52 protein-coding genes (1 of these 52 only partly in view) are annotated in these 57671 nt (G+C 69.0%); 27 read left to right on the top strand and 25 right to left on the bottom strand.

Features of this window, described 5'->3' with window-relative positions; translation table 11 throughout:
- Positions 1–1046 precede the first annotated feature (1046 nt).
- Together ACFQ9K_RS07675 and ACFQ9K_RS07670 are read right to left on the bottom strand one after the other, a co-directional pair.
- Positions 1047–3140 carry a TRAM domain-containing protein gene (locus ACFQ9K_RS07675; protein WP_378982916.1) on the bottom strand — a complete coding sequence of 698 codons (2094 nt, stop codon included), beginning with the start codon at positions 3138–3140 and terminating at the stop codon, positions 1047–1049.
- 699 nt (positions 3141–3839) lie between these two features.
- On the bottom strand, positions 3840–5828 hold the full coding sequence (locus ACFQ9K_RS07670) for an APC family permease (RefSeq protein ID WP_378714989.1): 1989 nt from the start codon (positions 5826–5828) through the stop codon (positions 3840–3842).
- 160 nt (positions 5829–5988) lie between these two features.
- On the opposite strand from ACFQ9K_RS07670, the gene ACFQ9K_RS07665 reads away from it, so the two are divergent.
- Positions 5989–6654 carry a TrkA family potassium uptake protein gene (locus ACFQ9K_RS07665; protein ID WP_357379009.1) on the top strand — a complete coding sequence of 222 codons (666 nt, stop codon included), beginning with the start codon at positions 5989–5991 and terminating at the stop codon, positions 6652–6654.
- 2 nt (positions 6655–6656) lie between these two features.
- Positions 6657–7328, top strand: a complete 672-nt coding sequence (locus ACFQ9K_RS07660) for a TrkA family potassium uptake protein (RefSeq protein ID WP_150405938.1) — start codon at positions 6657–6659, stop codon at positions 7326–7328.
- A 33-nt stretch (positions 7329–7361) separates the two neighbouring features.
- Here the strand turns inward: ACFQ9K_RS07660 and ACFQ9K_RS07655 are convergent, their stop codons facing one another.
- The 3 genes from ACFQ9K_RS07655 to ACFQ9K_RS07645 all read right to left on the bottom strand — a co-directional run bounded on the left by ACFQ9K_RS07655 (position 7362) and on the right by ACFQ9K_RS07645 (position 9242).
- Positions 7362–7985 (bottom strand): sigma-70 family RNA polymerase sigma factor, encoded by a 624-nt coding sequence (locus tag ACFQ9K_RS07655; protein WP_378714991.1) that lies wholly within the window; start codon positions 7983–7985, stop codon positions 7362–7364.
- 165 nt (positions 7986–8150) lie between these two features.
- Complete coding sequence (locus ACFQ9K_RS07650) at positions 8151–8861, bottom strand: DUF3159 domain-containing protein (protein WP_378714992.1); 711 nt, start codon at positions 8859–8861, stop codon at positions 8151–8153.
- Positions 8862–8864: 3 nt separating this feature from the next.
- The gene (locus ACFQ9K_RS07645) at positions 8865–9242 is read right to left on the bottom strand and encodes an OB-fold nucleic acid binding domain-containing protein (RefSeq protein WP_040736821.1); all 378 of its coding nucleotides are present in this window, start codon (positions 9240–9242) and stop codon (positions 8865–8867) included.
- Positions 9243–9370: 128 nt separating this feature from the next.
- Between ACFQ9K_RS07645 and ACFQ9K_RS07640 the strand changes: the two genes are divergently transcribed.
- On the top strand, positions 9371–10078 hold the full coding sequence (locus ACFQ9K_RS07640) for an alpha/beta fold hydrolase (protein ID WP_378982912.1): 708 nt from the start codon (positions 9371–9373) through the stop codon (positions 10076–10078).
- On the opposite strand, the gene ACFQ9K_RS07635 is transcribed toward ACFQ9K_RS07640, so the two are convergent.
- Both ACFQ9K_RS07635 and dut read right to left on the bottom strand, forming a co-directional pair.
- A complete protein-coding gene (locus ACFQ9K_RS07635) occupies positions 10079–10900 on the bottom strand; it encodes a DUF3710 domain-containing protein (protein WP_378715083.1) in 822 nt (273 codons plus the stop codon).
- Between the two features lie 5 nt (positions 10901–10905).
- Positions 10906–11343 carry a dUTP diphosphatase gene (gene dut / locus ACFQ9K_RS07630; protein WP_378715085.1) on the bottom strand — a complete coding sequence of 146 codons (438 nt, stop codon included), beginning with the start codon at positions 11341–11343 and terminating at the stop codon, positions 10906–10908.
- A gap of 207 nt (positions 11344–11550) precedes the next feature.
- On the opposite strand from dut, the gene ACFQ9K_RS07625 reads away from it, so the two are divergent.
- Complete coding sequence (locus ACFQ9K_RS07625) at positions 11551–12036, top strand: DUF3093 domain-containing protein (protein ID WP_378715086.1); 486 nt, start codon at positions 11551–11553, stop codon at positions 12034–12036.
- A gap of 15 nt (positions 12037–12051) precedes the next feature.
- Here ACFQ9K_RS07625 and ACFQ9K_RS07620 read toward each other — a convergent pair whose 3' ends face one another.
- A complete protein-coding gene (locus ACFQ9K_RS07620) occupies positions 12052–12354 on the bottom strand; it encodes a DUF4193 domain-containing protein (protein WP_107658115.1) in 303 nt (100 codons plus the stop codon).
- Between the two features lie 408 nt (positions 12355–12762).
- On the opposite strand from ACFQ9K_RS07620, the gene cei reads away from it, so the two are divergent.
- Entirely contained in the window at positions 12763–13440 is a 678-nt protein-coding gene (cei, locus tag ACFQ9K_RS07615; RefSeq protein ID WP_378714995.1) for an envelope integrity protein Cei, read from the top strand.
- 76 nt (positions 13441–13516) lie between these two features.
- On the opposite strand, the gene ACFQ9K_RS07610 is transcribed toward cei, so the two are convergent.
- Positions 13517–14440 (bottom strand): inositol monophosphatase family protein, encoded by a 924-nt coding sequence (locus ACFQ9K_RS07610; protein WP_378714997.1) that lies wholly within the window; start codon positions 14438–14440, stop codon positions 13517–13519.
- 170 nt (positions 14441–14610) lie between these two features.
- Between ACFQ9K_RS07610 and ppgK the strand changes: the two genes are divergently transcribed.
- From ppgK to ACFQ9K_RS07585, 5 genes are all read left to right on the top strand, one after another.
- Positions 14611–15369, top strand: a complete 759-nt coding sequence (gene ppgK, locus ACFQ9K_RS07605; protein ID WP_378714999.1) for a polyphosphate--glucose phosphotransferase — start codon at positions 14611–14613, stop codon at positions 15367–15369.
- A 285-nt stretch (positions 15370–15654) separates the two neighbouring features.
- Positions 15655–17019, top strand: a complete 1365-nt coding sequence (locus ACFQ9K_RS07600) for an RNA polymerase sigma factor (RefSeq protein ID WP_378715001.1) — start codon at positions 15655–15657, stop codon at positions 17017–17019.
- 208 nt (positions 17020–17227) lie between these two features.
- Positions 17228–17455, top strand: coding sequence for a hypothetical protein (locus tag ACFQ9K_RS07595; RefSeq protein WP_378715002.1), 228 nt, complete (start codon positions 17228–17230; stop codon positions 17453–17455).
- 314 nt (positions 17456–17769) lie between these two features.
- Positions 17770–18600, top strand: coding sequence for a hypothetical protein (locus tag ACFQ9K_RS07590; RefSeq protein ID WP_378715004.1), 831 nt, complete (start codon positions 17770–17772; stop codon positions 18598–18600).
- 41 nt (positions 18601–18641) lie between these two features.
- Complete coding sequence (locus tag ACFQ9K_RS07585; protein ID WP_378715005.1) at positions 18642–19079, top strand: hypothetical protein; 438 nt, start codon at positions 18642–18644, stop codon at positions 19077–19079.
- Between the two features lie 5 nt (positions 19080–19084).
- On the opposite strand, the gene eutC is transcribed toward ACFQ9K_RS07585, so the two are convergent.
- From eutC to eat, 3 genes are read right to left on the bottom strand one after another with little or no spacing between them, the layout of a single operon-like run.
- Positions 19085–19963: an ethanolamine ammonia-lyase subunit EutC gene (gene eutC, locus ACFQ9K_RS07580; RefSeq protein ID WP_378715088.1), complete on the bottom strand. Its 879-nt coding sequence runs from the start codon at positions 19961–19963 to the stop codon at positions 19085–19087.
- Positions 19964–20001: 38 nt separating this feature from the next.
- Positions 20002–21411, bottom strand: a complete 1410-nt coding sequence (locus ACFQ9K_RS07575; protein WP_378715007.1) for an ethanolamine ammonia-lyase subunit EutB — start codon at positions 21409–21411, stop codon at positions 20002–20004.
- Entirely contained in the window at positions 21408–22829 is a 1422-nt protein-coding gene (eat, locus tag ACFQ9K_RS07570) for an ethanolamine permease (protein ID WP_378715009.1), read from the bottom strand. The genes ACFQ9K_RS07575 and eat overlap by 4 nt, the downstream gene beginning before the upstream one ends.
- A gap of 172 nt (positions 22830–23001) precedes the next feature.
- Between eat and ACFQ9K_RS07565 the strand changes: the two genes are divergently transcribed.
- Positions 23002–23769: a rhomboid-like protein gene (locus ACFQ9K_RS07565; protein ID WP_378715010.1), complete on the top strand. Its 768-nt coding sequence runs from the start codon at positions 23002–23004 to the stop codon at positions 23767–23769.
- Here ACFQ9K_RS07565 and ACFQ9K_RS07560 read toward each other — a convergent pair.
- A complete protein-coding gene (locus tag ACFQ9K_RS07560; protein ID WP_378715011.1) occupies positions 23759–24943 on the bottom strand; it encodes a cation:proton antiporter in 1185 nt (394 codons plus the stop codon). The genes ACFQ9K_RS07565 and ACFQ9K_RS07560 overlap by 11 nt on opposite strands.
- 5 nt (positions 24944–24948) lie before the next feature.
- Positions 24949–25431, bottom strand: coding sequence for a cation:proton antiporter regulatory subunit (locus tag ACFQ9K_RS07555; RefSeq protein ID WP_378715013.1), 483 nt, complete (start codon positions 25429–25431; stop codon positions 24949–24951).
- Between the two features lie 119 nt (positions 25432–25550).
- Between ACFQ9K_RS07555 and ACFQ9K_RS07550 the strand changes: the two genes are divergently transcribed.
- Positions 25551–26717, top strand: coding sequence for a sensor histidine kinase (locus tag ACFQ9K_RS07550; RefSeq protein WP_378715014.1), 1167 nt, complete (start codon positions 25551–25553; stop codon positions 26715–26717).
- Entirely contained in the window at positions 26714–27361 is a 648-nt protein-coding gene (locus tag ACFQ9K_RS07545; protein WP_378715016.1) for a response regulator, read from the top strand. The genes ACFQ9K_RS07550 and ACFQ9K_RS07545 overlap by 4 nt, the downstream gene beginning before the upstream one ends.
- A 1-nt stretch (position 27362) precedes the next feature.
- Here the strand turns inward: ACFQ9K_RS07545 and ACFQ9K_RS07540 are convergent, their stop codons facing one another.
- Positions 27363–27722 carry a DUF952 domain-containing protein gene (locus ACFQ9K_RS07540; protein ID WP_378715018.1) on the bottom strand — a complete coding sequence of 120 codons (360 nt, stop codon included), beginning with the start codon at positions 27720–27722 and terminating at the stop codon, positions 27363–27365.
- A gap of 272 nt (positions 27723–27994) precedes the next feature.
- On the opposite strand from ACFQ9K_RS07540, the gene ACFQ9K_RS07535 reads away from it, so the two are divergent.
- Positions 27995–28189: a hypothetical protein gene (locus tag ACFQ9K_RS07535; protein ID WP_150405918.1), complete on the top strand. Its 195-nt coding sequence runs from the start codon at positions 27995–27997 to the stop codon at positions 28187–28189.
- A gap of 48 nt (positions 28190–28237) precedes the next feature.
- On the opposite strand, the gene ACFQ9K_RS07530 is transcribed toward ACFQ9K_RS07535, so the two are convergent.
- On the bottom strand, positions 28238–29035 hold the full coding sequence (locus ACFQ9K_RS07530) for a TetR/AcrR family transcriptional regulator (protein WP_378982907.1): 798 nt from the start codon (positions 29033–29035) through the stop codon (positions 28238–28240).
- Positions 29036–29154: 119 nt separating this feature from the next.
- On the opposite strand from ACFQ9K_RS07530, the gene ACFQ9K_RS07525 reads away from it, so the two are divergent.
- Together ACFQ9K_RS07525 and ACFQ9K_RS07520 are read left to right on the top strand one after the other, a co-directional pair.
- Positions 29155–30897: a DEAD/DEAH box helicase gene (locus ACFQ9K_RS07525; protein WP_378715089.1), complete on the top strand. Its 1743-nt coding sequence runs from the start codon at positions 29155–29157 to the stop codon at positions 30895–30897.
- On the top strand, positions 30897–31454 hold the full coding sequence (locus ACFQ9K_RS07520) for a hypothetical protein (RefSeq protein WP_378715022.1): 558 nt from the start codon (positions 30897–30899) through the stop codon (positions 31452–31454). The genes ACFQ9K_RS07525 and ACFQ9K_RS07520 overlap by 1 nt, the downstream gene beginning before the upstream one ends.
- Positions 31455–31759: 305 nt before the next feature.
- Here the strand turns inward: ACFQ9K_RS07520 and ACFQ9K_RS07515 are convergent, their stop codons facing one another.
- On the bottom strand, positions 31760–32500 hold the full coding sequence (locus ACFQ9K_RS07515) for an SDR family NAD(P)-dependent oxidoreductase (RefSeq protein ID WP_378715024.1): 741 nt from the start codon (positions 32498–32500) through the stop codon (positions 31760–31762).
- A 106-nt stretch (positions 32501–32606) separates the two neighbouring features.
- On the opposite strand from ACFQ9K_RS07515, the gene ACFQ9K_RS07510 reads away from it, so the two are divergent.
- Positions 32607–33206 (top strand): TetR/AcrR family transcriptional regulator, encoded by a 600-nt coding sequence (locus ACFQ9K_RS07510; RefSeq protein WP_378715026.1) that lies wholly within the window; start codon positions 32607–32609, stop codon positions 33204–33206.
- A gap of 119 nt (positions 33207–33325) precedes the next feature.
- Here the strand turns inward: ACFQ9K_RS07510 and ACFQ9K_RS07505 are convergent, their stop codons facing one another.
- Positions 33326–35011, bottom strand: coding sequence for a DEAD/DEAH box helicase (locus tag ACFQ9K_RS07505; RefSeq protein ID WP_378715091.1), 1686 nt, complete (start codon positions 35009–35011; stop codon positions 33326–33328).
- 281 nt (positions 35012–35292) lie between these two features.
- Between ACFQ9K_RS07505 and ACFQ9K_RS07500 the strand changes: the two genes are divergently transcribed.
- On the top strand, positions 35293–36408 hold the full coding sequence (locus ACFQ9K_RS07500) for a YihY/virulence factor BrkB family protein (RefSeq protein ID WP_378715028.1): 1116 nt from the start codon (positions 35293–35295) through the stop codon (positions 36406–36408).
- A gap of 12 nt (positions 36409–36420) precedes the next feature.
- Here the strand turns inward: ACFQ9K_RS07500 and ACFQ9K_RS07495 are convergent, their stop codons facing one another.
- Positions 36421–36666 (bottom strand): DUF3039 domain-containing protein, encoded by a 246-nt coding sequence (locus tag ACFQ9K_RS07495; RefSeq protein ID WP_085998233.1) that lies wholly within the window; start codon positions 36664–36666, stop codon positions 36421–36423.
- Positions 36667–36762: 96 nt separating this feature from the next.
- On the opposite strand from ACFQ9K_RS07495, the gene ACFQ9K_RS07490 reads away from it, so the two are divergent.
- A complete protein-coding gene (locus ACFQ9K_RS07490; protein ID WP_378715030.1) occupies positions 36763–37182 on the top strand; it encodes a DUF3099 domain-containing protein in 420 nt (139 codons plus the stop codon).
- A 1459-nt stretch (positions 37183–38641) separates the two neighbouring features.
- Here ACFQ9K_RS07490 and ACFQ9K_RS07485 read toward each other — a convergent pair.
- Entirely contained in the window at positions 38642–39925 is a 1284-nt protein-coding gene (locus ACFQ9K_RS07485; protein ID WP_378715032.1) for an MFS transporter, read from the bottom strand.
- Positions 39926–40075: 150 nt separating this feature from the next.
- Between ACFQ9K_RS07485 and ACFQ9K_RS07480 the strand changes: the two genes are divergently transcribed.
- The 3 genes from ACFQ9K_RS07480 (at position 40076) to ACFQ9K_RS07470 (ending at position 43884) form a co-directional block, all read left to right on the top strand.
- The gene (locus ACFQ9K_RS07480; RefSeq protein WP_378715034.1) at positions 40076–40816 is read left to right on the top strand and encodes a VOC family protein; all 741 of its coding nucleotides are present in this window, start codon (positions 40076–40078) and stop codon (positions 40814–40816) included.
- Positions 40817–41200: 384 nt separating this feature from the next.
- Positions 41201–42721, top strand: a complete 1521-nt coding sequence (locus ACFQ9K_RS07475) for a methyltransferase (protein ID WP_378715036.1) — start codon at positions 41201–41203, stop codon at positions 42719–42721.
- A 194-nt stretch (positions 42722–42915) separates the two neighbouring features.
- A complete protein-coding gene (locus ACFQ9K_RS07470) occupies positions 42916–43884 on the top strand; it encodes a sigma-70 family RNA polymerase sigma factor (protein WP_378715038.1) in 969 nt (322 codons plus the stop codon).
- A 385-nt stretch (positions 43885–44269) separates the two neighbouring features.
- Here the strand turns inward: ACFQ9K_RS07470 and ACFQ9K_RS07465 are convergent, their stop codons facing one another.
- From ACFQ9K_RS07465 to ACFQ9K_RS07455, 3 genes are all read right to left on the bottom strand, one after another.
- On the bottom strand, positions 44270–44497 hold the full coding sequence (locus ACFQ9K_RS07465) for a hypothetical protein (RefSeq protein ID WP_378715040.1): 228 nt from the start codon (positions 44495–44497) through the stop codon (positions 44270–44272).
- A 278-nt stretch (positions 44498–44775) separates the two neighbouring features.
- Positions 44776–47448 carry a GNAT family N-acetyltransferase gene (locus ACFQ9K_RS07460; RefSeq protein WP_378715042.1) on the bottom strand — a complete coding sequence of 891 codons (2673 nt, stop codon included), beginning with the start codon at positions 47446–47448 and terminating at the stop codon, positions 44776–44778.
- Positions 47441–48709, bottom strand: a complete 1269-nt coding sequence (locus ACFQ9K_RS07455; RefSeq protein WP_378715044.1) for an acetoin utilization protein AcuC — start codon at positions 48707–48709, stop codon at positions 47441–47443. Before ACFQ9K_RS07455 ends, ACFQ9K_RS07460 begins: the two co-directional genes overlap by 8 nt.
- A 198-nt stretch (positions 48710–48907) precedes the next feature.
- On the opposite strand from ACFQ9K_RS07455, the gene ACFQ9K_RS07450 reads away from it, so the two are divergent.
- Both ACFQ9K_RS07450 and galE read left to right on the top strand, forming a co-directional pair.
- A complete protein-coding gene (locus ACFQ9K_RS07450) occupies positions 48908–49594 on the top strand; it encodes an iron dependent repressor, metal binding and dimerization domain protein (RefSeq protein ID WP_378715045.1) in 687 nt (228 codons plus the stop codon).
- A 3-nt stretch (positions 49595–49597) separates the two neighbouring features.
- Positions 49598–50578 (top strand): UDP-glucose 4-epimerase GalE, encoded by a 981-nt coding sequence (gene galE / locus ACFQ9K_RS07445; protein WP_378715047.1) that lies wholly within the window; start codon positions 49598–49600, stop codon positions 50576–50578.
- A gap of 460 nt (positions 50579–51038) precedes the next feature.
- Here the strand turns inward: galE and ACFQ9K_RS07440 are convergent, their stop codons facing one another.
- A complete protein-coding gene (locus ACFQ9K_RS07440; protein WP_378715049.1) occupies positions 51039–52469 on the bottom strand; it encodes a DUF4192 domain-containing protein in 1431 nt (476 codons plus the stop codon).
- A 105-nt stretch (positions 52470–52574) separates the two neighbouring features.
- On the opposite strand from ACFQ9K_RS07440, the gene ACFQ9K_RS07435 reads away from it, so the two are divergent.
- A complete protein-coding gene (locus ACFQ9K_RS07435) occupies positions 52575–53156 on the top strand; it encodes a hypothetical protein (protein WP_378715051.1) in 582 nt (193 codons plus the stop codon).
- A gap of 261 nt (positions 53157–53417) precedes the next feature.
- Here the strand turns inward: ACFQ9K_RS07435 and ACFQ9K_RS07430 are convergent, their stop codons facing one another.
- Complete coding sequence (locus ACFQ9K_RS07430) at positions 53418–54122, bottom strand: sensor domain-containing protein (protein WP_378715053.1); 705 nt, start codon at positions 54120–54122, stop codon at positions 53418–53420.
- A gap of 245 nt (positions 54123–54367) precedes the next feature.
- On the opposite strand from ACFQ9K_RS07430, the gene ACFQ9K_RS07425 reads away from it, so the two are divergent.
- Both ACFQ9K_RS07425 and ACFQ9K_RS07420 read left to right on the top strand, forming a co-directional pair.
- Positions 54368–55321 carry a proteasome assembly chaperone family protein gene (locus ACFQ9K_RS07425; protein ID WP_378715054.1) on the top strand — a complete coding sequence of 318 codons (954 nt, stop codon included), beginning with the start codon at positions 54368–54370 and terminating at the stop codon, positions 55319–55321.
- A gap of 35 nt (positions 55322–55356) precedes the next feature.
- Positions 55357–57671, top strand: partial view of a DEAD/DEAH box helicase gene (locus ACFQ9K_RS07420; RefSeq protein ID WP_378715056.1) — the 5' portion only. It continues 184 nt past the right edge of the window; only the first 2315 of its 2499 coding nucleotides appear in the window; the start codon lies at positions 55357–55359; the stop codon falls past the right edge of the window.

Here is a 57671-nt window from a genome sequence, read left to right as displayed (position 1 = left end):
ACGTCCCACTCGACGGACAACGAACCGCCGAACGGGACATCAGCGAGCCGCCGGGGTTCTCGGCACCGCTACATCCCGCTCAGCAGACGATCATGGGGGCGGGCGGGCCGCTGGATGGGATCGAAGCCGACACTCTGCCAACAGATTCACCCAACGACACACGTCAGCAGACATCGGCCGCCCCATCGTTGCCGAACGGGACATCACCAAGGCTCTACTCGCACTTCGGCACCAACACGTCCCACTCGACCGACAATGCTTTGCCGAACGGAACATCAGCGAGGGCTTGCTCAAATTTCGGCACCGCTACGTCCTGCTCGGCGGACGATCGGGTGGGTGCGCGGGTGTGCCGCTCGAATGGATCGAAGCAGACACTCTGCCAACAGATTCACCAGCCGACACACGTCAGCAGACATCGGCCGCCCCATCGTTGCCGAGCGGGACATCACCGAGGGCCTACTCGCACTTCGGCACCAACACGTCCCACGCGACCGACAATGCTTTGCCGAACGGGGCATCGGCGAGGGCTTGCTCGGGTTTTGGCTCCGCTACGTCCCGCTCGGCGGACGATCGCGGGGGTGGGAGGGCCGCTCGAATGGGGCGAAGCCGACGCTCTGCCAACAGATTGACCAGCCGACGCGCGCTCGGCTGACGTCGATCGCCCTTGTCGTTGCCGAATGGGACATCGCGGTGTGCCCACCTGCGGTTCGCCACCAACATGTCCCGCAACTAAGACGCGTCGCCGGACGGGCATCACGGCGACTGTACTCATGCTTTGCCGTGACCATGTCCCGGATGGCGAACAACACGTTGCCGTAAGGGACTCCGCCCTAGGCTAACTCGCACCGCGACTTCACCATGTCCCGCTCAGCGAGCAATGGTTCGCCGGGCGGGGCATCACCGAGGGCTCACTCGCGGTTCGGCACCGCCATGTCCCGCTCGCCGGCAAGGGGTTTGCCCAGCGGGGCATTGGCGCTGGATTGCTTGGGTTCGGGGCATTGGCGCGGGCTTGCCTGGGTTCGGGTTTGCCAGGGTCCGGGGTGGGGTTAGGGGGTGGGTTCCAGGAGGGCTATGCATTCGACGTGGTGTGTGCCGGGGAAGGCGTCGAAGGCGCGGAGGGCGGTCAGGTGGTAGCCGGCGGAGTGGTAGAGGCCTAGGTCTCGGGCGAAAGCGGCTGGGTCGCAGCCGATGTGGATTATGCGGAGGGGGCCGGTGGTGGTGATCGCGGCTATTACCTCTTTGCCTGCGCCGGCACGTGGGGGGTCGAGGACGATGGTGTCGGGGGCCGCGCCGCCTACGCGTTCGGCTACCCAGCGTTCTACTCGTTGGGCGTGCAGGTCGAGCCACGGGAGGTCGCGGAGGGCGGCGATGCCGTCGGCTACTGCGGGGCGGGCGGACTCCACGGCCAGTATCGCGCCGGTCTGGCCGACCTGGTCGGCGAGGCGGGCGGCGAAAACACCTGCACCGCTGTACAAGTCCCAGGCCAGAGCGCCGGGTTGTAGACAGGACCATTCGGCGATCAGGTCCGAATAACACTGTGCGGCACCGTGATGGGCCTGCCAGAAGCCGGTTGCGGAGACCTCCCAGCGGCGGCCCGCGACATACTCGACCGCGCGGCCGGTTCCAGCGATCACCCATTCGTCGCGTGCGGCGTGGGTCGCTGCCCGCCGAGCCGAGGCATTGCGCCGCTCGCCCGCTTGCGGTGCTTCTAGCCGACCGTTGGCGTCGTACCGCGGCTCCGCGCGCTCGCCCCCTGCACGCGACTCGTCGCCACTACGCGGTCGGTCACGATCATCACCGGCGGGTCTTCCGGCGTGCTCGTCACTGCGCCACTTGTCACGCCCGCGCACTCCGTCACGATCGTCGGCGCTACGCCGACCAGCGTCGCCACCACGACCACCCGGAGCAGTCCCGCGGCGATCATCGCCGGACTGACCGAGGTGCATGCCGTACGAGCGCTCAGTTTCGCTGCCGCGCGGCCCATTCTGTTCCGTACCGCCACGGCCGCTGCCAGCACGCGAGACCCCGCCGATCTCCCCGGGGCGGCGGCGAGCGCGGTCGGTGACGCCGGGTGCGTCGTCGGTGCCGCGTTCGCCGCTCGGGCGGCGGTGGTTGTCGCGCTCGGTGCCACTGCGCGGATCGTCAGCGCCGCCGGTGCCGGTGCGATCGTCTCCGCCACGGGTGCCCCGGCCTTCAGCACGAGTCCTGCGGCCGTTCTCGTCGTCCCGGGAGCCACCGTGACCGGTGCCGGGGCGACGGCGGTCGGCGCGGCCACCATCGTGATCGGTGCCAGGTTTGCCGCTCGGGCGGCGGCGGTTGTCGCGCTCGGTGCCGCCGCGCGGATCGCTGGCGCGGCCGGTGCCGGTGCGATCGTCTCCGGCACGGGTGCCCGGGCCTTCGGCGCGAGTCCTGCGGCCGTGGTCGTCGTCGCGGTCGGTGCGGCCGCGGCGGTCACGGGCGCGATGGTTGCGGCCGCGGCGGTCGGTGGGTTCGGCGCGTAGCCATTCGCGGTCGCCGCGGCGGTCGCGGTCGGGCGACGGGGCCAGTTCGATGATGTGGCGGACGCCGTCGCCGTCGACGGCGATCACCAGATCGGCTCCGGGGGTCCACAATCGGTCCGCGATGCCGTCGAGGGCGCCCGGAACCGGTTGGGGGCAGCGGAGATCGGTGATGACGTCGGTGCTGCGGTAGCCGTGGACGCCCGCGCGACCTTCCGCGTCGACGGCTAGGCGGATGCGGGTGCGCCAACCGGTGGTGGTGTCGCCGGCGCCGGTGATCGGTTCGACGACGACCTCGCGATCGATGCCGGCCAGGCGCCGGAGCTGTTCGGCGATCACCGAAGCCTTCAGCGCACGTTGGGCTTTCGGGGTGGCGTAGGAGAAGTCGCAGCAGCCCGCGCCGCCGGGACCGGAGACGGGACAGGTGGCGGGGACGCGGTCGGGCGACGGTTCGAGGATCTCGATCGCGTCGGCGCGACAGAACGACCCACCACGATCCTCGGTGACACGCACCCGAACCAACTCCCCCGGCAACCCGTGCCGGACGAAAACCACACGCCCCTCATGCCTGCCAACGCAGAACCCACCGTGCCCCGGCGGCCCCAGCCGCACCTCGAAACTCGTACCACGCCAATCGGTCATGCGCATACCTCGCCGACCCTCGACTCACGGAATGCGATCCGCGCCCCACCAGCACCCGACGAACGGAACACGGTCCGCACCGCACCAGCACCCCGCGAACAGAAGACGGCCCACACCTCGGACAACCCACCCTGCCGGGGCAAGCCCAAGCACACCTCGAAAGTCGTATCACGCCAATCGGTCATGCCCGCCCCTCGCTGCTATCGACGCGCAGAAGGCCGCCCGCGCCTCACACAATCCACTACGCCGGGGCAAACCCGGACTCACCGCGAACACCACACCACGCCGAACAGTCATCCCCACACCCCACCAGCACCCGCCGGACGGAAAGCAGTTCGCTCTCCGCCAGCACCCCGCGAACAGAAGACGGCCCACACCTCGGACAACCCACCCTGCCGGGGCAAGCCCAGCCGCGCCTCGAAACTCGTACCACGCCAATCGGTCATGGGCATACCTCGCCGACGCTCGGCTGGGACCCGCGCGAAATGGGTTGCGGTGTGGTTCGCCTCGTCGTCTTCAGTGCTTCGCGCGCGATGACCGCTGGGACATGATCAGGGTGCACACCCGGCGTGCCCGCTGCGGCAGGCCGGGCATACACGCCCAGCTTGTCCGGGGTCAACGGAAGGCGTTGCAGCCGAAGACGAATCGCCGGGAACGCACCGGGATCGTCCGGAACCTGCCGGAACATCGTCTGGGTCCTCATGAGCGGTCGTCGTAACCGCGGCGCACCGCACCGGGCGCATTGACCATGCCGGGGGTGCGGGCACGGGTGGACGAACTCAACTGCCACGGAACGCTGGTCACCATCACGCCGGGCTCGAAGAGCAGTCGTCCCTTGAGCCGCAGCGCGCTCTGGTTGTGCAGCACCTGTTCCCACCAGTGTCCGACCACGTATTCGGGAATGAACACGGTGACCACGTCGCGCGGTGAGTCCTTGCGCACTCGGTTCACGTAATCCAGGACGGGCTTGGTGATTTCGCGGTAGGGCGATTCGATCACCTTGAGCGGCACGGTGACATCGCTCTTCTCCCACTCGCGCACCAGCGCCCTGGTGTCGGCCTCGTCGACGTTGACGGTGATCGCCTCCAGGGTGTCCGGGCGGGTGGCGCGGGCGTAGGCGAGGGCGCGGCGGGTGGGCAGGTGCAGCTTGGAGACCAGCACGATGGAGTGCGAGCGGCTGGGCAGCACGCCGTCCCACTCCTGCTCCTCCAGCTCGCGCGAGACCGAATCGTAGTGCCGGCGAATCATTTTCATCACGACGAAGATCGCCACCATGGTGCAGATGGCGATGTAGGCGCCGGCGAAGAACTTGGTGATGAGCACGATGATCAGCACGGTGCCGGTGGCGCTGAGACCGACCGCGTTGATCACCCTGGACCGCTTCATCCGCGACCGCTGCGCCGGATCGGTCTCGGTGCGCAGCAACCGGGTCCAGTGCCGCAGCATGCCGGTCTGACTGAGCACGAAGGAGACGAACACGCCGACGATGTAGAGCTGGATCAGCTTGGTCACCTCGGCGCCGAACAGCACGACGAACGCGATCGCCGCACCGGACAGGAACAGGATGCCGTTGCTGAACGCCAGCCGGTCGCCGCGGGTGTGCAGCTGCCGGGGCAGGTACCGGTCCTGCGCCAGGATCGAACCGAGCACCGGGAACCCGTTGAACGCGGTGTTCGCGGCGAGCACGAGGATCAGCGCGGTCACCGTGGTGATGAAGAAGAACCCGATCGGGAAGCCGTGGAAGACCGTCTCGGCGAGCTGCGCGATCAGCGTCTTCTGGTGGTAGCCGGGCGGCGCGCCGATCAGGTCGTCGTCGTTGTGCGCGTACACGACGCCGATCTTCTGGGCCAGGATGATGATGCCCATCAGCAGCACAATGGCGATGGTGCCGAGCATCAGCAGCGTGGTGGCGGCGTTGCGCGACTTCGGCTTCCGGAACGCGGGCACGCCGTTGCTGATCGCCTCGACACCGGTGAGCGCGGCGCAACCGGAGGAGAACGAGCGCGCGATCAAGAAGGCGAAGGCGAGCCCGTACAGGTGCTCGTCCTCCGCCTTCAAACCGAAACCCGCCGACTCGGCCTGTAGATCGTCGCCGAGGATGAAGATGCGGAACAGCCCCCAGCCGAGCATGACGAACATGCCGACGATGAAGGCGTAGGTCGGGATGGCGAACGTGGTGCCCGACTCGCGGATGCCGCGCAGATTGATCGCGGTCAGAATCGCGATGGCCACGACGGCGAACAGCACCTTGTGCGTGGCCACGAACGGAATCGCCGAACCGATGTTGGACGCGGCCGAGGAGATCGAGACGGCCACCGTGAGCACGTAGTCGACGAGCAGCGCGCTGCCGACGGTCAACCCGGCGTTGGGCCCGAGGTTGGTCGTCGCGACCTCGTAGTCGCCGCCGCCGGACGGGTAGGCGTGCACGTTTTGCCGATAGCTTGCTACGACCACCGCCATGACCAGCGCGACGGCTAATCCGACCCAGGGGGCATAGACATAGGCGGAGATTCCGGCCGCGGACAACACCAGGAAGATTTCTTCCGGCGCGTACGCGACCGAGGACATCGCGTCGGAGGCGAACACCGGAAGGGCGATGCGCTTCGGCAGCAGGGTATGGCCAAGCGAATCACTACGGAAAGGCCTGCCCAGCAGCATTCGTTTCGCTGCCGTCGTCAACTTGGACACTGGAGCGAGCATAGGCGTACGCGAGGGTGGTCGCGCGCGTGGCTCGCAGGTTTGGCCACTGGGCGGAGGGGGAACGTGGCCGATGGAATGGTTCGGCAGGTACCGTTCGATCGGACAATTAGCAGACCGAACGCTTGGTTCCAGGAACGAGGGTGCACGGGTGTACGTAGTGATCATGGGTTGTGGGCGCGTCGGCTCGGCGCTGGCTCGTGCCCTGGTCCGGGTCGGCCACGAGGTCACCGTGATCGACCGGGATCCGGCCGCCTTCCTGCGCCTGGGCCAGGACTTCACCGGCGAGCGGGTGACCGGCGTCGGCTTCGACCGAGATGTGCTGGTACGCGCCGGAATCGAGCGGGCCGACGCGTTCGCCGCGGTGTCCTCCGGGGACAACTCCAACATCATCTCCGCGCGGGTGGCCAGGGAGATGTTCGGCGTCGAACGCGTGGTCGCGCGCATCTACGACGCCAAACGCGCCGCGGTCTACGAGCGGCTCGGCATCCCGACCATCGCCACGGTGCCCTGGACCACCGACCGGTTCCTGCGCGCGCTGATCGGGGACAACAGCACCACCACCTGGCGCGACCCCACCGGCACGGTTGCTGTGACGCAGCTGACGCTGCACGAGGACTGGTATGGCCGGACCGTGCGCGATCTGGAGCGCGAGGTGAGCGTGCGGGTCGCGTTCATCATCCGCTTCGGCCAGGGCCTGCTGCCGGACAGCAAGACCATCGTGCAAGCCGACGACGTCGTCTATGTCGCCGCCACCTCCGGTTCCGTGGGTGAGGCCATCGCGTTGGCAGGCAAGCCCCCCGTGAGCGAGGACTGAACATGAAAGTGGCCATCGCCGGGGCCGGCGCCGTCGGCCGATCCATCGCCAGGGAGTTGCTGCGCGGTGGACACAACGTCATGCTGCTGGAACGGCAGCTCGATCACATCGAGCCGGAGGCGATCCCGGACGCGGTCTGGGTGCACGCCGACGCCTGCGAGCTCGCGCTGCTCGAGGACGCCGGACTGGAAACCTACGAGGTGGTCATCGCGGCCACCGGCGACGACAAAGCCAATCTGGTGCACAGCCTGCTCGCCAAGACCGAGTTCGGCGTGCGGCGAGTCGTGGCGCGGGTGAACGATCCGCGTAACGAGTGGCTGTTCGACTCGTCCTGGGGTGTGGACGTCGCGGTGTCCACCCCGCGCCTGCTCGCCTCGCTCGTCGAGGAGGCGGTCACGGTCGGCGATCTGGTGCGTCTGATGACGCTGCGGCAGGGTCAGGCCAATCTGGTCGAGATCACCCTGCCCGGCGACACCGGGCTGGCCGGGAAGCCGGTACGCACCCTCACCCTGCCGCGCGACGCCGCCCTGGTGACGATTCTGCGCGGCGGCCGGGTGATCGTGCCGCAACCGGATGATCCGTTCGAGGGCGACGACGAGTTGCTGTTCGTGACCTCGGTGGAGGCCGAAGAGGACCTCCGGGTCGAACTGGCCAACCATGGCATCAAGCCTTGACTCCCCGACAGGGCTGATGCGCGACGGTCGGACCTAGGCGACCTTCAGTTCCGCGCGCAGCTTGTTCAGCGCGCGATGCTGCATCACCCGGACCACGCCGGGGCTGGTGCCGATCGCCTCGGCGGTCTGCGCCGCCGACCAGCCGAGCACGATGCGCATGACCAGCACCTCGCGATGGGCGGGGGCGAGGATCTTCATGAGTTCCTTGGTGGCCGCGCGGCGTTCGTGCGCCAGCGCCCACTCCTCCGGGCCTGCCTCGGTGGACGCGGTGTCCGGCATCTCGGCCATCGGGTAGGCGGGGTGCTGCTGGGAGCGGCGGAACGCGTCGGCCACCTTGTTCGCGGCGATGCCGTAGACGAAGGCGAGGAACGACTTGCCCTGGTCGCGGTAGCGCGGGATGGCGTTGACCGTGGCGATCAGGATCTCCTGCACCACGTCGTCCGCGGTGACCTGCAGGTGCGCCGTATTGCCAAGGCGCGCACCGCAATACCGGCGGACCAGTGGATGCACGATGCGGACGATCTCGGTGATGGCGTTGCGGTCGCCCGCGGCCGCGGGGCCGATCAACGTGTCCAGTTCGGCCGCCACCCGGCGGCTCTCCGACAGGGCCGGATTGTGGTGCTTCGACAGTGCTGCGGTGTTGTGCTCGGTAGCCACGTCCGAGTCCTTTCCTACGATCGTGCGCTGTTTTCCGTACGCAACGATCGTCTGATGAACTCGGGCTTCCCTCCAGGCACCCCAGGGTGGGTAACCCCCCACCTCCGCGGTGGGAGTTACCCCACCCCGAGGGTTTTCGCGGCCGGGACCCGCGGGGTTAACGCCCTACGCGGGCTCGGCCACCGCGGTCTTGGTGGGCAGGTGTCCCGCGCGCCGCACGGCCCACACGGTGACGGCCAGCGCGACCGCGGTGAGCGGCCAGCCCATGGCGATCCGGGTGAACGCGAGCCAGCCGGTGCGGTCGGTGTCGTAGAGCTGGGACTGCACCAGGTAGCGAGCGCCGAAGACGAGCACCCAGGTGGAGGTCGCGAGGTAGTACAGGCGCTGCACGCGCCGGTCACTGCGCCAGTCGGTGCCGTGCCCGTTCAGCACGCCCCAGATGACGCCGACCAGGGGCCAGCGCACCAGCATCGAGACCAGGAACACGCCCGCGTAGACCAGGCTGGTGTAGATGCCGAACAGGAAGAAGCCCTTGGCCTCGCCCATCCGGTAGGCGATGAACGCGCAGATGCCGACGCCGAGGAAACCGGAGATGGCCGGCTGGATGGGGCTGCGCCGGATGAGCCGCCAGACCAGGATGAGCGCGGCCACGCCGAGCGCGGCCCAGATCGCCGCGGTGAGCCCGGCGAAGCTGTTCACGGGGACGAAGACGACAACCGGAACGGTCGAATAGATCAGGCCGCTGAAACCGCCCAACTGCTCGAGCAACGTCTGCTCGGCCGCTACCTCTTCAGGGTCGAGAGCCTCGCTGGGCTCGAGCTGTTCGGTCGAGGGGGTCTGTTCGCCCGTGGGGGCGTTGTCGTTGCTCGATGGCATACGTCAGCTGTTCCCGCGCAGTTCGTAGTAGGGGTTGTAGATCACCTTGCGGCCGTCTCGATCTCCGACGCGGCCGCGAACCAAGATACGCCGTCCCGGTTCGATACCGGGGATGCGCCGACGGCCGATCCATACCAGGGTGATGGCATCGGTTCCGTCGAAGAATTCCGCTTGCACAGTAGCGCCAGCGGACTTCGAACACGCTTCGACACTGCGCAGCTTACCGAGCATCGTGGCCTCGTCGCCGCGGCGACACTCCGACGCACGGCACGCTCCGGAAGCCTCCGATTTCTCGGCAAGCTCCTCGGCGTCCAACTGGTCGAGATCCTCGGTCAGTCTGCGGCCCAGACGTCGAAAATACCCTGAGGCAGCGGATGACATTTCGCACGCTCTCCTGCATAGAGCAGACAGTGTGGATCGCACACCATCGTGGATTCTCAGCACGACCGGCGGTGGACGTACACCCGCCACTGTAGATGCACCAGCACACCCCCGCTACGCTCGGACCGGTGTTCGACTCCCCACACTCCGTGTCGGCCGCCCACGTCGTGGTGGCGCTGCCTGGAACCGGATCCGATGCGGATTTCGCTCGTCGCGCGTTCGAACCGGCGTGCCGAGCGCGCCGGCTCGACGTGCTGGCGGTACAGCCGGACCCGCAGGGGGTGGTCGCGAGTTATCGGGCCGCGCTCGACACGGCCGCCGCGGCGGGACCGATTGTTGTGGCGGGAATCTCGCTGGGCGCGGCGGTCGCGATCGAGTGGGCGGCCGAGCGCCCGGAATCGGCGCTCGGCGTGATCGCGGCGCTGCCCGCGTGGACCGGGCCGGACACCACCGCGTGCCCCGCCGCGTTGAGCGCGTCGGTGACCGCGGCGCAGTTGCGGGCCGACGGGTTGGACGCGGTGCTCGAGCGGATGCGGGCAGGCAGCCCGCGCTGGCTGGCCGACGCGCTCACCCGGTCGTGGCGGTCGCAGTGGCCGAATCTGCCTGCGGCACTGGAGGAAGCGGCGCACTACAAGTGGCCGGGGACCGAACTGCTCGGCACCCTGGACGTGCCGGTGGCCGTGGTGACGGCGGTCGACGATCCGGTGCACCCGTTCGCCATCGCCGAGGAATGGGCCGCGCTGATCCCGCGGTCCGCGATCCGCCGGATCACCCTCGCCGAACTCGGCGCGGATCCGGCCATCCTCGGACGCACGGGATTCGCCGCGCTCGGTTAGCTAGTTCAAGCCCAGCTGCTGCATGGCGGAACCGTCGGCGCCGCGCCGCGGCCCCTCCGGCATCCGCGGCGGCACGGCCTGCGGGGCCGCCGCCTGCGCGGCCGCCTGCTGTTGCTGTGCCTCGGCCTGCGCCTGGTGCGCCGCGGCCAGCTGTTCGGCCAGCTCCTGCGGTAACACCACGGGTAGTGGCTCCCGCACGGGCAACGGATCGTCGCCCCGCCGAATCACGGTCTCGCGCAGGATCGCCCGGGCCGCCGCGACCAGCGGGCTGCCGTCGTTCGACGCACCCGACGGGCCCGCCGCGACCAGCCGCACCATCCAGCGCGGTCCGTCGACCCCGATGAAGCGCAGATCCGCGCCCTCGGTGATGGCCAGCAGCTCGCGACCCCACGGACCGGTTTCCACCGCGACCCGCGCGCCGTCGTTGCGCAGCGAATCGGCGAGATCCGCGGCCACCGTGCGCCATTGACCGGCCGACTTCGGCGCCGCGTAGGCGGCGACGGTGAGCCTGCCATGCTCGGTGGCCAGGTGCACCGCCTGCGGCGTGCCGTCGGGGGTCATCTCGACCTGCAGCTGACCGCCCTGCGGCACCGGCAGAATCACCGAACCGAGATCGAGCCGCTGATCGGTGACCTGCTCGAGCAGCTCGGATACGTCGGCGAAGTCGTACGGACCCGACTTGCCCGCACCGGCGTCGCGGTAGTCGCCCGCGACGATCGGGTGCTCGTCGGTGTCGTAGTCGTCTTCGTCGTACTCGTCGACCTCGTCGTAGTCGTCGTCCGGATACCGGTCGTCCTCGACGGACCGCTTCCTACCGAAAATTCCCATCACGCCTCCTTGGCGGCAGCCCGGCCGGCCTCGGCCAGGCTCGCGTGACCGCCGCTCGACCCGTAACCGCCCGCACCGCGCGCGGTCTCGTCGAGGGTGTCGACCTCGACGAAGTCGACCAGTTCCACCCGTTGCACCAGCAGCTGCGCGATCCGGTCACCGCGGCGCAGCTCGATCGGCGTGCGCGGGTCGTGATTGATCAGGCACACCTTGATCTCGCCGCGATAGCCGGCGTCGACCGTGCCGGGGGTGTTCACCACGGACAGCCCGGTTTTGGCCGCCAGGCCCGAGCGCGGATGGATGAGCCCGACCGTGCCGACCGGTAGCGCCACGGCGACACCGGTGCCGACCAGCACCCGCTCCCCTGGTTCCAGGATGACGTCTTCGGTGGTGCACAGATCCACGCCGGCGTCGCCGTGATGGGCGCGCGCGGGCATGGGGATGCCGGGATCCAGCCGCAGCAGTGGTATCGGTAAAAGGGCGGTCACGACTCCGCCTCGCTGGCGCTCGGCTCCGCCGTAACCGCAGGTGCTGTATCCATGGTTCGCTCGCTTCGCTCCCTCACGTTGGTCGAGCCTACGCGTTGACCAGTCGGTGTCGTGAATTAGTGTTGAGTCGTGTCGGACCAGCCCAACCCCGTGAAGATGGACGAGAACCAGCAGAGCCTGCCGTCGTACCGCGAGCGCCTGTGGGTGCCGCTGTGGTGGTGGCCGGTGGCGTTCGCCATCACCGGGCTGTTGGCGGCCGAAATCCATATGGGCGCACCGGGATTGCGCGCCTGGCTGCCGTATGTGCTGCTGTTCCCGGTACCGGTGTGGGTGCTGCTGTGGCTGAGCCGCCACCGCGTCGAGGTCACGCCGGACTCGTCGGGCACGCCCGAACTCCGCGCCGACCGCGCCCACCTGCCGGTGAATTTCGTCGCCCGTGCGGCCGTCGTTGCCCGCACGGCGAAGAGTGCGGCGCTGGGTCGTCAGCTCGACCCCGCCGCCTATGTGCAGCACCGGCCATGGATCGGGCCGATGGTGCTCCTCGTGCTCGACGACCCGGACGACCCGACGCCGTACTGGTTGGTCAGTACGCGTCGACCGGAACGGGTCCTAGCCGCGCTGGGGCTGCCCAGCGCGGGCTGATCACCTCGAGCTAACTCAAGCCGCGCAGTCCATGCAGATGAGCTGACCGCCCTTCTCGCTGGCCAGTCTGCTGCGATGGTGCACGAGGAAGCAGCTGGAACAGGTGAACTCGTCGGCCTGCTTCGGGATCACCCGAACGCTCAGCACTTCCTCGGACAGGTCCGCGCCGGGAAGCTCGAACGACTCCGCGGTATCGGATTCGTCGATATCCACGACGGCGGACTGTGCCTCGTTACGACGAGCCTTCAGCTCCTCCAGCGAATCTTCCGACACATCGTCGGTTTCGGTGCGCCTCGGTGCGTCATAGTCGGTTGCCATGTCGTCTTCCCCTCGTCCTTACTACATATATCCCGGACCGGATTGCTCACACCGATTCCTGCTGGAATCGCCGTGACTCGCACCGCCCCGCCGGTGGTGCACGTCACACGTACACCGCTCACCCATCAGGTCGGATCGGGCTGATCCACTCCGGATAGCGCTCGGTAAACGCAGGACATGCCCTACTTGTTCCCGCGACCGACCACCAATTTCGCCACCGGCGATTCGATCTGGGCCGCCAGACAATAGCGGACCCCAGCACAAAAGTCGCAATCAAAACACAGACGATTCGAAACTGACGGGTAATCGACACCGTCCGTCGAACTCCCCGAGACCTTCCGCGACCTGAGCGCCCGTCGAGACGGCCTGCCGTCGCCGGGTACCGCCATCTTTTCGTAGAGTGTGCTGGTGGTTTCACTGATCACCGAAGGCCGCCCCGTGGATTCCCAGGGCAGGCCCTTCCTCCGACGGCGCCCGCAGCCCTGGCTGATCATGCTCGGCATCGTCACGCTGATCTGCACGATTGTGTGGGTCAAGGCGCTGACGACGACCGAGCACGACTCCAGTGCGATGGCCTGCAACTCGCCGAGCCCGGCCACCGAGCCGGGCGCTCAACCAGCGGCAACACTCGGGCAGCGGGTCGGCGCGAGCCGGCTCCAGGATGTGGAACCGGCGCCGCTGGCGGCCAGCCGGGTGCGCGTGCTCAACGCGAACAACCAGCGCGGCCAGGCCGCGCACGTCGCGGCGCAGTTCGGTGACCTCGGGTTTGCCAGCGCGCCGGGAACGCAATACGGCAACGATTCGGTATACGTCAACGGCGATCTGGAGTGCACCGGGCAGATCCGGTTCGGCGTGAACGGCCGCCCGGCCGCCGCGTCCGTGCAGCTGGTGGTCCCGTGCGCCGAGCTGATCGAGGATCAGCGGGCCGACGAGACGGTCGACCTGGTGCTCGGCTCGCTGTTCCGCGACATCCGCCCGAGCAACGACGCCGAGGAGGTGCTGCGGTCGCTGAAGAACCCGGCGCCCGGCAACAGCACCTCGATCGATATCAAGCTGCTGGAGGCCGCCAGGCAAGCTCGCTGTTAGCGCCGGTCAGCGCGAAGCGAAAAGCCCGATCGGCGCCGGTCGCACCGATCGGGCTTTTTCGCGTCCAGCGCACCGGCTAGCGGTCCGGGATGGGCTCCGTCGCACCGACTCGATCCAGCAGCGCGAACAGCTCCTCCGCGATGCCGGGGGCCGCGGCGATCACCAGATCGCCGGCCTCCCCCGGCGCGGTGGCGGGCGGCAGCGTGAGCAGAGCGCCCGCCTCGGCCGCGATCAACGCGCCCGCGCCCCAGTCCCACGCGTTGAGGCCGTGCTCGAAGTAGGCGTCCACCCGGCCCGCCGCGACGTGGCACAGGTCGAGCGCGGCCGCGCCGAAGCGACGAATGTCCCGCACCTGCGGCAGGATCTCCGCGATCAGCTGCGCCTGCCTGGTCCGCCGGTGCTTGCCATAGGCAAAACCGGTGGCCACCAACGACATCGCGACGGTTTCGGCAGGCGTGCAGCGCAGGTGCTCCACCGCGCCCTCGGCGTCCACCCGGATCGCGCCGAGCCCGAGCCCGGCGCTGTAGGTGGCCCGCCGGGCGACGTCCACCACCGCGCCTGCCACCGGGCGGCCGCCGCGCAGCGCGGCCACCGAGACCGCGTAGCCGGGGATCCCATACAGGAAATTCACCGTGCCGTCGATTGGGTCTACTACCCAGTGCACGACGTCGGCGGCGGAGTCGGCGAGGCTGCCGCCGCCCTCCTCGCCGAGGATCGGGTCGCCGGGGCGCTGCTCGGCGAGCAGGCCGCGGATCAGCTCCTCGGTCTCGGTGTCCACGATGGTCACCGGGTCGGTCGGGTGGGCCTTGGCCTGCACCGCGCCCTCGGCCGGCCCACTGGCCTGACCGAAGACCTCGGGACGGCGGGCACGGACGTGCGCCGCAGCGGTTTCGGCGAGGTCGACGGCGACTCTGCGCAGTTCAGCCTCGTCGCCGCGGGCGACGATGATCTCGGAGGTGTAGTCGGACACGGGCGATGAGGTTTCCGGCACGCTCCCCATCGCATCACAGATCCTCGGGAACGCGCAGCATCGATCGCGCATTACTCTTGTCGTGCACGACACAACGCCGTCGTCGGGCACACCACCGCAGCGCCGCTCACGGCCGGGGTGCAGCCTTGTGCATCGGTGTTGTGCTCCACACCGGCCAGCACAGGAACGAGGGCTCAGTCATGTCCGCTCGGGGGCACGCATTCGGCATCGATATCGGCGGCAGCGGCGTCAAGGGTGGCGCGGTGGATCTGGCGACCGGTGAGCTGGTCCACGAACGAATCAAGATCGCGACACCGCAGCCGTCCACCCCGCAGGCGGTCGCCGACGCGGTGGCAAAGCTGGTCGCGCAAGCCGATTGGGACGGCCCGGTCGGCATCACCCTGCCGTCGGTCATCCTGGACGGGGTCGCGCGCACCGCGGCCAATATCGACAAGGCCTGGGTTGGCACGGATGCCAGGAAGCTGTTCTCGGACACCCTCGACGGGCGCGAGGTGACCGTGCTCAACGACGCGGACGCGGCGGGCCTGGCCGAGGATCGCTACGGCGCGGCAAAGGATTTCGCCGGCCTGGTGCTGTTGCTGACCTTCGGCACCGGCATCGGCTCGGCCCTGCTGTACCACGGCACCCTGGTGCCCAACAGCGAGCTCGGCCACCTCGAGGTCGGCGGCATGGAGACCGAGCATCGCGCGGCGGCCTCGATCAAGGACCGCGACGGCCTGAGCTTCGAGCAGTGGGCCGCCGAGGTGAGCACGGTGCTGATCGGACTGGAGAATCTGTTCTGGCCGAAGGTGTTCGTCGCCGGCGGCGGCATCAGCCGCGACGCCGACCAGTGGATCCCGTTGCTCACCAACCGAACCCAGGTGATCCCGGCGCATCTGCGCAACACGGCGGGCATCGTCGGCGCGGCCATGGCGATCGACGCGGGCATCGCGCCGTGAACATGTCCGGCAACCCTCCGACGTGCCGCCGTCAGACGGTATAACGTGGGTGGATACAGCCAATCAACGCTTCACCGGTCCGATCATGCGGCACAAGCTGAGCTTGCGAAGCGCCGCCTCATGCATGGTGGCCATAGGTACCCTGGTTAGATCGTTACAATGGAACGTGCCCGGTGTTGAGCCGGTGAAACCCGACCGGCCTTCCGCCGGTGAAACCCGACAGACCGCTCCGCCGGAAGACCACTCTGGCGTGACGCCGCACGAGACCGTCACGAAAGGGCGTACGTGGTAGCCACGAATACCCGTCAGACCGCCGATTCGGCCGAGGCCGATTCCGCAGATGTAACCGAAGCACGGCCGGTCCGTAAGGCGGCTGCCGCGAAGAAGGCTCCGGCGAAGAAGGCCGCTGCCAAGAAGGCGCCTGCGAAGAAGGCCGGCGCCAAGGCGCCCGCCAAGAAGGCAGCCACCAAGAAGGTGGGAGCCGACGGCGAGCCCGGCCCCGATGACGCGGGCGACGACGACTCGCTCGACGTCGCCGATCTCGGTGATCTCGAGGTCTCCGAGGACGACCTGACCGAGGACGCCGAGGACCTGGTCGTCGAAGAGGTCGCCGAAGCCGCCGAGGAGGAGGTCGAGCCGTCCGCCGCCGACAAGGCCTCCGGCGACTTCGTCTGGGACGAAGAGGAATCCGAGGCGCTCCGGCAGGCGCGCAAGGACGCGGAGCTCACCGCGTCGGCCGACTCGGTGCGTGCCTACCTCAAGCAGATCGGCAAGGTCGCGCTGCTCAACGCCGAGGAGGAGGTCGAGCTCGCCAAGCGGATCGAGGCCGGCCTCTACGCGGCGGAGAAGGTGCGCGAGTTCACCGAGCAGGGCGAGAAGCTGCCGGTCGCGATGCGCCGCGACTACACCTGGATCGTCCGCGACGGCAACCGCGCCAAGAACCATCTGCTGGAAGCCAACCTCCGCCTGGTGGTCTCGCTGGCCAAGCGCTACACCGGCCGCGGCATGGCGTTCCTCGATCTGATCCAGGAGGGCAACCTGGGTCTGATCCGCGCCGTGGAGAAGTTCGACTACACCAAGGGCTACAAGTTCTCCACGTACGCCACCTGGTGGATCCGGCAGGCGATCACCCGCGCCATGGCCGACCAGGCCCGCACCATCCGTATCCCGGTGCACATGGTCGAGGTCATCAACAAGCTCGGTCGCATCCAGCGCGAACTGCTCCAGGACCTGGGCCGCGAGCCCACCCCGGAGGAGCTCGCCAAGGAAATGGACATCACGCCGGAGAAGGTGCTGGAGATCCAGCAGTACGCGCGTGAGCCCATCTCGCTGGACCAGACCATCGGCGACGAGGGCGACAGCCAGCTCGGTGACTTCATCGAGGACTCCGAAGCCGTGGTCGCCGTGGACGCGGTGAGCTTCACCCTGCTGCAGGATCAACTGCAGTCGGTGCTGGAGACGCTGTCCGAGCGCGAGGCGGGCGTGGTCCGGCTGCGCTTCGGCCTCACCGACGGCCAGCCGCGCACGCTCGACGAGATCGGCCAGGTGTACGGGGTCACCCGCGAGCGCATCCGGCAGATCGAGTCCAAGACCATGAGCAAGCTGCGCCACCCCAGCCGCTCCCAGGTCCTGCGCGACTACCTGGATTAGGTCGTTTCGAGGCCCGCATTCGTTGCGCCGCTGATGTTTTCAGCGGACCGGCGGATGCGGGCCTTGTCGTTTCCCGACACGCGCGCGGGGTCGGCTTCGGTGGGGTCCGGCCAGGTAGCCGCCGTGGCGACCGCTATGGTGGCGGTGCTACACCGTCTCGTTTCTCTCGCTTGGTCCGGCTCCACCCTGATCATTCCTGGAGGACAAAGTGCGTGTTCTGCGTTCCCTGTTCATCGCCATCGCGATCTTTGCCGTGCTGGCCGTGGTCGGTTTTGTCGTTCGGGCCCAGGCCGCGCCCGCGCCGACCCCCACGATCACTCAGGTCGAGGTCACCGATTCCGAAGAGAAACTGGTCAAGCAGGCCGCCGCACGCGCGAAGAGCGCTGCCGCACGCGCCGACGCCGCGATGAAAGCCTCGCGTAGCCACGGAGCGTGACCGACCCGGTGCGCCGGATAGCGGCCGCTCGGCCATCACCGAGCAAACCGACCGCACCGATTTACCGGAATACATTGCTCTAAAAACGCTGGGCTGTCAGGATGGTTCCCATGCGTCGTGCTGCGGTCATGTTTCGACTATCGCCCCTCCGGTCCTCGATCTGACGATCGCGCTCTCGCCGACCAGGTCGAAGGCGCCGTGACCGTCGCCGACGCCGGATAGCGGCCCCGCTTTCCGCCCTGGCACCACAACGGTTATGTCGCGCCTCTTTTCGGTTCATTCCCGGCACAAGACATACCGATATCAGGTGGCTCGTGACTTCGAACGACCCCAGTACCCCCGACCGGCGGATGCCCCTGCTCGTCCGCAAACCCACCCAGCGCCTGGTCCTCGAGCTGATGGACGCGGCAGCCGAGGCGCGCACCGGCATCCTGCGCGTGGCGGGTGACCCCGGTGGCGACATCCGGGTAGAGCGCGGGCAGATCGTCGCGGTCCACTCCGCCGGGGCGCCAGGTGTTTTCGAGCTGCTGGCCCGACCAGGACGCGGGCCGACCGGTGACGCCGAACTCCGCGCGGTGACCATGCTGGCGGCGGTCGACGGCGCTTTCGCGATCGCTGCCGGATGGCTCGACAGCTGCTTCTGGGCGGAGATATCGACCGACGCCCACGCCGGACTCGCCGGAGTCGCCGGGGTCGAGCCGGGCTGGCTGCTCGCCGAGACCGAATGGCGGCTGCGGGCGCTGACCCAGGCCAGGGTGTCGCCCCACCGAAACCGCTTGCTGCTCAGCGAACTCGGCCGAACCAAGGCGGCCACCGCGGCGACGTCGCCGCGACAGGAGATCCTCCGGCAGGTGGACGGGCAACGCACCTGCCGCGATATCGCCTTCCTGCTGTACCGCAGCCTGTACGCGGTCACCGTGGAGGTCTCCCGGCTGCTCGCCGAGAATCTGCTGCTGGTTCCGCCGCCCGACCACGACCGCAGGACAGACCGCACGCTGCCCCGCGACGGCACGGGCCCGTGGCCGCTGCCCCGCCGCCGGCGCGGCGCCAGCGGCATCAACGACGCGCTCCGCCCCCGTCCGCCGCAGGCTGTCCCGAGTCGTTCGCCGGTGGAAACCACCCGGCCCGCCCCCGATGCGCCGTGAATGTCACCACTCCGCCGCAGGCGGAAATCAGAAGGGATGCAATGAGTATCACTGAGGGTACGGCTCCAGGAACCCTGACGGATCGAATCGGTGCGCTGGTGAAGACCCTGCGCGACGAGGTCCCGGAGTGTGTCGCCTCCGGGGCGATCGACCTGTCCACGGGCATGCTGCTGGCGGTCGAGACGCTCGACACCCATCCGGCCGAGGTCCTCGATCTACTCTCCGCCGCGACGCTGGACCTGTTCCAGGGCCGCAACGTCGTGATGATCGAGGACATCTGGAAGGAACGTCGTGGTCTGCGCACCGACCGCCACTATTTCCAGGAGATCCTGGTGAACAGCGACAATCTGACCCATCTGTTCATCAGGACCGGAGGCCGCGGCGATGTCGTGATCGTCGTCGTCTGCCGCAAGACGGTGAACGTCGGCATGCTGTTCGCCCAGACCAGGCGCGTGGTGCGCGGCGCGGGGCAACTATGACCGATTCACCGTGGGTGCGCGTCTTCCGGCAGGCGCCCACCCGCGTGCTCGATCGAGACGATCTCGCCGGTATCGAGCGCGCCTGCGCGTGAGGTGTCCTTGAGGTCGACCCCCGAGCGGCCGAGGACGCGTGCGCCGGCGGCCAAGCCCGCGACCACCTTCGCCGCCTGCCGATAGCCGAGGCCCTCCGGCGGGTGAATGTTGGAGACGCAGTTCCGGTCGGCGTCCGTACGACCTGGATGGGCCAGATGGGTCAGGTAGATGCCGAGACTGTCGGCCACCGACAGGCCGGGGCGTTCGCCGATCAGCACCACGACCGTTGCCACACCCATCGCCGCGGCGATGTGGTCACCGAGGGCGACCCGGGCCTGGGTGGCGATCACCGGGGCGGCGAGTGCGTAGCGGGGTGCGAGTTCCTCGATCAGGGCGGCCAGTGTCGCGGGGCCGTGGTCGGTGAGGGCGCGCGGTGACAGGCCGTCGGCCAGGACGAATCCGATCTCGGCGGCGCTGTGCGGCACCTGGGACAGGTCGGATCGGGGTGTGGGCCCGGAAGATTCGGCGGGCAGGCGGCCGAGGTCGGGGCGGCGGAGATACTCGGCGCGGTCGGCGGCCCGGCTGCGCACGTGCACGGGAGCACCGAGGCCGAGGGCCGCGACCCGCTCCCCCAGCGCGGGCACGTCCAGCGGAAGGTGCACGGCGTCGCGCGCCGCCGAGTGCGCCGCCCGGAATTCCAGTACCCGCCGGGTGGGCAGTGCGTCGCCGGTGCGGCCCAAGCCGATCCTCGATTGGGTGCTACGCCGTAGATCCTGCCAGAACTGCTGTGCCGCAGCGCTTTCGGCTCGGTTCGTCCGGACCCCCTCCGGCTCGGCGCCCGTTTCATCCAGCGCCGCAACGACTTCCAACCTGGTCCTGCTCCGTTTCATCAGGCGCCCGCCAATGCTCGTAGCGGCGAGGCGAGCGGCTCCACCGGCAGCACCCGGCCCGCCGCGTCGATCATGCCGAGGCCGGACAGCCAGGACTCGAATTCCGGTGCGGGACGCAGGTTCAGGACGCGCCGCGCGTACAACGCGTCGTGAAAGCTCAGGCTCTGATAGCCGAGCATCACGTCGTCGGCGCCGGGGACCGCGATGACGAACGCGCATCCCGCCGCACCCAACAGCGTCAGCAAGGTGTCCATGTCGTCCTGGTCGGCCTCGGCGTGATTGGTGTAGCACACGTCCACACCCATCGGCAGCCCGAGCAGTTTGCCGCAGAAGTGGTCTTCCAGCCCGGCGCGGATGATCTGCTTGCCGTCGTAGAGGTATTCCGGCCCGATGAAGCCGACGACCGTGTTGACCAGCAGCGGGTCCAGGTCACGCGCGACCGCGTAGGCGCGCGCCTCCAGGGTCTGCTGGTCCACCGGCTTGCCGCCGGTGCCGAAATGCGCGCCCGCCGACAGGGCCGAACCCTGCCCCGTTTCCAGGTACATCACGTTGTCGCCGACGGTGCCGCGGCGCAGCGACCGGCCCGCCTCGTTGCCCTCGCGCAGCAGCGAGATGTGCACGCCGAAACCGGCATTCGCGCCCTCGGTGCCCGCGACCGACTGGAACACCAGATCGACCGGTGCGCCCGCCTCGATCAGGCCGATGGTCGTGGTCACGTGCGAGAGCACACACGATTGGGTGGGAATGTCGAAGCGCACCCGCACCTCGTCCAGCAGGCTCAGCAGGTCCGCGGTGGCCTGCGGCGAATCGGTCGCCGGGTTGATCCCGATCACCGCGTCGCCGCAGCCGAGCAGCAGCCCGTCGAGGGTGGCTGCGGCGATGCCGCGCGGGTCGTCGGTGGGATGGTTCGGCTGCAACCGGGTGGCCAGCGTGCCGGGCAGGCCGACGGTGGTGCGGAAGCCCGCGGTGACCACCGCGGCCCTGGCGACCGCGATCAGATCCTGATTGCGCATGATCTTGCTAACCGCGGCCACCATCTCCGGGGTGAGCCCTGGCGATACCGCGCGCAGGACGGCCGCGGCGCCGGGGCCGGCCGCGACGGCGAGCAGCCAGTCCCGCAGCCCGCCGACGGTCAGGTGCGAAATCGGCTGGAACGCAACCCGATCGTGGGTATCGATGATCAGCCGGGTGACCTCGTCGGTCTCGTACGGCACCACCGGCTCGTTCAGGAACCGGGTCAGCGGCACCTCCGCCAGCGCCCACTGAGCGGCCGCGCGCTCGGCGTCCGAGCTCGCCGCGCAGCCCGCCAGTTCGTCGCCGCTGCGCAGCGGGGTCGCCTTGGCGAGCAGTTCGACCAGCCCGTCGAACTGATAGGTGGTTCCACCGAGTTGCTGTGTGTAGCAGGTCATTCCAGCTCCTCCTCGGCCTCGGCCAGCATCGCGAACTCCTCGTCCGGCGAGTTCGCCACCAGCCGATGCCTGCTGTACAGCCCGAAGTAGGCCATGCAGGCGCAGAACGCGACGAGCGTCCAGGTCGCCGCCACCGGATCGACCAGGAACGTGGCCAGCACTGCGGCACAGGCGAGCACGAGCGCGAACGCGGTGGTCGCGATGCCACCCGGCGTGCGGTACGGGCGCGGCATGTTCGGCTCGCGGACCCGGAGCACGATGTGGCTCACCATCATCAGCACGTAACTGAGCGCCGCGCCGAATACCGCCATGTTCAACAGCATCGCGCCCTTGCCGGTCAGCGACAGCGCGAAGCCGAGCACGCCGGGCACGATCAGCGCGAGCACCGGCGCCTTGCGCGCGTTGGTCACCGACAGGCTCGTCGGCAGGTAGCCGGCCCGCGAGAGCGCGAAGGTCTGCCGCGAGTAGGCGTACACGATGGAGAAGAAGCTGGCGACCAGCCCGGCCAGGCCGATGTAGTTGACCGGTTTCGCTGCCCCGCCGTCGCCGAGCGCCTCGACCAGCGGGTTGCCCGAGGTCGAAATGGCTTGCGCACCAAGCGCTCCGGTGGCGAGAAAGAGCACGGCCGCACCGGTGACGATCAGCACGAGCATCGCGCTGATGATCCCCCTCGGCACGTTCTTCTCCGGTTCCCGCGCCTCCTCGGCGGCCAGCGGCACGCCCTCGACGGCCAGGAAGAACCAGATGGCGAACGGCACCGCGGCCCAGATGCCGAACACGCCGAACGGCAGGAACGACGAGCTGCCAACGGCATTCGGGTCGGCCGGGATATCGGTCAGGTTGCCCGTCTCGAACCGGCCCCACGCGGACACCGCGAACACCAGCAGCCCGACCAGGGCGATCGCGGTGATCACGAACATCGCCTTGAGCGCTTCTCCCGCCCCGGTCAGATGCACCCCGATGAACACCGCGTACACCGCCAGATACACCCACCAGCCGTCGGTGATCCCGAACAGGTTCAGCGATTCGACATACCCGCCGATGAACGTCGCGATGGCCGCGGGCGCGATCGCGTATTCGAGCAATACCGCTGTGCCCGTGGCGAATCCGCCCCACGGGCCGAGCGCGCGCCGGGCGAAGGTGTAACCGCCGCCCGCCGCGGGCAGGGCCGCGGACAACTCCGCCATGCCCAGGACCATCGCCAGGTACATGCCCGCGATCAGCACGGTCGCGATGAGCAGGCCGCCGAAGCCGCCCTGCGCGAGGCCGCTGTTCCAGCCCGCGTAGTCACCGGAGATCACGTAGCTGACGCCGAGCCCGGCCAGCAGCACCCAGCCCGCCGAGCCGGAGCGCAACGTCCGCTTGGCCAGATAGTCCGTCCCGGCGGCGCCGGTCACCTGCACATCCTCGATCGTCATAGGCGCTACGCACTCCTCGTCCACATACCGTTTGGTCGGTGGACCAATTCTTGGGAGTGTTTGTTGCCCGGGTGTGAAACGACGTTACGGACGCGGTGTCGCCGCCGGTGACACAGCGCACACACAGGCGGGTCGCGGGTTGACTCTCAGCCGGAGCGGGCACACTTGGTCGGTGATTGCCTCCGCCCCGGTCCGGTTTCGGTCACCCTGGACGCAGACCATCGATCTCCGCACCGAAGCCCGCGTCGCGTGGGACTGGTTGCGCCGTCCCGGGTTGGCGCACCGGGTGCTGCCCGCGATCCGCGAGCACCTGGGCGCGGCGCCGGCCAGCACCGCCTACGCGTTCACCGTCTTCGTCACCTGGTGGACGCTGCGCGGGGTGGGCGACTCGGTCGAACGCAGGCTGATCTTCTCCGCCTCCACCAACCTCTACAACATGCGGCACAACCCGGTGCAGGTGCTGGTCGCCTCGGCGTTCTGGACCGACGGCGGCTTCCCGTGGACCACCATCGCCGGCTTCCTGATCGTGATGGCCTACGCGGAACGCTGGCTGGGCACCACCCGCTGGATCATCCTGTTCGCCACCGGGCACATCGGCGCCACGCTGCTCACCGTCACCGGCATCTCGCACGCGATCGACCGCGGCGTCATCCCCCGGGTGGTGGCGGTCGCCGCGGATGTCGGCACCAGCTACGGCTTTTCGGCGGTGCTCGCCGCGCTGACCTTCCGGTTCCGCGGCCTGGTCCGGCTGCTGTGGGCGGGCACGCTCATCCTGACCCTGGTCGCGGCGCTGTGGATCGGGCCGACGTTCACCGACTACGGCCACCTGTGCGCGTGCCTGATCGGCCTCGCCGTCGGCGGGCTCGCGACCGTGGTCGGCCGCTGGGTGGAACGCAAGACCGCGGCCAAACCCGAACCCGCGGTCACGCTCACGGAGTGACGCCGGCCGGCTTCAACCGGCGCTGCACCACCCCGACGACCGGCTCGACCACGCGCGCCGCGATCGGGCCGAGGATCGCCATCAGCAGCACGTAGGCCGAGGCCAGCGCCGCCAGCTCCTTGTCGACGCCGCCCATGGTCACCGCCAATCCCGCGATGACGATGGAGAATTCGCCGCGCGCGACCAGCGCCGCGCCCGCCCTGGCCCGGCCCATCGGCCGGATGCCCTGCCTGCTCGCCGCCCACCAGCCGGTGCCGAGCTTGGTCAGCATGGTGAGCACGGCCAGCGCGATCGCCCAGCCAAGCACCGGCGGGATGGCGCGCGGGTCGGTGGTGAGCCCGAAGGCGACGAAGAAGATCGCGGCGAACAGATCGCGCAGCGGTTCCAGCAGTTTCGCGGCCTCGTGCGCGGTCGACCCGGAGATGGCGATGCCGAGCAGGAACGCCCCGACCGCCGCCGACACGTTCAGCGCCGAGGCGACGCCGGCCACCAGCAGCGCCGCGCCGAGCAGCTTCAGCAGGAACACCTCGTTGTCCGAGCTGTCCACGATGGCCGAGACGTATCGGCCGTAGCGCAGCGCGACCACCAGCACCACCGTGATCGCGGTGAGCGCGACGGCCAGCGATTTCGCGCCGCTGGCGAAGCTCAGCCCGGCCAGGATCGTGGTGAGGATCGGCAGATAGACCGCCATCGCCAGGTCCTCGAACACCAGGATCGACAGGATCACCGGGGTCTCGCGGTTACCGAGCCGCCCGAGGTCGTTGAGCACCTTCGCGACGATGCCCGAGGACGAGATGTAGGTGACGCCGCCCATGGTGACCGCGCCGACCGCGCCCCAGCCGAGGATCAGCGCCACGATCACCCCGGGCGTCGCGTTCGCCACGATGTCGACCAGCCCGGCCGCCCAGGACCGGCGCAGGCCGGTCATCAGTTCCGGCGCGGTGTACTCCAGGCCGAGCAGCAGCAACAGCAGCACCACACCGATCTCGCCGGCTATGTGGCCGAATTCGTTGGCGGCACTGAGCGAGATGATGCCGCCCTGGCCGAAGGCGAGACCGCCGATCAGGTAGAGCGGGATGGGAGACATGCCGAAGCGACCAGCCACGCGCCCGAAGGTGCCGAGGACAAACAGAATCGCTCCGAGCTCGACCAGGGCGAGCGCGGTTCCAGTCATCGGTTTCAGCCGTGCGTGAGGATCTTGGCGGCGGCGTCCAAGCCGTCCGGGGTACCGACGACGACGAGCACATCGCCTGAGGTGAAGGTGAAATCGGGGCCGGGTGAGGGATGCAACTGGCCGGCCCGCATCACCGCGACGATCGACACCTTGGTGCGGGTGCGCATCGCGGTCTCGCCGAGTGTGCGTCCCTCGTAAGGGGATTCGTCGGCGATCGGCAACTGCCGGGTGGTGATGCCGGGAAGGTCACTGTGTTCGTCGTTCAGTTTCGCGACCAGCTGCGGCGCGCCGAGCAGGTTGGCGAGCACGGCGGCCTCGTCGGTGCTCAGCGGGATCTGCGCGGCGCAGGCGTCGGGATCGTCGGTCTTGGAGACGATGAGGTCGATGTCGCCGTCGCGATGCGCGACCACACCGATCCGGCGGCCGGAGCGCACCTCGAAGTCTTTGCGGACTCCGATCCCGGGTAGGGCAGTCACGTCGACATTCACCCGTCCAGATTAGACCGATGTCCGATTCACTCCGCCGCGCGGTCATCACTTCGGCGGATGGCGCCTGGTCAGAGCTGTGCTGAGATGGAGGCGTGCGGCGATGGTCAGAGCTTCCGGAGATGGCGCGCGACGCGCTGGGCGCGCTGCTGGCCTTCGCCGCGGGCGCCGGGCTCTACGCGGCGAACCTGTACGCGCTGATCGATCGCGGGACGGACGTACCGATGTCGACGCGGCTGCTGGTGCTGGCCTCGCTGTGCCTGTTGACGATGCTGCGTCGCCGAATGCCTGTGGTGGCCATGGTCCTCGGGCTGGCGCCGCTGCTGATCGATATGCACCTCGGCCCGTCGGTGCCGGTGTGGATCCTCTACGGCGACCTGATGTACGCCGCCGTGCTGTACTCGGCGCGACGCGCCTCGCGGATCACCATGGTGGTCTGGTCGGTGTTCTCGGGGCTGATCGTGGTCCTGACCCTGGTGCGCACCGGCGATCTGCGCGCGGTCTCGATCGCCCTGGTCGTGGTGTTCGCGTTCATCGCGACGCCGCTGTGGTGGGCCAACTCGGTGCGCACGCACAAGGAGATCGCCGGGGCCGAACGGGCGCGCGCCCAAGCCCTCACCCTGGTCGCCGAGCTCGACCGGCGCGCGGCCATCGCCGACGAACGCACCACCATGGCGCGCGACCTGCACGACGTGATCGCCGGGCACCTCTCGGCCATCGCGATCCAATCCGAGGCCGCGCTGGGCGTGCTGGCGCGCAAGGACGCCGATCCGGCGGTCACCGGGATCATGCGGTCGATCCGCACCAACAGCGTCAGCGCGTTGCAGGAGATGCGCACCATGATCGGGCTGCTGCGCAGCGACGGCGACAGCGTGGACGAGGTGGCCGCGCCACGCCGCCTGGCCCAGCTGCCCCTTCTGGTCGAGGCCGCCCGGGCGGCCGGGATCAGCGTGCGGGTGCGCGAAAACCTCGACGGCACCGAACTTCCCAGCGCGGTCGATCACGCCGCGTACCGCATCGTTCAGGAGGCACTGACCAACGCCATGAAACACGCACCCGGACAACAGGTCGACATCGAGGTGGGCACGCGGGACGAGCAGCTGCGGGTGCTGGTGCGCAACCCGATGGCGCCGGCCGCGCTGCGCCGCACCGAGCACGGCGAACCGCATCGCGGCCTGATCAACATGCGCGAGCGCACCGCCGCGCTCGGCGGAAACTTCACCGCCGGACCGGATTCCGGCCGCTGGGAAGTGCTGGCCCGGCTGCCGCTCGCCGCGGGCCAGGCATGACGATCCGGGTACTGATCGCCGACGATCACGCCGCCATCCGCGCCGGCCTGCGGATGATCCTGGACGCCGAGGACGACCTCGAGGTGGTCGGCGAGGCGGCCGACGGCGACGTCGCGGTCGCGCAGGCCAGGGCGCTGCGGCCGCACGTGGTGCTGATGGACGTGCGCATGCCGGGCGTGGACGGGATCACCGCGACCGAGCGGATCACCGCCGACGAGCTGGCCAAGGTGCTGATCCTGACGACCTTCGATCTGGACGAGTACGTCTTCCGGACGCTGCGCGCCGGCGCGTCGGGATTCGTGCTGAAGTCCTCGTCGGGGCAGGCCCTGATCGACGCCGTCCGCAAGGTGGCCGCCGGGGACGGCGTGCTCGCCCCCGAGGTGACCAGGGCGGTGATCACCGCGTTCGCCGCGACGAATACCGATGCGGCCGAACCGGAACCGAACGGAGTCGCCGACCTCACCGAGCGCGAACGCGAGGTGCTCGACTGCCTCGGCGACGGCCTGTCCAACGCGCAGATCGCCGGCCGCCTGTTCATCGGCGAGACGACGGTGAAGACCCACGTGTCCCGGGTGCTGACGAAACTCGGTGTGCGATCGCGGGTTCAGGCCGCCATCGTCGCGCGCGAGGTCCGCGACCGCTGACTCACTTGCCGAGTGGGGCGAACACGCCGTCCGGGCCGGGCTGGAACTCCTCGACCGCGATCACCGCGCCGGTCGGCAGCGGGCCGTACAGGTGGGGGAACAGCATCGATTCCGGGTCGGTCGGCACGCCCGGCTCCCACTTCACCGGCGCGCCGAGCCGGGCCGGGTCGAGCCGGAGCAGCACCAGGTCACGCCGCCCGGAGAACAGCCGGTTGGCGGGCAGATGGGCCTGCTGCGGGGAGGACAGGTGGATGAACCCCACCTCGTCGAGCGACGACGCGCGATACTCGCCCGTTTGCCGGGCGGAAAGCCACTCGCCCAAAGTGCATATGTGAACAAGCGTGTGAGTGTCGTGGGTCACGGGTAATCTCCCGGTAGACAACTGGATCGGCCTGTTCGAGGTGGTGACCAAACGGAGTTCGAAGCGTGACCTGGAATGTTCGCCAGTAGCGAAATCCCTGGTCGTGTTATCGAAAACACACTGAATCACTCACGGGAACAAAGCCCCCGTCCCGAACGTCTGACAGAGTAGTCATACCACTGCTGGGAAGTAGCGGTAGCGAGCCCGCGGAGTGACCACGGGCCCCACACCAGGCGAACGGTCTGTGAACCGGGAGCCAGGACGGAGGAGTCATGCCAGGAACCCTGACTAGCACCCCACTGACCGCGGTCGATCGTTGCGACCGCTGCGGGGCGGCAGCACGAGTGCGCGCCGTTCTGCCCGCAGGTGGCGAGTTGCTCTTCTGCCAGCACCACGCGAACGAACACATGGATCGACTGCGTGAGCTGGAGGCCGTGATCGACACGGAATCCGCTCCCGCTATCTGACCAACTCCTCGCGTCCTGAGATAACAGCATCCGACAACAGAAAACCGTTTACCGCAGCGGGCGATCCACGGATCGCCCGCTGTCGGTGTGTTCAGGGGTTTTGCGCTCGCCCAGGATCCCGTCCAGCAGGCGGTCCAGGCCGTAGTCGAAGGCGCCGTCCGGGTCCGCGGGGGCCTGGTACAGCTCGCCGGCCGCCTGCCCGACCCGAGACGACAGCGGAAACAGACTGGACGGCATGACCTGAGCGAGCAGTGGGCCGTGCACCTCCCACCACTGCTTGTCGGTCATCACCAGCGCGTCCCGCCGCGCGCCGACCGCGACACGCGCGTTGCCGGTGGCGAATTCGGACAACACCGCGATCACCCGATCCAGCTCGACATCCGGCAGCCCGATGCCGTCGATGGCCGCGAGCTGCCGTTCGTAGCGCCGCATTCGACCGGGGCCGATCACCTGGCGCCACGGCGATACTTCGAGCAGCCACGGATGCGCGATCAGCTCAGCGCGCGCCTGGCGGGCAATGGCGGCCAACCGCTCGCGCACCGGCAGGTCCGCCGGGATCGGCGCGTCCTCGTCCGCCACCGCGTCGACCATCAGCACGGTCAGCGCGTCCTTGCTCGGCACGTAGGTGTACAGGCTCATCGGGCGCAAGCCCAGCTCGGCGGCGACCGCGCGGATGGACACCTTCGCGTACCCGTCGCGATCCGCGAGCGCCACCGCCGCGTCGACCACCGCGTCCACACTGACCGCGGGCTTCGGCCCGCGAGCACCGGGCCGCGGCGGGAGTTCGTGCCGCCACAGCAGGCTCACCAACTGTCGTGCCTGCTCAGCGGCGGATTCGTCGGGCAAGGAGCTCCTCGGAACAAACTCGGTACTTTGTACGTTATTCAAGATACTTCGTACACCTTACGCCGATGGAGGGGTTCGCTCTGCCCAGCACACAGGCCACCTATCTGCCCGACCGTCACATGTTCGCGCTGTGGACATGGACCGGGGAGAACACCGGACCCGCACCCGCCGCGCTCGGCGATCGAGAGACCCTCGCCCTCGCCGTGCCCACCGGCTTCGACGGGGCGATCGAGGTCATCCCGGTCGACTGCGCGGTGATCGATCCGGCCGCGTTCGCGACGCTGGAGCTGCCCGACGCGGGGGCTTCGATTCGCCTGTTGCGCACGGCGCTGCGCGCGGAATCCGATGGCCCGGCAGCGGAACTGCCGATCGCGGCCCACGCGGTGCCCAACGCGGCAGGCACCTCGATCGTGTCCGCCGACCGCGCGATCCGGGTGCTGGCCGAGACCCAGGCCGCGGCAACGGAATTGCGGTCGTCGCTGAAAGCCGATCTGCGGCCGTATCAGGTGCGCGGGGTCAGTTGGCTGCGGGAAACCGTCGCGGCGCACGGAGGGGCCGTCCTGGCCGACGAGATGGGCCTCGGAAAGACCGTGCAGACCATCGGATTTCTGCTCGGGCGGGCCGCCGAGGGTCCGCAACTCGTCGTGTGCCCGACGTCGTTGGTCGGCAACTGGGCGCACGAGATCGATCGGTTCGCGCCCGGACTGCGGGTCCAGGTGTGGCGCGGCGGCGAACTCGACGCCGGGGCAGGCACGGTCGTCGTCGCCGGGTATCCCACGGTGCGCATCCACCGGCAGCACCTGGACGAGCGGCGCTGGGCGACGGCGGTTTTCGACGAGGCGCAGGCGCTGAAGAATCCGGGCACCCAGCTGGCCAAGGCCGCACGGGCGCTCGACGCCGAGGTGCGCGTCGCGCTGACCGGCACGCCGGTGGAGAATCATCTCGAAGAGCTGTGGGCGCTGCTGAATCTGGTGACGCCCACGCTGTTCGGGCACAAGACGCAGTTCCGGCGGCGGTTCGTCCGGCCGATCCAGGAGGGGTCGGCGGCCGCGGCGGCGCGCCTGCAGGACGCCATCGAACCCGTTGTCCTGGTGCGCAAGAAGGCGCAGGTCGCGGCGTCGCTGCCGGCGAAGATCCACACCGACCTGCTCTGCGACCTCACCGGCGAGCAGGAGGATCTCTACGACAAGCTGCTCGATCGGGCCATCGACGACGGATTCGGCACCGGCATCGATCGCCAGAGCCGGGTGCTGGCGGCGCTGACCGCGCTCAAACAGGTCTGCAACCATCCCGGCCTGGTCACCGGTGAGCTCACCGAGCTCGCGGGGCGCTCCGGCAAGCTGGACCTGTGCACCGACATCCTGGCCAACAACCTCGAAATGAACGCCCCGACACTGGTTTTCACCCAGTATCGGCAGACGGGTGACCTGCTGGTCCGGCATCTCGCCGAACAGTTCGGGATCACGGCGCCGTTCTTCCACGGCGGCCTGAACCAGGCCGAACGCGCGGCCATCGTCTCCGGATTCCAGGCCGAGGACGGGCCGCCCGTGCTGATCCTCAGCCTGCGGGCCGCGGGGACCGGACTCACGCTGACCCGGGCCGCGGACGTCATCCACTTCGACCGCTGGTGGAATCCGGCGGTCGAGGCGCAGGCCTCGGACCGGGCGCACCGGATCGGCCAGACCCGCACGGTCACCGTCACCACGCTCACCTCGACCACGTCCGTCGAGGAACACATCGCCCGCATGCACGATCGCAAGTCGGCGCTCTCGGACCTCGGCGACTCGGCCGGCATCGCCGCGCTGGCCCGCCTCGATGACGATCAGCTGGTCGAGATCTTGCGTCGAAAGAGGGAGAACTGATGCCGGACAATGAATTCGGGTACACCAGGTGGGGCAAGGACTGGGTTCGGCTCGCCGAACCGCTGCGGCAGACGCGGCCCGAGCCGCTGCTGCCCCGCGCACGGTCGATCGCGCGCAACCACGGGGTGCAGGCCACGATCGACGGGCGGGTCGTGCGCGCCACCATCCATCGCGGCAGCGAGGCGTCGGTGATCCATCTGGAGGTGGCGCCGCTGACCCGTGCCGCGATCACCGCGATCGGCGAGGTCATTCCGGATACCACCGTGCTCACCGACGACATGCACGCGGCGGTGCTCGCGGCCGGGCACACGATCGCGCCGGTGCTGGCCGGCACCGACTGCTCGTGCAAGGCGCGCACGGCGCGGTGCCTGCACGTGCTGGCCGCGTTCTACGACATGGCCGCGCGGGTGGACGAGAATCCGCGGCTCGCTCTGGAGATTCAAGGGTTTTTCCAAGCGGCACAGGATGATTCACCCGCCCCCGCGGAGATGCCGCGGTGGGTGCCGATCAACACCTTCGATCCCGCCGGTTATTTCGGCGACCCGATTCCAGCCTGATCGGCCGGGGCACGTGACGCCGCATGGTGAAACACACCACCGAGTCGAATGCCGTTGCCGGGGAAGGCATACCGGCGCCGGCCGCGTCGGCTACACCACCCCCAGCGCCTACGTCGCCGCCTTCCGCCGCGCCGTAGGCGTCTCCCCCGGGAAGTACGTCACCGGCTGATTCGCCCGCAACCACAGCCGCACAACTCCCGATTTCCCGCACCCCGACTCGCCGCGCTGACCCGTGCGGATGTCGAAGGTGCGGCTGGGCAATGAATCGACTCCGTGGAGTTGCATTGCCTTCGCGGACAAGCGGACTAGGCGTTGGTCCCGCCGTCGATGGTGAAGATCGAGCCGGTGATGTTGCGGCCGGTCTCGCCGGCGAGGAAGGCGACCGTGGCGGCCATGTCCTCGGGCGCGGCGAAGTGGCCGAGGGCGGTCAGACCGACCTGCAGGTCGTAGTGGCCGCCGTCGATCGGGTTCATGTCGGTCACGGTGGAACCGGGCTGGAGCAGGTTCACCGTGATGCCGCGCGGGCCGAGTTCGCGGGCGAGCGCCTTGGTGAATCCGTTCAGCGCCGACTTGCTCAGGTTGTAGAGCGAGAGCCCGGCGAAGGAGGCCTTCTCGGACAGATTGCTGCCGAAGCTGACGATCCGGCCGCCGTCGGTCATATGCGCCACCGCGGCCTGCGCGCCGACGAACGCGGCCCGCGCGTGAATGTTCAGCGCGCGGTCGATCTCGTCGACGGTGAACTCCTCGAACGGCTTGGCCGGGAAGATGCCCGCGTTGTTGACCAGGATGTCCAGCCCGCCGAGGTCGGCTGCGGCCTGATTCACCGCGCGCACCACATCACCGGCGACGGCGCTGTCCGCGCGGATCGCCACCGCGCGCCGGCCGAGCGATTCGATCTCCGCGACCACGGATTTCGCCTGGACCTCGGCGTTCTGGAAGGTGATCGCCACGTCCGCGCCCTCGGCCGCCAGCTTCCGCGCGATCGCCGCCCCGATTCCGCGGCTGCCGCCGGTCACCAGTGCCGCCTTGCCCGTGAGACCCGACATCGGTCCTCCTCCATATTCTGTGTCGATCAGTACATAAATAGCTAAGCGCATCGACCGCGATCGCGTCAAGGGGTATATTTAACGATCGACACAGAAAGGACCGACCATGGCCGAACGGGGACGACCGCGCGCATTCGACCGCACGGACGCGCTGCGCCGCGCCATGGAGGTGTTCTGGGAGCACGGCTACGAGGGCTCATCGATGAGCGACCTCACCTCCGCCATGGGCATCAACTCCCCCAGCCTGTACGCCGCGTTCGGCGGCAAGGAGGCGCTGTTCCGGGAGGCCATCGGGCTGTACGGGAAGACCGACGGCGGATACACCGCGCGGGCGTTGCGCGAGGAGCCGACCGCGCGGCAGGCGATCGATGCGATGTTGCGGGACAACGCGATCGCCTACACCGTCGAGGACAAACCGCACGGTTGCATGGTCGTGCTCGCCGGCTCGACCTACACCACGCGCAGTGCGAGCATTCGCGACTTCCTGGTCGAAAAGCGCAGGGAGACAATCGAAGAAGTCCGCCAGCGGCTGGATCGTGGTGTCACCGAAGGCGATCTGCCCGCGGAGACCAACACCGCCGGGCTGGCCCACTTCTACACCACGGTGCTGTACGGCCTGTCCATCCAAGCCCGCGACGGAGCCTCGCTGGCCGAATTGACGCAGTCGATCGACTGCGCAATGGCAGCCTGGCCGGGGTCCGCCTAGATCTACGCCCGGCAGGACCCGCCAGGCCTGCCGACCACGAAGGGCAGGTCGCCGATCGGCTTGCAGGAATGAGAGCTCGACAACCGATCCGGTTGCGGCAGGAGCGAACTCGTTGCGACCTACATGCGCCGCAGCGCCGCGATCCGCTCCTCCAACTGGTCTGCCGTCGCCAAAGCCGTTGGCGGCCCGCCGCATTCGCGCCGCAGCTCACCGTGAATCACACCGTGCGGCTTGTTGGTCCGGTGGTGATGCATGGCGACCAGACTGTTGAGCTCACGCCGCAACTCACCCAGGCGGTCGGCGGTGGCCACGCGTTCGGCCGAACTCGCCACCTGCGGACCGGGTTCGGCGGCCGCCGATTCACCACGATCGGCGATCTGCTTGGTCTGCCGCTCGCGCAGCAACGCCCGCATCTGGTCCGCGTCGAGCAGACCCGGGATGCCGAGATAGTCGGCCTCCTCGTCGCTGCCCGCGAAAGTCGCTGTGCCGAAGGAGGTTCCGTCGTAGATCACCTGATCGAGCTCGGCGTCGGCGGCCAGCGCGACGAAGGACTTCTCCTCCTCGCCCGGCTCGTCCTGCTGCTTGTTCGCGTCGATCAGCAGCTCGTCGTCGAGCCCGTCCTTCTCCCGGTGCGGCTTACCGATGACGTGGTCGCGCTGCAACTCCAGCTGCGCGGCCAGGTCCAGCAGCACCGGCACCGAGGGTAGGAACACACTCGCCGTCTCGCCGGGCTTGCGGGCGCGCACGAATCGCCCGATGGCCTGCGCGAAGTACAGCGGTGTCGAGGCGCTGGTCGCGTACACGCCGACCGCGAGTCGCGGCACGTCGACGCCCTCGGACACCATGCGCACCGCGACCATCCACGGCTCGGTGCTCGCGCCGAACTGCTCGATCCGGTCCGAGGAGGTCGGTTCGTCGGACAGCACCAGCGCCGGCTTGGTGCCCGAAATGTGTTCCAGCAGTTCGGCGTAGTCGCGCGCCCGCTCCTGATCGGTGGCGATCACCAGGCCGCCCGCGTCCGGCATGCCCGTGCTGCGCAACTGCCGCAGCCGCATGTCCGCGGCGCGCAGCACGGCCGAGATCCAGTCGCCGGCCGGGTCGAGCGCGGTGCGCCAGGCGCGGGCGGTCTGTTCGGCGTTGAGCGGCTCGCCGAGGCGGGCGGTGTGCTCCTCGCCCGCGCTGTCGCGCCAGTGCGCCTCGCCGGAGTAGGCGAGGAACACCACCGGACGGACGACGCCGTCGGCGAGCGCCTCGGAGTAGCCGTAGGCGTGGTCGGCGCGCGAGCGCGGGAACCCCGATTCGTCGGGTTCGTAGGTGATGAACGGGATCTGGCTGTCGTCGCTGCGGAACGGGGTTCCGGTGAGCGCGAGCCTGCGGGTCGCGTCGCCGAACGCCTCGGCGGTCGCCTCACCCCAGCTCTTCGCGTCGCCCGCGTGGTGGATCTCGTCCAGAATGACCAGGGTCCGGCGGTTTTCGGTGCGCACGCGATGCCGGGACGGATGCGAGGCGACCTGGGCGTAGGTGACGACGACACCGTGATAATCACCGGACGTGCCGCCGGTCGCGTTGGAGAACCGTGAATCCAGCTGGATCCCCGAGCGCGCCGCGGAGTGCGCCCACTGGTGCTTGAGGTGCTCGGTCGGCGCGACGACGGTGATCTGGTCCACGGTCCGATCGGCGAGCAGCTCGGCGGCCACCCGCAGCGCGAACGTGGTCTTACCGGCGCCCGGCGTCGCCACCGCGAGGAAGTCGCGTGGCTTGGACGCGAGGTACTTGGTCAACGCCCGGCGCTGCCAGGCACGCAGCGAACCGCCGCTCGATGTACCGGAGCTGTTCGGCGTCCCCGACGCATCGGGTCTAACCGAATCGCCCGGTGTCTCCGCTTTTCCCGCCACAGCGGCGCCACCCGACCCAGTCACCCAGTCGACCTTACTGGCCCGGCCCGGCGTGTTGCCAAACCGACGCGGCATGGGCGATCGGCATCACATGTTCAACTACCGACACGCCGGAGTTCACCGGTTGCCCGACGACACGTCGCCCCCGGAATCCGGTGCGGGAACGCCCGGTGCGCGATGCTGTAGGCACGATGACCGACCAGAACGCCTTGCCGAGCGACCCGCTGCGGACCGACATACCGTCGCTCAGCGGGGGCATCGCCGCGCGCGAACTGACCTTCGGTCAACGGGTCACCATCCGGGCGCGTCGCGCGCGCCGCAATACCGTCAAGCTCGTTGTGCGGGTCGCGGTGAAGGCCTGGGACGATTCGATCTTCGCCAAATCGGCGGCCGCCGCGTTCTGGCAGACGCTCTCGCTCGCGCCGCTGCTGCTCGGCGTGCTCGGCAGCCTCGGGTACGTCGGCACCTGGTTCGGGCCGGACACCGTGCAGATCGTCGAATCCAAGATCATTTCGTTCAGCCGGGATCTGTTCAGCTCGAGCGTGGTGTCGGATCTGATCGAGCCGACCGTCAAGGACGTCCTCGGCAAGGGGCGCGGTGCGGTCGTGTCGGTGGGTTTCGTGCTGTCGCTGTGGGCCGGGTCCTCGGCGATGGCGACGTTCGTCGATTCGATCGTCGAGGCGCACGATCAGCAGGACCTGCGGCATCCGGTGTGGCAGCGGATCTTCGCGCTGCTGCTGTATGTCGCGTTCCTGGTCGCCTCGGTGTTCATCCTGCCGCTGGTGGCGCTGGGACCCGTGCTGATCGGCCGGGTGCTGCCCGCGCCGTGGCGGGCGACCGGGTTGCAGCTGCTGGACTTCTTCTACTACCCCGGCGTCGGGTTGCTGCTGATCATCGTGCTGACCACGTTGTACAAGCTGGCGCTGCACACCTCGCTGCCCTGGCACCGGCTCTTCGGCGGGGCGCTGGTCGCGGCCGTGTTCTTCATCGCGGCCAGCGAGGTGCTGCGGCGATACCTGTCCTGGGTCACCCAGACCGGTGTGAGTTACGGCGCACTCGCCACGCCGATCGCGTTCCTGCTGTTCACGTATTTTCTCGGGTTCGCGGTGATCCTCGGCGCGGAGTTCAACGCCGCCGTGCAGGAGTTCTGGCCCGCGCGGGCGACCCGGATCGAGCAGGTCAAGGAATGGATCACCAACCAGCTCAGCGGGGATTCGTCCGGCTCGGAGACAGCGACCACCGAGACGACGGAGCAGCCTCCGTCGTCATCCGCGGACACACCCGATCAACCGCGCGCGGCGTCCTAGCCGGACGTCGCCTCAATCGCCCTTCTTGAGCCCGTCGTAGACCTTCTTGCAGTCCGGGCAGACCGGCGAACCGGGCTTGGGCGAACGCGTCACCGGAAAGACCTCACCGCACAGCGCGACGACATGGGTGCCCATGACGGCGCTCTCCGCGATCCGGTCCTTCTTGACGTAGTGGAAGAACTTGGGGGTGTCGTCGCTCGTCGACTCGTCGGTGGTCGAATCGGGGCGAACCATGGTGTCGGTGCTCACGGATTCCATGATGCCGCATCCGCGACGGCGGCGACCGATCACGGTCCGGTGTCCGCCTGACCACGCTGTGTGCGCTGCTGCGCCGACAGTGGAAGACTCGGAGGCATGCAGCAGCACGGCGACTCCCCCAATGCCGACGACATCGGCCATGGTGAGCGCCCGGACGTGACGATGCCCCCGGCCTCGACCGGCTCCGCCGGATACTTCCCCGGCACCGACGACAAACGTCCCGTCCTGATCACCGAGGCCCAGCCGTCGCTGGAGGATCAGCACCGCTCCCGGGTCCGCCGCTACACGATCATCATGGCCTTCCGCATCCCCTGCCTGGTCCTGGCCGCGATCGCCTACAGCACCTTCGGCAGCGCCCTCCTGGCCATCCTCATCATCGCCGTCTCCATCCCCCTCCCCTGGATCGCCGTCCTCATCGCCAACGACCGCCCACCCCGCCGCAAAGACGAACCCAGCCGCTGGGACGAACGCCGCACCGCGATAGAAGCACGCTCCCACAAGTCCATCGACGGCTGACGGGCTTCCCACCCGACGAGACGATCCAGCACCCAAACACCGCCTCCCCAACGGGACATAACAACGACGTAGCCGGGCCACCTCGCGCCCCACTCGCGAATCCGTTGGCATCCATCGGGACATGGCCAAGCCACCGGCCGAGTAACCCCCTCGAGGTCCCACTCGCGCATCGCGATTACACCCAACGGGACACCAGTGAGCCATTGGCCAAGTGCCCCCGCGCTCACGTCCCGCTCACAACCAGATGCAATGCCGAACGGGACATGACAGAGGCAACACGCCGACGGAAGCTCAGCCAGGCCCCACTCGCGAACAACGGTGGCACCCAACGGGACATCGTGGCGACCCCGGGCCGAGTAACCCCTCGACGCCCCAACCACGCATCGCGACCACACCCAACGGGACACACCTGAGGCATTGGCCAGGTGGCCCCTCACTCACGTCCCGCTGGCGCCCAGGTTCGATGTCGAACGGGACATGGCGGAGGCAACACGCCAGTGGAAACTCAGCCAGGTCCCACTCGCGAACAACGGTGGCGGCCAACGGGACATAGTGGCGATAGCGGCCGAGTGGGCCCTCCTTCATGTCCCGTTCGCACACTGGGTTGAGGTTGGGCGGGACACGGTTGAGTGAGGGATCAGGTGGGAGGAGGCTTCACGGCGTCCCTTTCGCGCGAGTGGCTGGTGCCGGGCGGGACACATCACCCGAGTGCCGGGGCCTCCACGTCCCGTTCGCCAACAAAACCAGCGCCAACCGGACATGCCCGCAGCATCGGCCGAGTAACCCCACCTCCACGTCCCTCGCGCGCCGCGATCACACCCAACGGGACACCAGTGAGGCATTGGCCAGGTGGCCCCTCACTCACGCCCCGCTCGCACCCAGGTGCAATGCCGAACGGGGCATGGCGGAGGCAACACGCCAGTGGAAACTCAGTCAGGTCCCACTCGGGATCAACGCTGGCACCCGACGGGACATCGTTGCGACACCGGCCGAGCAACCTCTCGACACCCCACCCACGCATCGCGATCACACCCAACGGGACACACCTGAGGCATTGGCCAGGTGACCCCTCACTCACGTCCCGCTCACACCCAGGTGCAATGCCGAACGGGACATGACAGAGGCAACACGCCGGTGGGAGCTCAGCCAGGTCCCACTCGCGAACAACGGTGGCGGCCAACGGGACATAGTGGCGATAGCGGCCGAGTAGGCCCTCCTTCATGTCCCGTTCGCGTGCAGGGGTTGAGATTGGGCGGGACACGGTTGAGGGGGCGTGCGGGTGGGGGCTTCAGCAGGGTTTGGTTGCACGTGTTGGCTGTGCTGGGCGGGGGAACGCTGAGGGGGCTGGTGGGGAGGGGCTGCCGGATGTCGGCAGGGTGGTTGCTATCCGGTCAGCCGGTGATGGATGCGTCCGACTCTGCGTTGTCCATTCCGCCGGATCGTGGGTGGCGGCTGGGGGTCAGGCCTTGCGGCGGATGACGGCGGACATTACCGCGGCGGTGGCGCAGAGGGCGCCGGCCAGGTACCAGGCGAGGTCGTAGGTGCCTTGGATGTCGCGGATTACGCCGGCGCCGGTGGCGGCGACGGCGGAGCCGATCTGGTGGGAGGCGAAGACCCAGCCGAAGGCTACGGGGCCGTCGTTGCCGAACAGTTCGCGGCAGAGCATGACGGTGGGTGGGACGGTGGCCACCCAGTCCAGGCCGTAGAAGATGATGAAGACCCACAGGCTGGGCTGGGTGTGCGGGCCGAGCAGCGACGGCAGGATCAGCAGGGACAGCCCGCGCAGGACGTAGTAGCCGACGAGCAGATAGCGCGGGTCGACGCGGTCGGTCAGCCAGCCGGAGGCGATGGTGCCCGCGACGTCGAAGATGCCGACCACGGCCAGCAGACTCGCGGCGGCGGTCGGTGGCATGCCGTGATCGTGTGCGGCACTGACGAAGTGGGTGCCGACCAGACCGTTGGTGGACGCACCGCAGACCGCGAATCCGCCTGCCAGCAGCCAGAATCCGGGTGTGCGCGCGATCTTGGCCAGCACGGTGAGCGCACGCGTCGCGCCGACCGTCGGGGGCGTCCGGACACCGACCACGCTGCCCGGCTCCGCACCGTACGCGGTGACCCCGACATCGCTCGGGAAATCCCGAATGAACAGCAGTACCAACGGCACAACGGCCAACGCGGTCCCGGCGACGATCAGCGACGGCACCCGCCAGCCGTGCTCGTGCGCCAGCATCGACACCAGCGGCAGGAACACCAGCTGCCCGGTCGCGCCCGCCGCCGTGAGCACCCCGGTCACCAGCCCACGCTGCCGCACGAACCAGCGCCCGGTGATGGTCGCCACGAACGGCATCGACATCGATCCCACGCCGACGCCGACCAGCAGCCCCCAGGTCATCATCAGATGCCACGGCTGCGTCATGAACACGGTCAGCCCGGCGCCGGCGGCCACCAGCACCAGCGCCCCCGACACCACCTTGCGGATGCCGAACCGGTCCATCAACGCCGCCGCGAACGGCGAAATCAACCCGTACAACAGCAGATTCAGCGAAACCGCCGCCCCGATCGTCCCGTGCGACCAGCCGAACTCCGCATGCAGCGGATCCATCAACACGCTGGGCACCGACCGGAACGCCGCGGCCCCGAGCAACGCGATGAACCCGACACCCGCGACGATCCACGCGGGATGCGGCCGCCTGGTCACGGCGTCGTTCGGCGGAACAGTCGGCGGCGTCTGCAGTTCGGTCACCCGCTGAGCGTGCCGGAAAAACGCGCACCCAACGAGTGGCCGGAATGCCACAAACCACCAAGATCGTGCCAGCGCGGCCGACACGCCAATGCGCTCGACACCGCGCGCGGCGTTCCCTATCGTGTCTCGAGGCACTAGACAGGAGTGAACATGATTCGGTGGATCTGGGCCTTCCTGGACCGCCCCGCACAGCGATTCGACGACTGCGCGAAGTTCTGGTCCACCATCACCGGTACCGAACTCTCCGCGCGCCGTGGCGAACACGACGAATTCCTCACGCTGCTCCCCGATCCCGCGCGCTTCGCCGCCGCGGGCGTGAAGATGCAGTCGGTCACCGGCCTCGGCGGCGTCCACCTTGACCTCGACGTCGATCACATCCCGACCGCCGTGCGCACCGCGCTCGACCTCGGCGCCGACCTGGTCGCGAACCACCCCGACTATGCCGTCCTGCGTTCCCCCGGCGGCCAAACCTTTTGTCTCACACCGAGTGGCCGCGCCAAAGGCACCCCGGCGCCCGCCGTCGCCGCCCCCGACGGCACCCTCAGCCGCCTCGACCAGGTCTGCCTCGACATCGGCCCCACCGACCACGCCACCGAGACCGAATTCTGGAAGTCTTTGACCGGCTGGAACTTCCAGCAAGGCCGACGCCCCGAATTCGCCCGCCTGCGCGCCACGGAACACCTGCCCATCCAACTACTCCTGCAACGCCTGGACGACGACCGCCCCACCAGCGCCCACATCGACCTGTCGTCCTCCGACATCACCGCCACCGCCGCCTGGCACGAAACCCTGGGCGCCACAGTCGTCGAACGCTTCGAACACTGGATCGTCATGACCGACCCCGCCGACGCCACCTACTGCGTCACCGCCCGCGACCCGCAAGGAGTCTGACCGGTCGAGGCGGGCACAGCCATTAGACTCGCCTCGGCGCACCGCGTTCGGGCTCGATCACCTAGAACAGGCTCTCCGCCAAGCCTTTTCGAGAGCCCGACCGCGAATCCTTGTACGGCAACGCCGGATCGAGCACAGCACCCTGCCAACGCCGCAATCCGCGGCATCCGGTCCAGACGGACTCCCTCATTTACCCCTACCACAACCCGATGACCACGCCGAACCTCCCGCATTGACCACGCCAACCGCGAAGCCAGGTCGGGGCCCCACCTAACGTGCTCCTGCTTCCCTATCGTTGGACCAGCATGATCAACGGGCGAGCGCAGACGGCCGTTTGCGTTGCCTCGATCTATCGCGGGTGCAGGGCGGTGGCAGAGTACCGATGTGCCTACTAACCGATCTACGACCACCGGATCCCTGCTCACCGCGTTGTGCCCGGACCTGCGGGCGGCGCTGACTCGGGTCGGGTATGACGCCGACACGCTGTTGGAGGTGCTCGGCGCGGACGTGCACGCGGCGCTGGGGCGGTCGGAGCCGGTGCCGGTGCGGCGGGCCGCGCGGGATGCGGGGGACGTGGGCACGCTGATCCGGTTGCTGCTGCTCGGGGATCCGCTGCCGGAGCGGGATGTCGCCGCGGCGTTGGCGCCGGTGGATGTCGAGCGGGCGGTAGCGGCGGGTCTGCTCGAACGCGACGGCGACCTGGTTCGGGCGGCGCTCGATCTGCGCCCCCTGGACGCGGGAGCGGGAACCCGCTGGATTCTGTCCGACCTCGACGACTCGATGCATCGGCGCACACTCACCGAAGACCACGTGCTCGGCGTCGGCCACGCTTCTCTTTCCCTGCTGCGCGCGACACCGACCCGCAAGGTCGGCTCCGTCCTCGACCTCGGCACCGGCTGCGGCGTACAGGCCGTGCACGCCGCCGCCTACGCGAACACCGTGACCGCGACCGACGTCAACACCCGCGCCCTGTGGCTCGCCGAGGCAACCGCCGCGCTCAACGGACTCGACATCGAACTCCTCGAAGGCTCCTGGTTCGAGCCCGTCGCCGGACGCCGCTTCGATCAGGTCGTGGCGAACCCGCCGTTCGTCGTCGGCCCGGCCAGGATCGAGCACACCTACCGCGATTCCGGCCTCGCTCTCGACGGCGCCAGCGAGCTGGTCATCGGACAGGCGGCAGACCTGCTCGCCCCCGGCGGCACCGCGGCGATGCTCGCGGCCTGGGTGCACGTCGAGGGCGAGGACTGGCGCCACCGCGTGTCCTCCTGGTTGCCCGCCCATGGCGTCGACGCCTGGGTCGTCCAACGCGACGTCGCCGACCCCGCCCTCTATGTCGGCACCTGGTTGCGCGACGCCGGCCTCGATCCGCGCGACCCCGCCGCCCAGGCCCGCGCCGAACAGTGGCTCGACGCGTTCACCGCCGCCGACGTCGAGGGCATCGGTTTCGGCTTCGTCTACCTGCGCGCCATCGACGCCCCGACCGAACTGCTCGCCGAGGACCTCACCCACGGCTTCGACGATCCGCTCGGCGACGAGGCCACCCGCTACTTCGAACGTTCGGCGTGGTTGCGCGCCGTCGCCGGTGACGAAAAGCTCGCCTGGACTTCGCGTTTCGTGGTCGATCCGGCCACCGCGCTGGAACGCGTGTCACTGCCCGGCCCGGACGGCTGGGCGCCACGGGTGGCCCGCGTGCACCGCGGCGACGGACCCCGCTGGCAGCACGAGGTGGACGAGACAACCATCTCCCTGCTCGCGGGAATGCGCGCCGATGGGCTCCCGTTATACGAGTTGATCGAACTGCTGGCGGTTGCCCACGGATCTGACGAGGTGACCACGGAGTTCGCGGCCGACGCGCTGTCCGTGGTGGCCGGATTGGTCCGCCACGGACTGGTACGCCCCGTGTAATTCCGGCAATCGCGGGTAGGTCGGTGCAGGCACCGGACAACAGGCTCGTTCCACGTCTGAGACCTTCTCAGGAACTTCTCAGACGAGAGTGATGAAAACCGCACGTCAGAGCGGTTTATCTGAGCCGAGACGGGGAACTTTCTCTCTGTCGGGTCCGTTGTTCGGAGTGAGACACCACCGACAGGAGGCAAGTCATGACAAGCCCCGCCACCACTCGTGTGCGCATCAGCGATCAGGACCTCGACGCCCAGAGCCCCGCAGCCGACCTGGTACGCGTGTACCTGAATGGGATCGGCCGCACCGCACTGCTCACGGCCGCCGACGAGGTCGAGCTGGCCAAGCGTATCGAGGCGGGCCTCTACGCCCAGCACCTGTTGGAGACCGGCAAACGCCTGTCGGCCACCCGCAAGCGGGATCTGGCGCAAATCGTCCGCGAGGGTCAAGCCGCGCGGTCGCACCTGCTGGAAGCCAACCTCCGCCTTGTGGTTTCGCTCGCCAAGCGCTACACCGGCCGCGGCATGCCGCTGCTGGACCTCATCCAGGAAGGCAACCTGGGTCTGATCCGCGCGATGGAGAAGTTCGACTACGCCAAGGGCTTCAAGTTCTCCACCTACGCCACCTGGTGGATCCGTCAGGCCATCACCCGTGGCATGGCCGATCAGAGCCGCACCATCCGGCTGCCCGTCCACCTGGTCGAACAGGTGAACAAGCTGGCCAGGATCAAGCGTGAGCTGCACCAGCAGCTCGGCCGCGAAGCCACCGACGCGGAACTGGCCAACGAGTCCGGCATCCCGGTCGAGAAGATCTCCGATCTGCTCGATCACAGCCGCGACCCGGTAAGCCTGGACATGCCGGTCGGCAACGACGAAGAGGCGCCGCTCGGCGACTTCATCGAGGACTCCGAGGCCACCTCGGCCGAGTCCGCGGTGATCGCCGGACTGCTGCACCACGACGTCCGCAGCGTCCTGGCCACCCTCGACGAGCGCGAGCAGCAGGTCATCCGCCTGCGCTTCGGTCTCGACGACGGCCAGCCGCGCACCCTCGACCAGATCGGCAAGCTGTTCGGCCTGTCCCGCGAGCGGGTCCGGCAGATCGAGCGCGAGGTCATGTCGAAGCTGCGCAAGGGCGAGCGGGCCGACCGTCTCCGCGCCTACGCCAGCTGATCCCTCCCCGTGCCGGAACACTCCGGCACGTTTATGACGCCGGGCCATTCCCCTGATCGGTCCGGCGTGTGACTCGGTGACCTTCGGGGTCACCTGCCAACGCCGGCCGGTGCCGCGCTCTCCGCCCCCTCCGGGAGCCGCGAACCGGTCGGCGTGAATCGTGCCAGATCCGTCGATGCGCTCGGTCCGGCAAACTTCGCGTACGCATTTCACCGGCCTGACGACTCCGTGAAGCGTCAACAATGCCGTCGGCCAACCTTGACCATCCCTGGCGTTCGCAGTGAGCGCAGAGGGCCCGCACTCGGCAAACGCATTCCGCGAAGGGACCGGTTCAGCGGTTCCGAGCGTCGGCACGGCGGTCGAACGCCCTGTCGTGGCTCGCCGGTCAGTTCGCGGCGTAGAACTCCGCCTGCGCGTAGAACGCAGCCTTCGGCTCCCAGGGCATATCCGGGTAGAGGTGTCCCTGACCGGTTTCGAAGACCTTGACGATTCCGTAGCTGGCCAGGTCCAGGTCGTCGCGCGGGTCACCGTCCGGGCGGTGCACGTGGTCGTAGAGAGCGAACAGGAAAACGAAGGTGGCGTCGATACCCGCGGTATCGAACAGCTCCAGCAACTCGCGGAGATACGCGGCCTGGCCCGGCTCGTCACGGGTGTAGTCACCGGTGCGCGATCCGACCCGAGCCGAGCCGATTCATCACGGGCACAAAGAATTTCCGACACGTTGGCGTACACCGGTTGCAGGCATGCCCGCAGCTCCGACAAACGCGCCGAGCCGACGCGAGCCCATGGCGAAGCGACACGGCTCGGGCGGATACGACCGCGCGCAAACGTGTTCCCGCCAAGTTGACGGAGACGCGCACGGGCCGAAGCGGGCCCGCGCGCTCCCGTTGCTCAGCCGAGGCGGCGGGGGCCGGTGTCGAAACGGCTCGGTTCGGGGCCGATTCGTCCTCGGGCGTAGAGGATTTCGGCGGAGTTGGTGGAGGCCAGGACTGGGTCGAAGGAGAGCTCGCGCATTTCCGGGAGGTCGTCGAAGAGGGCCGAGATGCGTTGGGCCAGTTCGGCCAGGGCGGCTTTGTCGACGCGGGGGCTGGCGGGGGTGCCGGAGAGCAGCGGGGCGGCGCGGGGGGCGTCGATGAGGGCGGTGGCTTCGTCGGCGGTGAGGGGTAGGGCGCGGTAGGCGCGGTCGCCGAGCAGCTCGATGATCAGGCCGGAGAGGCCGAATTCGATGACCGACCCGAACGATGGGTCGTCTTGGACGCGCAGGACGCAGCCGACACCCTTGGTGGCCATCTTCTGGATGTGCAGGACCGGGTCGCCGCACAGCTCGGCAAGGTCTGCGTACCCCTGACGCACGGCCTCCGGCCGCCACAGGTCCAGGCGGACTCCGGTGAGATCCGGTCGGCGACGCCACATTTCGCCGGTTGCCTTCGCGGCGACCGGGTAGCCGAGTTCCTCGGCCGCGGCGACGGCTTCGTCGGCGTTGCGTACCGCACGGAACTCGACCACCGAAATGCCGTAGCAGTCCAGCAGTTCGACGGTTTCCAGGTCGGTGAGCCGCCGGCCGCCCGATTCGGCGATCCACTCGGCGACCAACCGGCGCGCGCGTTCGGTGTCGATCCCGCTGGGGCGCACCACCTGTGACACCGGCCTGGTGCGCCACTCCGCGTAACGCCGAACCCGGGCCAGTGCGCGCGCGGCCCGTTCCGGATCGGGATAGGACGGAATCGACCCGCGCACCGCCGCGGCACCGACACCACGAACGGAAAGCAGATTCGGGATGCCTTGTTCGGCAACGAAAGTGGTCAGGATCGGCTTGTTCGAATCGGGCACCTCCGCCGCGGCGGCGCGGATCGCGTCGGCGAAACCCGCCATCGGCAGCGGTACCGGCGGCGCGAAAACCACCAGCACCGCATCGATGTCGTCCGCACGCAGCGCGGCGACCGTGGCGTCGAGGTAGGCGCCGGGGGTAGCCTGCGGGCCCAGATTCACCGGGTCACCGACGTCCAACCCCTCGCCCTGCGCCGCATCGACGGCCAGCCAATTCAGTGCCGCACTGTTACCCACCACCGCCAACCGGGATCCACCGGGCAACGGCTGATAGCCGAGCAGCGCGGCGCAGTCGAACAGCTCCGAGATCGAGTCGACCTGCACGATCCCGGCCTGCGCGAACAGGTCTCGCACGATGGAGCGATCCATATCGCCGGCCGGCTGGGCCGCGTGCCTGCCGCTGCTGACCGCGACGATCGGCTTGGTCCGAGCCACCCGGCGCGCGATCCTGGAGAACTTGCGCGGATTACCGAAACTTTCCAGATACAGCAGAACGACGTCGGTGTCCGGGTCGGTATCCCAGTACTGGAGCAGGTCATTGCCGGACACGTCGGCACGATCACCCGCCGAGACAAAGGTGGACAGGCCGAGGTTCCTGGCCGCGGCCTCCCCGAGGATCGCCGCACCCAACGGCCCGGACTGACAGAAGAATCCGATCCGCCCGCGGCCGGGCAGCAGCGACGCCAGGGTCGCGTTGAGCGCCACCGAAGGATCGGTATTCGCGATACCGAGCGCGCTCGGCCCGACCACCCGCATCCCGTGTCCCCGTGCGGCGGCGACCAACTCGCGTTCGGCCGCACCGCCGCCGACACCGGTCGTGTCGAATCCGGCGGTGAGCACCACCAGCCCCTTGACGCCCTTGGCCATGCAGTCGTCGAGCACCGAGCCGATCGCCTCCGGCGGCACCGCGACCACCGCGAGATCGACCTCGTCCGGAATCTCGCGCACCGTCGCGTACGCCCGCACCCCGCGCACCGAGTGCCGATTCGGATTCACCGGGAACACCGGCCCTTGGAACACCCCGGACAGCAGGTTGTTCAACACCGCGCCACCCACCCGGCCCGCGCTCGGCGTCGCGCCGATCACGGCGACCGAGCGCGGCGCGAGCAGGTTGCCCACACTGCGCGCCTCGGAGGCACGCTCCCGCGAATCGCGCACGGAGAGCAACGCTTCGGACGGATCGATGGCGAATTCCAGGTGCAGCACCGACCCGTCCCGGCTGCGCTCGACCTGGTACCCCGCGTCCCGGAAGACCGTCACCATCGTGGTGTTCTCGGCGAGCACCTCGGCAACGAACGTCTCGATCTTGTTCTCCGCGGCGGCGCCGGCCAAGTGCTCCAACAGGATCGAGCCGAGCCCACGCCCCTGATGCCCGTCGGCCACCACGAACGCGACCTCCGCGGAGCGCGGGCCGACCCGGTCCAGCCGCTCGTAGCGGCCCACCCCGATGATCGCGGTACCGAGCACCAGCACCAGGCCGACCCGGTCGTGATAGTCGACGTGCGTGGTCCGGTACAGGTCCTTCGGCGAAATCCGCGGATACGGGCCGAAGTAGCGCAGGTACCGGGTGCGGTCGGACAGCGCCGCGTGGAATTCCTGCAACGCGTCCGCGTCGTCGGGTGTGATCGGCCGCAGCCGCACCACGCCGCCGTCGGAGGCGAGCACGTCGGCGAACCAGTGCTGCGGCGGGGGCGGCGGGACGGCCGGGGTGTCCGGAGTGTCTACGGGGTCAGTCACGAGGGTCCTCCGGGTCCAGGCCGAGCAGTCCGAAACTCGCTCGGCGGGTGGCCAGCACGGCCGTGTCGATGGCGCGCTGGGCGCGGTCCTCCCGCGCGTCCCCAGTCTCCCCCGTGCCGCCCGGCCCATCCCACGGGCGGTAGGCGATGTCGCCCCCGTCACCCATGGTGCGCGGGGGATCCACCTGGGGCGCCGCCGCCTGTACCTGGTTGATCCAGTCCTGCGGGATCGCGGTCTCCGGCGCGACGGTGCGATCCAGCGCGGTGGCGAGCAGATGCGTCCAGGCGCGCGGCACCACCCGGACCAGCCCGTACCCGCCGCCGCCGACGGCGAGCCAGCGGCCCTCGGCGTATTCGTCGGCGAGGTCGCGCATCGCGCGGAAGGCGGCGCGCTGACCGTCCACCGTGAGTTCGAGATCCGCCAGGGGATCCTCGCGATGGGTATCCACCCCGCATTGGCTGACCACGATCTGCGGACGGAACGCCGCGACCGCGCCGGGTACCACGGCGTGAAAACCGCGCAGCCACTGCGTGTCTCGGGTGCCGGGCAGCAACGGCAGGTTGATCGCGGTGCCCTCGGCGGCGCCCATGCCGGTCTCCTCCGGCCAGCCGGTGTTCGGCCACAGCGTCGCCGGGTGCTGGTGCAGGGAGACGGTGAGCACCCGCGGGTCGGCGTAGAACGCCCGCTGCACGCCGTCGCCGTGGTGCACGTCGACGTCGAGGTAGGCGATGCGGTCGAAGCCGTGGTCGAGCAGCCAGGAGATGGCCACGGCCGCATCGTTGTACACGCAGAACCCGGCCGCCGAGTCGGCCATCGCGTGATGCATGCCACCGCCGATGCTCACCGCGCGGCGAGTCCGGCCCTCGGCGATCTCCCTGGCCGCGGCCAGCGTGCCGCCGACGATCACCGAGGCCGCCTCGTGCATGCCGGGGAACACCGGATTGTCCGGCGACCCCAGGCCGTACGGCGGCGCCTGCGGCGATCCGGCCGGTGGCGTGGCCTGTTGGACCGCGTCGATGTAATCAGCGGTGTGAATGCGAAGCAGGTCTGCCCGATCGGCCGCGGCGGGTGCCAATAACTCGACACCGTCGAGTAATCCGAGACTTTCGGCGAGCGCCATGGTGAACTTCAGGCGCGCCGGTTTCATCGGATGCTCCGGGGTCCAGGTGTAGTCGAGAAAACGGTCGGTCCAGACGACGGTTCCGCGGCTGCTGTGTTCGCCGGGTGGCGGGAGGTGTTCCCTGCGCGGTGCAGTGGCCATGGTCGCAACGCTACGCGGGAAGGTACGGACCCCGTCGAACGTTGCTATGCAGTAGAAATACAGGAAAGAGCGATCGCGGCGGCAAGCCGTGCGCCGACCGGAATCCCGCATTGCCGCGCAGCACGCGGCGCGACACCGTCCGGCGCAGGGCCGTGTCGGTGTGCGTAGGTAGAATTCGTGCCGACGAAGGGGTAACAGGTGAAAGATCTGGTCGACACCACGGAGATGTATCTCCGTACCATCTACGACCTCGAGGAGGAGGGCGTGGTGCCCCTGCGCGCGCGCATCGCCGAGCGCCTCGAGCAGAGTGGACCGACGGTGAGCCAAACTGTCGCGCGGATGGAGCGCGACGGTCTGCTGCTGGTCGCCGGAGACCGGCATCTCGAGCTGACCGAGAAGGGCCGCGGGATGGCGGTCGCCGTGATGCGCAAGCACCGGCTCGCCGAGCGCCTGCTCGTCGACATCATCGGCCTGGACTGGCAGAACGTGCACGCCGAGGCCTGCCGCTGGGAACACGTGATGAGCGAGGACGTGGAGCGGCGCCTGGTCGAGGTGCTCAACCACCCGACCACCTCCCCGTACGGCAACCCGATCCCCGGCCTGGACGAGCTGGGCATCGTGCCGCAGGACCACGCCGAGGAGACCCTGGTCCGGCTCTCGGATCTGCCGCACGGCCAGGTGCACGCGGTGGTCGTGCGCCGGCTGGCCGAGCACATCCAGACCGATCCCGAGGTCATCGGCCAGCTGCGGGAGGCGGGCGTCGTGCCCGACGCGCGCGTCACGGTCGAGAACAAGCCGGGTTCGGTGGTCATCACCGTGCCGGGTCACGACGGTTTCGAGCTGTCGGACGAAATGGCCCACGCCGTCCAGGTGAAGCTGGTCTGACGGGTGAAACTTCTCGTCACGGGTGGCGCCGGATACGTCGGCGGCGTATGCGCGCAGGTGCTGCTCGAAGAGGGTCATGAGGTCGTCGTGGTCGACGATCTGTCCACCGGCAACGCCGACGGTGTGCCGTCCGCGGCCCGGTTCGTCGAGGGCGACATCGCCCAGGCCGCGACCGCGCTGCTGGGCGCCGAATCCTTCGACGGTGTCCTGCATTTCGCGGCGCAGTCGCTGGTCGGCGAGTCGGTGCAGCAGCCGGAGAAGTACTGGCACGGCAATGTGGTGAAGACCTTCGAGCTGCTGGAGGCGATGCGCCACGCGGGCACGCCACGGCTCGTGTTCTCCTCTACCGCGGCCGTGTACGGCGAACCCGAACAGGTGCCGATCACCGAGGACGCGCCCACCCGGCCGACCAACCCGTACGGTGCGTCGAAACTCGCCATCGATCACGCCATCACCTCCTACTCGATCGCGCACGGACTGGCGGCGACCAGCCTGCGCTACTTCAACGTCGCCGGCGCCTACGGTGGGCTCGGCGAAAACCGGGTGGTGGAAACACATCTCATCCCGCTGGTGTTGCAGGTCGCGCTGGGCCACCGCAAGGCGATCTCGGTGTTCGGCACCGACTGGCCGACCCCGGACGGCACCGCGGTCCGCGACTACATCCACATCCGTGACCTGGCCCAGGCCCACCTGCTGGCCCTGGCCACCTCCGAGCCGGGCACGCACCGCGTGTACAACCTCGGCAGCGGCACCGGATTCTCGGTCCGCCAGGTGATCTCGGCCTGCGAACGCGTCACCGGCCTGCCCATCGCCGCCCAGGACGCGCCCCGCCGTCCCGGCGACCCGGCCACCCTCATCGCCTCCAGCGCCCGCGCCATCGCCGACCTGGGCTGGCACCCCGAACACAACGACCTCGACGAAATCGTCTCCGACGCCTGGGCTTTCCTCCAGACCCTCGGCGATCGCGCCCACAGCGCCCCCTGATTTCAGCGTTTCCCGTTGACGGGGCGGCACGGCCTTTCCACGCCATGCCGCCCCTTTCGCTATCCAACGGCACTACCCGCATTCACCACCGCCAGGCGCAGCCCTTGCGAAGGTGCCCAATTCCTCGGCCACCTGCCCCACAAAACATTCCGCATCGGTGCAACCGCCCGCCAAAGTCCGTTAGCACTGACCCGAACGATCCGAATTCCTCGCTGCACCGCGCGACCAAGCAACAGGGCCAAGCCGCACACACGACCACCTGTGCACACTGGCCGCCGGACCCCGCCTCGATTGACAGGTTTCGGTTCCGGTGTGGGATGACGGGTGGCCGCTGTCAGGTACGCGGCGCGCCCTGTCATCCCTTCGAAATCGTTTAATACCAATCGGATTGGCTGCCAGGCGGGAGTTTGCCGTGCCCCTCGACAACAGACGGGACAGCGCCGGCGCGTCGGTGCGCGATTTACGGCGCCGGTGAGCCCAGGTCGATGCCGAGGTCGGCGGCTGTGTCGTAGCCGCTGCGGGCGAGGCGGCGCAGTTGGTCTGGGCGCATGCCGACCATGAGTGAGGCCTCCAGCAAGGTGGCGAGCGGGTGGTCGGGGTCCGCGTCCAGGGCGGCCTCGAGCGCGATGCCGGCGAGCGGGCCGTCGCCGCGGACGTAGGCGCTGTAGCCGAGCAGGGACGCGGCTTCGGCACGGTCGCGACCGGTCAGGGCTCGGGTGAGCGCGGCCCAGAGGCCCTCGGCAGCCACGGCATGGTCGCCGACGGCGAGCGCGAACATGGCGTCGCGGACGGCTCGATCCCGCAGGGCGGCAGCGAGTTCCGCGAGTTCGGGGACCATGAGCTGGACGCCGGACTCGGTGTTCGCGATCTGCCACAGCACGTAGTCGAGGGCCTGCCTGCTGTAGTCGCTCGGATCGCCGCGGCGCACCGCCCGCGCGTACCGGTCGCGGGCCACCGACAGCGCCCCGTCCAGGATCGCCGCCACCTGATCGCGCACCTCGACATCCTCGGCCACCAGCGCGGTCAGTTCGGCCCGGGAGCCACGAATCTGCCTGCCGTCGAGGACATGGGACAGCGCCACCGACGAGGCGGACGGATCCGGCAGTGTCCCCTCCCGGTCCGGGCCGAGCAGACTCCACCAGTGCTGTTCCGGCTCGATCGCGCGCACCGCCCAGGCGCCGGTCAGCGCGATCTCGTGGGTGGCGAGGCGCCGGTCCAGCGCGTCGATCAGCACCTCGAATCGTCCGGTGCCGCACCGCTCTCCGGTCTCCGACCGCCGCGGCGCTTCGACCGCCCGGTCGTCGACCACGACGACGAGCACCTCGGCGATGTCATCGTGCGCACAGATCTGCAACACGCACTGCGCCACCATTCCCGCCCGCAGCCGGCGCCGCCCACCGTCCTGATCCAGATCGAACCGCACCACCGCGTCGATGATCGACCCGGTGCCACGCCCCGAGGACCGCAGCACCAGCACCACCAGCGACCGCTCCGGCGGGAACCCGATCATCGCCGGCACCGCCGCGATCACCTCCCCCGGTTCATCCACGCACACAGCACAATCCGGCGCATCCGCGTCGAACGGCGGTGCCTGATCCGCACAGACGAGCACCCGCCCGCGATCGCCCACACCGTACGCACCGCCCGCGACACTGAAATCCGCATCGGCGGACTCGTCGAACTCCTCGTCATCGAAGAACTCGTCCGCGTCGTCGCGGTCGCGGTTCGCGGTCGTCCCGGTACCGACGCGAGCAGTGTCCTCCAGCGTGCCGATCTCATTGCGCCACAAACCGTCCGGACGAGTCGTGCTACCCGGCTGCGGGGAGTCGCCGCGTCGCACCACATCGACTGACCGCGACACGTCATCCGCCGCCACCGCACGTCCCGGCATCGCTGCATCCTCCACTTGCCCTGCGCAATCGGAGGCCGCCGTCAGGTCCACCCGCTCTGCGCGACCCGGGCATTCCACTTCATCCGGCCTGCCAGCACCATCCAGGTGCACCGCTCCATCCGGCCGCCCAACACCCTCCAGGCACCCCGTTTCGCCCGGCTGCCCAACACCCTCCAGGCACCCCGTTTCGCCCGGCTGCCCAACACTCTCCAGGCCCCCCGTTTCGCCCGGCCGCCCTGCACCATCCAGGCACCCCGTTTCGCCCGGCCGCCCTGCACCATCCAGACGCCCTTTGTCGTCCGGCCGCCCAACACCATCCAGGCACCCCGTTTGGTCCGGCTGCCCAGCATGATCCGGGCACCCCGTTTGGTCCGGCTGCCCAGCATGATCCGGGCGCGCCGCTCGGTGCAGCTGCACTGCCCGTTCCTGCTGCGTCGTGTTATCCGGCCGCACTTCGCCTTCCGGCCGCACAACACCGTCGGAACACACCGTTTCGTCCGACTGCGCCACAGCGTCGGCCTGCACCAGGCCGGCGGATGGCAGCTCACGTTCCGTCCGCACCGTGTCGTCCTGCGCCCCCGCGGCATGGGATCGCGCACGATCACCGGACCGGAGGAACTGGCACGAGCGCAACGCGGTCGCAAGGCTCACCGGCGCGCGGGAGGTCCGCTTGCCGCTGAGCATTGACGGACGCGTGCAGAAGAGTTCGTCCTGAGCCCGAACGCTGTCGGACGAGGAATCGGCCTGCGCGTCGGCACGGCCGGAGGAATGTGGATTCGCGGGAGTGGTCATGGCCTCGAGCGTGCTCTCCCAGACCGGCGGGACCACCGCGCTGACCAGGCAATTCGCTCGCCCTGTGGAATTCCCGGACGCTGTGGACAATCGCCCGCGCCCGCGCCGTCCCGACCGCGCGGGGTGTCCGCCCGACCTGTTACCGTGCCCGGCCGACTACCCCTTCTGCACCCGCTGCACGGCCGTCGTGAACAGCTGATCCACCGCCGTCATATCCGGCTCGGCCCCCGAAAACGACATGAACGTCACAGTGATTCGCACATCACCCACCTGCCCGGCCAACGTCCGCATCGCCTGCTTCAACCCTGCCCCACCGACGTCCGGCTGCACGGTCCGCCGAAACGCCAACGCGTCATCCGCATCGATCGGCGGCGCCGAATCCAGCTCGGTCGTCACGGTCGTCCTCGCCGCACCCCGGCTCACCTGCACCGACCCACACTGCCGCAGCTGACTCCGCAACACGGCGAGCGGCTGCTCGGTCCGCGTCAGCTCCACCGTGATCGTCGCCCGCGCGGCATCATCGGTCCCGACCGCGATCGCCGTCTTGTCCGGCCCGAACTGCTGCTGCGGCGGCACGCAACGCTCCGGCTGCACCCGCCCGCCCCGCCCGACCCCGGTCAGATCCCCGGCCGCCTGCGCCGCCGCCTCGGCGGGCAACACCACCGCCGGGTACCGCGCCGGAAACTGCCCCGGTTCCACCAGCAACGCCGACAACGCCGCACCGACATGCCGCGACACCACCGTCTGCTCCCCCGCGACCGGATGCCCGTCCACCGTCGACCCGCAGCCGGCGAGCAGCGCGAAACACGCTGCGGACATGGCGATGCCCGCCCCCTTGCGCGTCGAATCCGCCACAGTCACCCACCCCACTGTGCCAAACTCCCGATGCCCACCCGCGATGCCACGCCGCCGCACCGGGAATGCACGGAGCGCTGACGCTGTTGCCTCGTCGTATGGGTCGGTGTCCGGCCGTGCGCGGTGACTGTCACCCACATGGGGGACAATGGACATGGTTCCCGTCTCGGACGCTGCTCGTCTCGAATGACTTCGGTGTCGAAGACCGAGCATCACCCGTGCCGCAGGAACCGCGCAGGAAGGAGGACGCGATGGACCACGAGTCGCGAATGTACGAACTGGAGTTTCCCGCTCCGCAGCTGTCGTCCGACGACGGCGAGGGTCCCGTTCTGGTGCACGGACTCGAGGGCTTCACCGATGCCGGGCATGCGGTGCGGCTGGCCACGACGCACCTGCGCGAGAGCCTGGAGAGCGAACTGGTCGCCTCGTTCGACGTGGACGAGCTGCTGGACTACCGCTCGCGCCGTCCGCTGATGACGTTCAAGACCGATCACTTCTCCGAGTACGCCGAGCCCGAGCTCAACCTCTGGGCCCTGCGCGACACGGCAGGCACCCCGTTCCTGCTGCTCGCCGGCATCGAACCGGACCTGCGCTGGGAGAAGTTCACCACCGCGGTGCGCCTGCTCGCCGAACAGCTCGGCGTGCGCCGCAGCATCGGCCTCAGCGCCATCCCGATGGCGATCCCGCACACCCGTCCGCTCGGCGTCACCGCGCATTCGTCGGACCGCGACCTGATCGCCGAGCATCAGCGCTGGCCCGGCGAACTCCAGGTGCCCGGTAGCGCGTCGTCGCTGCTGGAATACCGGATGGCCCAGCACGGACAGGAGTCCGTCGGCTTCTCCGTGCACGTGCCGCACTACCTGGCTCAGACCGCGTACCCCGAGGCCGCCCAGACCCTGCTGGAGAACGTCGCCGACAACGCGGGCCTGGAGATTCCGCTCGCCGCGCTCGGCGAGGCCGCGGCCAGGGTCCGCGAACAGGTCAACGAGCACATCGCCGGTAACTCCGAGGTGGAGACGGTCGTGCACGCGCTGGAACGCCAGTACGACAGCTTCGTCAGCGCCCAGGAACGCCAGTCGAGCCTGCTGGTCGGCGACGGCGAGCTGCCCAGCGGCGACGAGTTGGGCGCCGAGTTCGAACGCTTCCTGGCCGAGCAAGGCGGCTACGAGGGGGAAAGCGGCCCGGGGACAGGTGAGCAGCGGTAACAACCCTGCGGGCGCCAGCCCGTAGGGTGTTCGGAGTGGATCTGACCGAGCTGCTGGAGATACCGGGAACCGACGCCGACGCCCTGTACGAGTCCTTCGGGGCGTGGGCCGCGGAACAGGGCACCCCGCTGTATCCGGCGCAGGACGAGGCGCTACTCGAATTAGCGTCCGGATCCAACGTCATCCTGGCGACGCCGACGGGTTCGGGTAAGTCGCTGGTCGCGGTCGGCGCGCACCTCATCGCGCTCGCCCAGGGCAAGCGCACCTACTACACCGCGCCGATCAAGGCACTGGTCAGCGAGAAGTTCTTCGCCCTGTGCGATGTGTTCGGCGCCGACAAGGTCGGCATGGTGACCGGCGACGCCGCGGTGAACGCGGACGCGCCGATCATCTGCGCCACCGCGGAGATCCTGGCGAACCTCGCCTTGCGCGAGGGTCCGGCCGCCGACGTCGGCCAGGTCGTGATGGACGAATTCCACTTCTACGCCGACCCCGACCGCGGCTGGGCCTGGCAGGTCCCGCTGCTCGAACTTCCCCGCGCGCAGTTCCTGCTGATGTCGGCCACCCTCGGCGAGGTCGACTTCTTCGCCGAGGACATGCGCAGGCGCACCGGTCGTCCGTCGGCGATCGTGGCCGGCACCGAACGCCCGGTCCCGCTGACCTTCTCCTACGCGCGCACCCCCATCACCGAAACCCTGGAAGAACTCGTCACCACCCACCAGGCCCCGGTCTACGTGGTGCATTTCACCCAGGCCGCGGCGCTCGAACGCGCCCAGGCGCTGACCAGCGTGAACTTCGCCACCCGCGCCGAAAAGGACGCCATCGCCGCGGCTTTGGGCGAATTCCGGTTCGCCTCCGGCTTCGGCAAGACGCTCTCGCGGCTGATCCGCCACGGCATCGGCGTGCACCACGCCGGCATGCTGCCGAAGTACCGCCGACTGGTCGAACGCCTCGCCCAGGAGGGTCTGCTGAAGGTCGTCTGCGGCACCGACACCCTCGGCGTCGGCATCAACGTCCCGATCCGCACGGTGCTGCTCACCGGGCTGACCAAGTACGACGGCGTGCGCACCCGCAGGCTGAAGGCCCGTGAGTTCCACCAGATCTCGGGGCGGGCGGGTCGCGCGGGTTACGACACCATGGGCACCGTCGTCGTGCAGGCGCCCGAGCACGAGGTGGAGAACACCCGCCTGCTCGCCAAGGCCGGGGACGACCCGAAGAAGCAGCGAAAGGTGGTGCGCCGCAAGCCGCCCGAGGGCTTCGTCTCGTGGAGCGAGGAGACCTTCGATCGCCTGGTCGCCGCCCAGCCCGAGCCGATGGTCTCGCGGTTCGCGGTGACGAACTCCATGCTGCTCAACGTGATCGCCCGGCCGGGCAACTGTTTCGACGCCATGCGCCACCTGCTCGAGGACAACCACGAGCCGCGCCCGGCCCAGCGCAAGCACATCCTGCGCGCCATCCGCCTCTACCGCGCGCTGCGCGACGCGGGCGTGGTTCAGCAGCTCGACGAGCCCGACGCGCAGGGCCGCCGCGCCCGCCTCACCGTCGACCTGCAACGCGACTTCGCGCTCGACCAGCCGCTGTCGCCGTTCGCCCTGGCCGCCTTCGAACTGCTCGACAAAGACGCGCCCGGCTATACCCTCGATGTGGTGTCCCTCATCGAATCGACCCTCGAGGATCCGCGCCAGCTGCTGATGGCTCAGCAGCACAAGGCGCGCGGCGTGGCGATCAATGAGATGAAGGCCGACGGCATCGAGTACGACGAGCGGATGGAACTGCTCGAAGAGGTCACCTGGCCCAAGCCCCTGGCCGAGCTGATCGAGCCCGCCTTCGAGACCTACCGCGCCGGTCACCCGTGGGTGTCGGAATTCGCGCCGTCGCCCAAGTCGGTGGTGCGCGACATGATCGAACGCTCGATGACCTTCGCCGAGCTGATCTCGTTCTACGAGCTGGCCCGGTCCGAGGGCGTGGTGCTGCGCTACCTGGCCGACGCCTATCGCGCGCTGCGCCGCACCGTGCCGGACTCCGCGCGCACCGAGGAGCTCGACGACATCACCGAGTGGCTCGGCGAACTGGTCCGCCAGGTCGACTCGAGCCTGCTCGACGAGTGGGAGCAGCTCACCAACCCCGGCGCGGAGATCGACGCCGACCAGCTCGCCTTCGGCGCCGAGACGGTGCGCCCCATCTCGGCCAACGAGCGCGCGTTCCGGGTGATGATCCGCAACACCATGTTCCGCCGGGTCGAGCTGGCCGCGCTGCGCCGCTGGGACCTGCTGGCCGAGCTGGGCACCGGGCCGGATTGGGAGACCGAGCTGGCCCCGTATTTCGACGAGTACGAGCGCATCGGGACCGG

The organism is Nocardia sp. NPDC056564 (genome assembly GCF_042793755.1).
Taxonomy (GTDB): Bacteria; Actinomycetota; Actinomycetes; order Mycobacteriales; family Mycobacteriaceae; genus Nocardia.
This window is presented reverse-complemented; position numbering and strand designations above follow the sequence as displayed.

What these genes read in the sequence shown, in the direction of transcription:
- ACFQ9K_RS07620 (WP_107658115.1), bottom strand. Translation starts at nt 12,354, where the DNA reads ATGGCAACCGACTATGACGCACCGAGGCGCACCGAAACCGACGATGTG.
- ACFQ9K_RS07550 (WP_378715014.1), top strand. Translation starts at nt 25,551, where the DNA reads ATGGCGCGCGACGCGCTGGGCGCGCTGCTGGCCTTCGCCGCGGGCGCC.
- ACFQ9K_RS07515 (WP_378715024.1), bottom strand. Translation starts at nt 32,500, where the DNA reads ATGTCGGGTCTCACGGGCAAGGCGGCACTGGTGACCGGCGGCAGCCGC.
- ACFQ9K_RS07470 (WP_378715038.1), top strand. Translation starts at nt 42,916, where the DNA reads ATGACAAGCCCCGCCACCACTCGTGTGCGCATCAGCGATCAGGACCTC.
- ACFQ9K_RS07425 (WP_378715054.1), top strand. Translation starts at nt 54,368, where the DNA reads ATGGACCACGAGTCGCGAATGTACGAACTGGAGTTTCCCGCTCCGCAG.
- ACFQ9K_RS07575 (WP_378715007.1), bottom strand. Translation starts at nt 21,411, where the DNA reads ATGACCTGCTACACACAGCAACTCGGTGGAACCACCTATCAGTTCGAC.
- ppgK (WP_378714999.1), top strand. Translation starts at nt 14,611, where the DNA reads ATGTCCGCTCGGGGGCACGCATTCGGCATCGATATCGGCGGCAGCGGC.
- ACFQ9K_RS07675 (WP_378982916.1), bottom strand. Translation starts at nt 3,140, where the DNA reads ATGACCGATTGGCGTGGTACGAGTTTCGAGGTGCGGCTGGGGCCGCCG.
- ACFQ9K_RS07560 (WP_378715011.1), bottom strand. Translation starts at nt 24,943, where the DNA reads ATGACTGGAACCGCGCTCGCCCTGGTCGAGCTCGGAGCGATTCTGTTT.
- ACFQ9K_RS07650 (WP_378714992.1), bottom strand. Translation starts at nt 8,861, where the DNA reads ATGCCATCGAGCAACGACAACGCCCCCACGGGCGAACAGACCCCCTCG.
- ACFQ9K_RS07500 (WP_378715028.1), top strand. Translation starts at nt 35,293, where the DNA reads ATGACCGACCAGAACGCCTTGCCGAGCGACCCGCTGCGGACCGACATA.
- ACFQ9K_RS07455 (WP_378715044.1), bottom strand. Translation starts at nt 48,709, where the DNA reads ATGGCCACTGCACCGCGCAGGGAACACCTCCCGCCACCCGGCGAACAC.
- ACFQ9K_RS07585 (WP_378715005.1), top strand. Translation starts at nt 18,642, where the DNA reads ATGAGTATCACTGAGGGTACGGCTCCAGGAACCCTGACGGATCGAATC.
- ACFQ9K_RS07610 (WP_378714997.1), bottom strand. Translation starts at nt 14,440, where the DNA reads ATGGGGAGCGTGCCGGAAACCTCATCGCCCGTGTCCGACTACACCTCC.
- ACFQ9K_RS07535 (WP_150405918.1), top strand. Translation starts at nt 27,995, where the DNA reads ATGCCAGGAACCCTGACTAGCACCCCACTGACCGCGGTCGATCGTTGC.
- ACFQ9K_RS07520 (WP_378715022.1), top strand. Translation starts at nt 30,897, where the DNA reads ATGCCGGACAATGAATTCGGGTACACCAGGTGGGGCAAGGACTGGGTT.
- ACFQ9K_RS07525 (WP_378715089.1), top strand. Translation starts at nt 29,155, where the DNA reads ATGTTCGCGCTGTGGACATGGACCGGGGAGAACACCGGACCCGCACCC.
- ACFQ9K_RS07490 (WP_378715030.1), top strand. Translation starts at nt 36,763, where the DNA reads ATGCAGCAGCACGGCGACTCCCCCAATGCCGACGACATCGGCCATGGT.
- ACFQ9K_RS07480 (WP_378715034.1), top strand. Translation starts at nt 40,076, where the DNA reads ATGATTCGGTGGATCTGGGCCTTCCTGGACCGCCCCGCACAGCGATTC.
- ACFQ9K_RS07510 (WP_378715026.1), top strand. Translation starts at nt 32,607, where the DNA reads ATGGCCGAACGGGGACGACCGCGCGCATTCGACCGCACGGACGCGCTG.
- dut (WP_378715085.1), bottom strand. Translation starts at nt 11,343, where the DNA reads ATGCCCGCGCGCGCCCATCACGGCGACGCCGGCGTGGATCTGTGCACC.
- ACFQ9K_RS07625 (WP_378715086.1), top strand. Translation starts at nt 11,551, where the DNA reads ATGGACGAGAACCAGCAGAGCCTGCCGTCGTACCGCGAGCGCCTGTGG.
- ACFQ9K_RS07545 (WP_378715016.1), top strand. Translation starts at nt 26,714, where the DNA reads ATGACGATCCGGGTACTGATCGCCGACGATCACGCCGCCATCCGCGCC.
- ACFQ9K_RS07645 (WP_040736821.1), bottom strand. Translation starts at nt 9,242, where the DNA reads ATGTCATCCGCTGCCTCAGGGTATTTTCGACGTCTGGGCCGCAGACTG.
- ACFQ9K_RS07495 (WP_085998233.1), bottom strand. Translation starts at nt 36,666, where the DNA reads ATGGAATCCGTGAGCACCGACACCATGGTTCGCCCCGATTCGACCACC.
- eat (WP_378715009.1), bottom strand. Translation starts at nt 22,829, where the DNA reads ATGACGATCGAGGATGTGCAGGTGACCGGCGCCGCCGGGACGGACTAT.
- ACFQ9K_RS07660 (WP_150405938.1), top strand. Translation starts at nt 6,657, where the DNA reads ATGAAAGTGGCCATCGCCGGGGCCGGCGCCGTCGGCCGATCCATCGCC.
- ACFQ9K_RS07440 (WP_378715049.1), bottom strand. Translation starts at nt 52,469, where the DNA reads ATGCCGGGACGTGCGGTGGCGGCGGATGACGTGTCGCGGTCAGTCGAT.